Consider the following 56,961-nt stretch of genomic DNA (forward strand, 5'->3'; position numbering starts at 1 on the left):
GAACCGCAGGTACAGGATCCGCCGGTCCCGCCGCGCGAGGTCGTCTCGCCGTCTGCGCCCAGGTAGTCCAGCGACGCCGTCGTGAAGCAGTCATGCGAGGCGCCGGCCTCGACGACCTCGTCGACGTCGACGCCGAGGTGCTCGGCCAGCTCGGCCGGTGTCGGAGCCGCGCCCTTGGTCTGTGAGACCTCCTGCGACGCGGCCGACCCCGCAGCGGCCAGCTCCTGCACCCGCTGTGGCGGACGTACCGTCCAGCCGTGGTCACGGAAGCACTTCTTCACCTCACCGCGGATGGTCGGGACCGCGTAGGCGAGGAAGTTCTTGCCCCGGCTGGGGTCGAAACGCTGGGCGGCGGCGACATGCCGGACAGCCAGCGCCCGGCCGCACTGTGCAGCCGGCCCAGACTGCCGCCCTCCACCGCGAACCCGTGCTTCCGCGGCTGCCCCGGCAGGTCGGTCTCGAACGGCGCGAGCTCGTCCAGCAGCGCGACCTGGCGGGCCTCGGTGAATGACGACGCCACCCCGGGTGGATCGTGGAACACCCGTCATCCCGCGACCACGCAGTCCGCCGTGTGCTGCCGCTTCACCTTCACCATCGCACGCCGGCCCGGCTGGTAGGGGAGGTCGCGGTGTTTGGCCATCACTCCGTCGATGCCGCCTCCGGCGAACTCGAGCCACGCCTCGGCGATGGCGCGGTCCTCGGTGGCCGGTGTCAGGTGCAGCGGCGGTCGGGCGTCAGCGACCAGCGGTCAGGATTACGCCATTCGGCCATCCGATCATCATGCGTGTCGTCTGCGCCGCCAGCGTGGCGTTGAACGGGGCTGCCGCACACGGCAACGACGACCGGGTACGGCTTGATCATGGAGAAGGTCGGCTCTGCAGTCGCGGGAAACCCGACCCTTCTCCATGATCGACTCGGTGGCCGGCGGTGTGAGCCGCCATGGGGCAGCGCATCCAGGCGCTGCCCGCTGCGGCGGCCGGGCGTCCGTGCCCGGGGCCGGTGATGGCCGCCGGTGGTGACATGAGCGCCAACTGTTGGCGCTGGTGTCAACACGCCCGGGTCGTGTTCGGTGCCCTGGCCGGGTCGGCCAGGCCCGCGGGCGCGGCCGACGCCGTGACGACGGCGATGTCGCCGTGCCGATCACCCGGCCTCGCCCGTGACCGCCAGATCCTCATGATCAGTGACGCCATCATCGGCAGAGACGTCCGGGACCATCGAGAACCAGTCAGACGTCTGTGCTGGCCACGGGCCGCGATCGAGGTGAATCTGATGGGTCTGCGATGGGATTCGCACGTGTCCCCCAACAAAAAGTCCTGGCAACCCGCGGGTTACCAGGACTTCTTCGTAGCGGGGGCAGGATTTGAACCTGCGGCCTCTGGGTTATGAGCCCAGCGAGCTACCGAGCTGCTCCACCCCGCGTCGCTGAGATCAGTCTACGCGATCGGCTTCGGAGCGCCAAATCGCACGGACGGCCGTTCGGCGTCGGTGGCCGACGCCAGAATATGCGACATGACGGACTTCCAGGTGCGCCCCGCCCGCCGAGCCGACCACGCCGCCGTCGCGGCCATCACGGTGGCGGCGTATCGCGCCGACGGGTTCCTCGACGGCGACGAAGAGTACGCCGACGAGCTGTCCGACGTCGCGAGCCGGTCGGAGAAGGCCACGTTGCTGGTGGCGGCCGACCACGACGGCGCGGTGCTGGGCGCGGTGACGTTCTGCCGCCCGCCGAGTCCGTACGTCGAAGTGGCCCGGCCCGGCGAGTCGGAGTTCCGCATGCTTGCCGTCGACCCGGCAGCGCGCAGCCGTGGGGTGGGGGCCGCGCTGGTCCAGGCCTGCCTCGACCTCGCCCGCGAGCACGGCGACGACGCCCTGGTGCTGTCATCGCTGCCACACATGCACACCGCGCACCGGCTGTACGAGCGGCTCGGCTTCGTCCGGACGCCGGAGCGCGACCACCAGCCGATCCCGGGCTTCCAGCTGATCGCCTACCACCGCGCGGTTTGAGCGGCGCCCGTTCCGGCTGAGACCGGCCGGAAACGCGAACGGAGCCGCCACCCGGTGTGGGTGACGGCTCCGTGCGGGCTCGCTGTTACTGACCGGAGGTGGCCCCGCCGGCGCCCTCGCCGCCGGTGAGCGCCTCGGCCGCGGCGATCGCCTCGTCCAGCCGCTGGAGCGCTTCGCCGTAGGCGGCCCAGTCGCCGGCGGCCTGCGCGTCGCGCGCCTCCTGCCACGCGACCCGGATGGCCTCAAGCGCCGCGGTGAGGTCGGCCGGCTGGTCGGGCGGAGTGGTGGGCGTCTCCGTGGGCGGTGGCGTCTCCTCGTCCGTCGGCGGAGTCTCCTCCGTGGGCGGCGGCGTCTCCTCGACGCCGCCTGGCGGCTCTTCGGTGATCGCGCCGGACTCGCCCTCGAAGATCTGGTCGAGCGCGCCCTGCAGGGTGTCGTCGAAGCCGATGTTGTCGCCGAACTGCACCAGCACCCGGCGCAGCAGCGGGAAGGCCGCCTCGCCGGTGGCGCGGACGACGTAGACCGGCTGGACGTAGAGCAGGCCGCCGCCGACCGGCAGCGTCAGCAGGTTGCCCAGTCGGGTCTCGGCGTCGCCGGACCGCAGCAGAGTGAGCTGCTGGGCGACGTCGGTGTCGCTCTCGAAGTCGTTGGCCACCTGGCCGGGGCCGTCGATCTGGGTGTTGCCTGGCAGCCGGAGGATCTGCAACTGGCCGTAGTCCTCACTGCGGGCGTCGGCGTTCACCGCCATGAAGGCGGCCAGGTTCTGCCGGCCACGTGGCGTGTAGGTGGTGGTGAGCGAGTACACCGGAGCATCGGTGTCCGGCAGTTGGATGCTCTGGTAGTACGGCGGCTGCTTGACGTCGACGTTCGAGGACGGGTCGGCCGGCACCAGCCAGCGGTCCTGACCGCCGTAGAAGGTCGAGGCGTCGGTGACGTGGTACTGCTCGAGCATGTTGCGCTGCAGCTTGAACAGGTCCTCGGGGTAGCGCAGGTGGTCCATCAGCGGTGTCGGGATCTCCGAGCGCGGCTGCACGGAGTCGGGGAACGCGTTCATCCACGCCTGCAGCACCGGGTCGTCCTCGTCCCAGGCGTACAGCGTGACGGTGCCGTCGTACGCGTCGACCGTCGCCTTCACCGAGTTGCGGACGTAGTTGATGAAGTCGTCGGGCTGCGCGGCCAGCGCCGGCCGGGCCGTCCGCGAGTCGCTGGTCGCCTCGCTCAGCGACACCCGTTGCCCGTACGGGAAGGAGTTCAGCGTCGTGTACCCGTCGAGGATCCACACGACCCGGCCGTCCACAACCGCCGGGAACGGGTTCGCGTCGACCGTCAGCCACGGCGCGACCTTCTCGACCCGCTCGCGCGGGTTGCGCTCGTAGAGCAGCCGCGACTCCGAGTTGAGCCGGTCGGACAGCAGGAAGTTGGCCTCCTGGAACCGCGTGGCGTACAACAGCCGGTGCCAGAACGACCCCACCGGCACGCCGCCGTCGCCCTCGTAGGTGTTCCGGCGCTCTCCGCCGGTCTCCGGGTCCTCCGGGATGTCGTACTCGACCGGGTCGGTGCCCTCGGGCGCGCCGACAATGGAGTAGCTGGGCGAGTTCTCGCCGAAGTAGATGCGCGGCTCGTATTCGCCCAGGACACCCTGCGTCGGGATGTCCTCCTCGGCGAAGTCCGGCGAGCCGTCGGACTGGCGGGTGTTGCCGTAGGCGGCGACCATGCCGAAGCCGTGGGTGTAGACCGTGTGCTCGTTGATCCAGTTGCGCTGCTCGGCCGGGATGCCGTCGGAGTCGATCTCTCGGACCGCGACCACCGTGTCCCGCTCGGCGACCGTCCCCGTCGCGGTGTCCTCTACCTCGTACCGGTCGACGTCGAGCGGATCGCTGAACGAGTAGAACCCTCGCACCTGCTGCAACTGCTGGAAGGCGGGTTGGATGACGCTCGGGTCCATAAGCCGGATGCCGGGGATCGTCGCCGAGTCCTCCGCGAGCTGTCCCTCGCTCACCTGAGTGGTGGCGTCGTACTCCTCGACCTGCACCTCGTCGATTCCGTAGGCGAAGCGGGTGGCCTCGATGTTGCGCTCGATGTAGGGCCGCTCGCGGCTGGCCTCGCTCGGGCGGACCTGGAACTGCTGGACGAGGAACGGCCACAGCCCGCCGAGTAGGACGGCCGAGAGCACCAGCAGGCCCAGCCCGATGCCTGGCAGCATCCAGTTGCGCTGCCAGACGTTGACGAAGAACAGGATCGCGCAGATGGACGCGACGAAGACGAGGATGGTCTTGGCCGGCAGCACCGCGTTGACGTCGGTGTACGAGGCACCGGTGAAGCGGTCGTTGTCCTGCATGACCAGCGCGTACCGGTCCAGCCAGTAGGCCACGGCCTTGAGCAGGACGAACAGCCCGATCAGGACGGACAGGTGGGCCGTGGTGGCCGGGCTGACCTTCTGCCCCGCGGTCTGCAGCCGGATGCCGCCGTAGACATAGTGCGTGATGGCGGCGACGACGAGGCCGAGCACCACCACCGCGAACCCGAAGCTGACGACGTAGCGCCACCACGGGTAGTCGAACGCGAAGAAGCCGAGGTCGACGCCGAACTGGGCGTCGTCCTGGCCGAACTCGCCGCCGTTGCGCCACAGCAGGAACGTCTGCCACTGCCCGGCCGCACTGGCGCCGGCCATGATCGCGAGCAGGACGGCGGCCGCCGTCAGTACCCAGGTACGGACCGGGTCGATGGCGTCGCGGTAGCGATCGAGGCTCTGCTGCTCGACGCTCATCGGCCGGTACCGTGGCCGGACGCGGTAGGCGATCAGGCCGTTGACGACCACCGACGCCGCCATGAGCAGGCCGAAGACCAGGAACAGCCCGATACGCGTGATGAGCTGCGTCGTGAACACCTGGGTGAAGTCGACCGACTGGTACCAGAGCCGATCGGTCCAGAACGTCACGATGAGCACGTACGACGCGACGAGCACGCCGAGCACGATGAGCGTGGGCAGTAGCGCGCGCGACCGTCGTTGGGGCGCGCCGCGGAACGGTCCGGCGGGTCGGGGCATGTCCTGGCTCACCCCTGGAAAACTATCTCACCCGCTCCCGGGGTTCCGACCCGCGGTCGGAACATCGCTGTCGGCGGACGGTTCTGAGTGAACCGTGACCTGTTCGTCGCCCGGTCGTGACCGGTTTCGCGGGGCGTCGCCGCGCGTGCGACGATGCCGTCATGAGCACGACGGACGACCAGCCGAGCGCCCTGGTCCGCGCGATCGCCGAGATCGAACAGCACGTCCGCGGCGACGGGTGGGACCAGCCGGCCCGGCTGTACGCCTTGGCCCCGACCGCCGACCTGGTGTCCCGCGAGCCCGCGCTGGCCGCGAGCCTCGGCATCGACCCCGACGCGCCCGCCGACTCGCTCACCCCGATCGAACAGGACGTCGCCGGCCGGCCGATCGAGGACCTCCTCCTCGAGATCACCTGGCCCGACACCGTGACCGGGTGCGCATTGGCGCTCGAGCGCATCGTGCTGCCGCCGGGCGCCGAGGACCAGGTGCCCGACGACGACGGCCTCGCCGCCCAGTGGGCGCAGCAGCACCCTGACCGCTCCGACGTCCGTGTCGTCGTCGGCGTGATGCGCGACGGCACCCGGGCCTCGGTGCTGCGCATCCGCGGCCACGAAGCCGACGACGAGCTGATCCGCGGCGCGGAGCTGTCGCCCGAGCTTGGCAACGCGCTGGCCGAGACGTTCCACTGATCCGGCGCCCACTGGAAACGATCAGGTGGCGGGGCAGGTGGGCAGGTCGTCGGTGTCGCCGGCGACGAACGCCTCGATGGTGCTGACGGCGTCGTCCAGGGTCTCGATCGGGACCACGTGCATGTCGCCGTTGTTGCCGCCGACCGCTTCGTCGCAGTTGCTGGCCGGGGCGAGGAACAGCTCCGCACCGTCGTGATTGGCGGCGGCGATCTTCTGCTGGATGCCGCCGATCGCGCCGACCGCGCCGTCGGGGCTGATCTCGCCCGTCCCGGCGACGTGAGTGCCGTCGAGCAGGGCGCCCGGCGTCAGCGTGTCGTAGATGGCGACGGCGAAGATCATGCCGGCGCTCGGGCCGCCGATGCGCTCGTCGATGCCGATCTCGATGTCGACCGGCAGGTCGAACCCGAGCGTCGGGCTGAACCCGACCAGCGCCCGGCCGTCGTCCTCGGCTGCGATGGTCTGGATGTCCTCGGTGAGCTGCTCGCCGTCGCGCTCGACGACGAACGTGACGGTCTCGCCGGGCTCGTGGGCGGTGACGGCGGCGACGACGTCCTCCGGGGTGGCGATGGCGGTGCCGTCGACGGACACGACGACGTCGCCGGGCTCGAGGACGCCGTCGGCCGGGGCATCCTCGACGACGGCGTCGACGACCACCGTCTGCGGAATGTCGTAGCCGAGCTTGCGCAGCGCCGCGACCTCGGCGTTCTGCTGGGAGTTGGCGAGCATCGCGGCGTTCTGCTGCCGCGACTGCTCGGCCGTCGTGCCCTCGGGGTACACCAGCTCACGCGGGACGACGGCACGATCGGGGTCGAGCCACGCCCGCAGCGCCGTCAGCAGGTCGAGGTCGGCGTCGGCCGACGTGACCCCGACTGTCGTGAGGTCGAGCACGCCGTCCGTCGGGTAGGTCTCGGCGCCGTCGATCCGGATGACCTCCTGGCCGTTCCACTCCCCCAGCGTGTCCTCGACCGGGCCGGGCGAGTACACGACGTACGGCAGGTGGAACAAGGACGCGACCGCGACGAGCGCGACGATCAGGGCACCGGCGACGGCGAGCGTCGCGGATCGGCGGGTCATCGGTGTGGTCGGTCCTCACGGTGAACGGGCACGGACACCGTAAGAGTACGTGGTCAGCCCTGCTCTCCCGGGAGGGCGGCCGTGGCGGCGCGGGCGAGATCGTCGACCTGCTCCTCAAGCCAGGCGGCCATGGCGTCGCGGCGCTCCGGCGTCGTGGCGTCCGCGGAGTCGCCTACCAAGAGGCTCACCCGGAACTTCCGTTCGTCGGTCCCGGCGATCACCCACACCTCCGCACTGTAGCCGCCTCGCGCGTACGGGCCGTCGAGCGTGGTCGTGGCCCACTGGACGTGCACGGTCTCGCCGCCCGGCGCGGTCGTCGTGGTGCAGGGCTGCGTGATGCGGCCCTTCTCCTCCATGGGGTCGCAGTGCTGAGCCACGCTCAGCTCGGCGCCGATCTCCATGATCATCGCCGCGCCCGCCTCGACACCGTCGGGCAGGCCGGCGGTGACGTCCGGGCCCGGGTCGGCCGCGTCCATGCCGCTGGGTGTCCAGCCGGGGCCGAGGTTCTCGGCCAGCGCCCGCGCCTCGTCGGTGATCTCGTCACCCGGGTCCTCCGGCGCCGGTGGCGGGGACACGCCCGCCGTGAGCTCGGACCAGACGTCGTCGGTGACGACCGCGGCGAGCTGCTCCAGCGAGAACGGCGGCTCGGACCGGGTCGGCTCGGACTGCTTCTCGGTGGGCGTGTTCATCTCGCCGACATGCACCGACAGCCCGCTCGGGGCGACGGCGGTCGCACGCCACTGGAGCCGGTGAGGTTCACGGTCGGGCTGCGGATAGTACGGACCCGCCTCGAGCACGAGCGTGGTGCCGTCGTCGAGGGTCCGCACCTCACAGGTGCCGCCGTTGACGATGACCGGGCACACCGGCGGCTCCGCGACCGCCGCGACGGCGACCGACCCGCTGATCCAGCCGGCGCCGTCGCCGTCGTCGTACACGAAGTCGAACCAGGCCGACGTCGGGTCCAGTGCGTCGGCGGTGACGTCGGTGATCTCGCCAGGCGGCAGCAGCGCCACGACGGCGTCGAGGACGGCGTCCGGATCGATCTCGGCGACGGGATCGGCCTGCGGCGGCGCGGCGACGGTCTCGCTGCCGGCTCGGCCGTCGTCCGCGACGGGGCCGCTGTCGCCGTCGCCACCGACGAAGGGGACGGCGAGCACCGAGCCGGCACCGGCGACGAGGGCCAGCGCGGCACCGCCGACCGCCAGCCGCGCCCGGCGCAGCCGCCGCAGCTCGCGCCCACGCGTGACGCCGCCGCTGACGAGTTCCGCGACCGGCGGGTCGATCCGGGCCGCCTCGGCCCGCAATGCCAGCTCGAGCTCCTCTTCGATGGTCATCGTGCCACTCCGCTCCTGGTCGGATCGTCGGCGTCGGTCCCGAGGACGGCGCGCAGCCGGTCGAGCGCACGGAAACTGCGGGACCGCACCGCGCCGGCCGACAGGCCCAGCTCGGCGGCGGTCTCCTCGACGCTGCGGTCCTCCCAGTAGCGCAGCACCAGCACCGCCCGGTCCTTCGCGTCCAGCCGGCCCAGCGCGCCGAGCAGCGTGACCCGCAGCGCGACGTCCGTCTCGCCGCCCGGTGTGTCCGGCACCGAGTCGGTGGGCCGCTCTGCCGACCCGCGCCTCCGGCGGTGCGAGACGAACGTGCGCACCAGCGTCGTGCGGGCGTACGCGGCGGGGTCGTCGGGCCGGCTGCGCTTGGTCCACGCGCGGTAGACCTTGCCGAGGGTCTCTTGCACGAGATCCTCTGCCAGGTGCCAGTCGCCCGTCAGCAGCCAGGCCGTCCGGAACAGCCGCCCGCTGCACGACGTGGCGAAGTCGGTGAAGCCTTCCGCGTCGCCGGCCACTGCCAGCCTCCGTTCGTCGTCCTCACTCAGAAGACGCGATGAGGACCGGTGCGCGTTTCACCCGATCTCAGGGCGAGCCGACCCATTCCTCGCCGCCGTCGTCGAAGCGCTGGTGCTTCCAGATCGGGACCTCGCGCTTGAGGTCGTCGATCAGCTGACGGCAGGCGGCGAACGCCTCCTGGCGGTGGTCGGCGGCGGCAGCCACGACGACGGCGACGTCGCCGATCTCGAGGTGGCCGACGCGGTGGACGGCGGCCAGCGCGCGCAGCGGCGTGCCGGCGGTGACCTTCTCGGCGACAGTCCGCAGCACCTCAGCCACCGTCGGGTGCGCCTCGTAGTCGAGCCCGGTGACGCCGCGGCCGCCGTCGGCCTCGCGGACCGTCCCGACGAACACGACCGTGCCGCCGGCGCCGCGGTCGGACACCGCGGCCAGCACCTCGTCGACGGAGAGCGGGTCGGGCCGCACGTCGAGCAGCCGGATGACGTCCATGTCTCAGCACTCTATTTCTCGGCGGGCCCTGGCCGTGGGGCGTGCCACCGCTCAAGTCCTCTTTCGGCGACGCGCTTTGCGGACCACGACCGCCGTCCCGAGGATCGCGACGGTGGCACCGGCGGCGCCGATGGTGGCCGCCGTCGCCGCGTCGCGCTTGCCGATGCGCCGCGACGCCAGCGCGTGCCGGCCGCCGACCTCCTCCATGAGCGCCCGGAGCGCCTCGGCGTTGTCGTACTGGGGGTGCCAGCCGGCCTTGCGAAGCCGCTCGCCGGCCACGACCCACGGCCGGGTGACGTAGTGCAGCTCGCTGGCCGGCGCGGGGGTGACGCCGAGGCGGTGCAGCCGCTGCGCCGTGCCGAACGCGAACGACGCCGGCAGCTCGATGCGGCTGCGGCCGGACAGTTCCTCGACGATCGCCTGGTCGAGGTGGCCCTCGCTGCCGACGGCGACCGGCCCGGCGACGTCGTGCAGGACGACGTACTCCAGCGCCGACGCGAGGTCGTCGACGTGGCAGAACTGCCAGGCCGGCTCGCTGCCGCGCACGACCAGCAGTCGCGGCGCCTCGAAATGGCGGGTCAGGACGGTGTCGACGCCCGGGCCGACCACGGCGGCGGGGCGGACCACAGTCACCGACATCGCCGGGTGCGACCGCGGCGCCCGGGCGCTGAGGTCTTCGATCTCCAGCAGGTCGCTGATGATCGAGCCGTCGGGCTCCGCGCGCAGCGGGGCGTCCTCGTCGAGCGGGACCGGGTTGTCGGGCTGGGCGCCGTAGACCATCGCGCTGGTGAGGACGGCGACGTGCTTGACGCCGGCCGCCGCGGACGCCGTCAGGATGGTCTGCGTGCCGCGCACGTTGCGGTGCGAGCGGACGGCGGGATCGTCGGTGATGCCGATGTCGACGGCCGCGTGCACGACGGCGTCGACGCCGGCCAGCCTGGTGACGATGGCGGGATCGGTGAGATCGATCACGCGCCAGGTGACGCCGTCGACGTCGCCGCGGGCGTCGTCGAGGCCCACCACCTCGGCGACGTCGTCGCCGGCGGCCAGCCGTGCGGCCAGCAGGCGGCCGACGCCGGAGGACGCGCCGGTGACCGCGATCACCAGCCCGTCGCCACCGTTGCGCCCAGCGCGAACCCGGCCCGACTGTCTGCCCACGAAATCCCCTTCAACGACTACCGTGGAACGCATGAGGCGCTCCCGAACGCTTCCCATCCTGCCCGAGGCGCTGCCATGAATGATGTCCCCTTCGGTTTCCGTTCCGCCGACGACCCGGACGACAACCGGCCCGAGAAGTCCGGTTCCGGCTCGGGTGAGTCCGGCGGCTCCGGTCCGAACGATCCGTTCGGCGGGCTGTTCGGCAGGTTCGGCGCGGGTGGTCCGGGCGGCCCCGGCGGCAGCCCCGACCTCGGCGCCATGTTCCAGCAGCTCGGCCAGATGTTCTCCTGGTCCGGCGGGCCGGTGAACTGGAACCTCGCCAACCAGGCCGCCCGCGAGGTCGTCTCGGCCGCCGGCGACCGCTCGGTCAGCGGCACCGACCGCCGCGAGGTCGACGACGCGTTCCGGCTGGCCGACACCTGGCTCAACGACGCCACCACGTTCCCGTCCACCGGCGGCTCGCCACGCACCTGGAGCCGGGCCGAGTGGGTCGAGGGCACCCACGCCGCCTGGAAGGACCTCGTCGAGCCGCTGGCCGCCCGGGTCTCCGAGGCCATGAGCAAGTCGTTGCCGCCCGAGGTCGCGCAGGCCGCCGGACCGCTGGTCGGCATGATGCAGCAGGTCGGCGTCTCCATGTGGGGCGCGCAGGTCGGCCAGAGCATCGGCAAGCTGGCCGGCGAGGTGGTCGGCTCGGCCGACATCGGCGTCCCGCTGGCCGCCGGGCACCCCGCGCTGCTGCCGGCCAACGTCCGCGCCTTCGGCGAAGGCCTCGGGGTCGAGGCGCGCGACGTCACGCTCTACCTCGCGCTGCGCGAGGCCGCCTACGTCCGGCTGTACGGCCACGCGCCGTGGCTGCGGGCGCACATCGTCGCGCTGGTCGAGGAGTACGCCCGCAACGTGAGCGTCGACACCAGCGCCATCGAGGAGAAGATGCGCGAGATCGACCCGCAGCGGCCCGAGGCGCTGCAGGAGGCGCTCGAGGGCGGGCTGTTCGACGTGCCGACGACGCCGGAGCAGCAGGCCGCGCTCGACCGCCTCGAACTGGCGCTGGCCCTGGTCGAGGGCTGGGTCGACGACGTCGTCACACAGGCGACGGCCGAGCGGCTGCCGTCGGCGGCGGCGCTGCGCGAGACCGTCCGCCGCCGCCGCGCGTCCGGCGGACCGGCCGAGCAGACCTTCGCGACGCTGGTCGGGCTGCAGCTGCGGCCGCGCAAGCTGCGCGAGGCGGCCGCGTTCTGGGCCGCTGTCCGCGAGGCCCGCGGCGCCGACGGCCGCGACGCCGTCTGGGCGCACCCCGACCTCATGCCGTCGGCCGACGATCTCGCCGACCCGGCGGCGTTCCTCGCCCAGGACGACTTCGACATGTCCGGGCTCGACGACACCCCGGCGCCGCCGGAGGACGAGAACGGCGGCAGCCCCTCCTGATGCCGGCCGACCCGCTGCACGCCGACGCCGTCGCCGTGCTGTCGGGATGGGCCGCGCCGTCACCGGAGCAGGACCGGCTGCGGCGCGACTACCTCGACGTGTTGAGCGCCCACCCGCGGGCGATGCGACGTGACTGCGTCCCGGCGCACCTGACCGGCAGCGCGCTGATCGTCGATCCCGCCGGCGAGCGGGTGCTGCTGCTCCTGCACGGGCGGACGAACCTCTGGCTGCAGGCGGGCGGGCACTGCGAGGACGGCGACGGCTCGCTCGCGGCGACGGCGCTGCGCGAGGCCACCGAGGAGAGCGGAATCGCCGGGCTGACGCTCGGCGCCGGCGGGTGGCCGATCAAGCTGGACCGTCATCCGGCACCGTGCCGGCCGGGCGTGGCCGAGGAGCACCTGGACGTCCAGTACCTCGCGCTGGCGCCGGCCGGTGCGGTCGCCGCGGTCAGCGACGAGTCGCACGACCTCGGCTGGTTCGGCTACGACGACCTCCCGGCCCCGCTCGGTGGCGGAGTGGTGGGGCTGATCGCGGCCGCCCGGGCCGCACTCTGACGCCGCCGCCCGGGTCCCGAGGAAGGCCCGATGACATCCGAGGTCAGGACCGCGCGGGCACACGCTCGCCCGCCGTGCCACGGCCGGGCCGGAGCGCCTCGATGGTGATCCGGCCGCTGCGCACGCCGCCCCGCGAGTCCAGCCAGGCGTCGAGGAACCGCCAGACGGCGGCGGCCTCGGCGGTCTCGCCGGTGACGACGGCCGCTATCACGCTCAGGTGCGCGTCGCGCAGCCCCGCGGCCAGCGCACGGTCGCGCCGGCCGCACCGCGAGCGCACTCGGGCGATCCGCTCACCGAGCTCGACGAACAGCCGTGCGTCGTCCTCCGTCAGCCGCCGTGCCCCGCCCGGCACCCAGGGGCCGTCCGCCGGGGCCGGCGCGGACGCCACCCGCATCACCAGCTCACGCAGCGACTCGACCGCCTCGACGAGGCCCTGCCGCGCACCGTGGCGGGACTGCAGCCAGAACACCAGCAGCGCGGCGAGGAACGTGGCCGGGACGGCGAGCGCGCCGGTCAGCAACCCGTCCCAGGTGATGGTGCCCGCGGGGATGCCCCCGAACGCCTGCGTCGATGTCACCGCCAGACGTTACCCACGTTCACCGGCGAATCCACCCGAATCGGGCACCGAGTCAGGTGACGTCGTCCTCGTCGCCCTCGCCGTCCGGGTCAGCGGGTACCGCGCCGGCCGCGTGGCTGTAACCGTCGAGGAAGCCGCGCGCCCGCTCGGCCCGCGGGTACTTCCCGACCAGCGCCCAGAACTCCGGGCCGTGGTCGTTGACCAGCAGGTGCGCCAGCTCGTGCACCAGCACGTAGTCGATCACCCATGTGGGCAGCCCCTGCAGGCGGCTGGACAGGCGGATCGACCCGTCGGTCGGCGTGCACGAGCCCCAGCGGGCCCGCTGGGTCGAGCTCCAGCGCACGCTGCTGGGCATGGCGCGGCCGCCAAGATACTTGCGCGACAGCTCACCGGCCCGGGCGAGCAGTCCTTCGTCGCTGGGCCGCCGGCGCTTCTCCTGGGCCGCCAGCCGGTCGAGCATGACCTGGACCCACCGGCGTTCCTCGGCCTTGCTGAGCCGCGACGGGAGGCACACGACGATGCGGCCGTTCTCGCGGAACGCCGTGACGGTGCGTCGGCGGCGCAGCGAGCGCCGTATCTCGACGTCCGGTGCCTCCATGGTTGCACCGTAAACCCATCCGCTGGGGAATGCTTGGATGCAATGTGGATAACTGGCCGGGAATGCGGCCTACGGCGCCAATGCCCGGCTCGATCGGCTACGTGGACGCGACGCCGGCCACACTTTCTTCGTGCACATGTGGTGGATTGCATCAGCGCTGGTCAGGGCGCCCGCCGTTACATCGGTGCCAGGTTGTCAACACGCTGCACACCGGTGGTCCACAAGGACCCCCGGGGTCCTGCACAGGTCGTCCACAGGGTTATCCACAGCCTTGGGATGATCCCCCGCCGTTCCCGTTGCCGCCACCCGGCGATCGCCGTACGTTCACTGTCATGTCCGGCGGCTCGAATCCCTTGCACACCACACTTCGCACGGGCCGCCCGATCCCGCTCGGTGGGATCTCGGAAAACGATGACACCTCCGCGCGTCCGGGGAAGGCGCGCGCCCGTCAACGGAACTGAGATCCCGCCGAGCGCACATTCCCGCTCGTCATTTCTGCCTCGAAGGATCCGCTCGCTGGCGTAGTGTGTCGGCTCAACCACACGGGGGACGCGGCTGACCTGCTGCTTCCACTCCTGCAACGAGGAAAGGGAGGCCACGAATGGCTGAGACGTACACGGGCGAGTTCTACTGCGTGAAGTGCAAGGAGAAGCGCGAGGCGACCGGCGACATCGTCGTCAACGACAAGGGCACCCGGATGGCGAAGGCCACCTGCCCGGTCTGTTCCACCAATCTGAACCGGATCCTCGGCCGCGTCTGAGGCCGACTCCCGGGCGCTGACGCCCGAGCCGCGGGGCCTGTGGACAGCGGAACGCACGGCGGCGCCGGACGAGGCAGGATGCCGTTGTGCGTCCGATCCTCCATCCCGCGCTGAGCCGTACCTGGCGTGACGAGTCCACCCTGCAGGTGGGCGCGACGCCGGGGCTGGCGCTGGTCGTGGGCGGGCTGAGCCGGCCCGAGCGGGCCGTCGTCGAGGCGATGACCGGCGCGGCCGACCTCGCGGCGCTGCGGGAACTGGCGGCCGAGCTGGGTCTGGGCCGGTCCGCCGCCGACCACCTCACCGAGCTGCTGCTGGCGGCCGGCGCGGTGGTCGACGGCGACCGGCTCGGCCCGGCCGACCCGCGGCGGCAGCCGGACCGCTCCAGCGCCGGCCTGCTGGCCCGTGCACCCGACGGCGGCGACGACGCGCTGGCCCGCCGCGGCCGGATGCGCGTCGACGTCCACGGCGCAGGCCGGGTCGGCGCCCAGATCGCCCGGCTGCTGGCCGCGGCCGGCGTCGGCACGGTCGCCGTCCTCGACGGCGAGCCGGTCCGCCCCGGCGACGTCGGCCCCGGCGGTTACCCGCCCGACGCCGTCGGCACGCCCCGGCGGCGGTCGCTCGACCCGCTGCTCCGCGCCGACGCCGGGCGCGACACCACCGCGGGCCAGCGTCCGGCCGGGCCGAGCCTCGCCGTGCTCGCGCCGACCGGTGTCACCGGCCGCGAGGAGGCCGCCGACCTGATCCGTCAGGGCATCCCGCACCTGTTCGCCCAGGTCGTCGAGGTGACCGGCGTCATCGGGCCACTGGTGCTGCCGGGCCGGTCGTCGTGCCTGCGTTGCCACGATCTGCACCGCACCGCGCGCGACCCGCACTGGCCGCTGGTGCTCGATCAGGCGCTGCGCCGGCCCCCACCGGAACCGGCCTGCGACGGCGCGCTGGCCGCCGTCGTCGCAGGGCTGGCCGCCACGCAGGTGCTCGCTCACCTGGACGGTTACACCCCGGCCGCGGTTGACGGCACCATCGAGGTGACGCTGCCGTCCGGGCTGCCGCGGCGGCGGAGCTGGACCCGTCATCCGCGCTGTGGGTGCGGTTGGGCGGCCCGCGATGACGAGACGGCACAATGGGAGACGTGAGCGATCTGCCACGCAATGCCGTCAACCGCGCCTTCAAGCTCGCGTCGCTGCCTCTGGGCCTGGCCGGGCGGGCCACGCTTGGCCTGGGCAAGCGGCTGGGCGGCGCGTCGTCCGAGTCGGTCAGCGCCGACGTGCAGCTGCGCACCGCCGAGCACATCTTCCGGGTGCTCGGCGAGCTCAAGGGCGGCGCGATGAAGTTCGGGCAGACGCTGTCCGTACTCGAGGCCGGAATCCCGGAGGAGCTTGCCGCGCCGTACCGCGCCACGCTCACCAAGCTGCAGGAGTCCGCCCCGCCGATGAAGGCCGCGACGGTCCACGGCGTGCTCGCCGCCGACCTCGGACGCGACTGGCGCGACCGGTTCCGGTCCTTCGACGACAGGCCGGCCGCGTCGGCGTCCATCGGCCAGGTGCACAAGGCGGTCTGGCACGACGGCCGCACGGTCGCCGTCAAGATCCAGTACCCCGGCGCCGGCGACGCGCTGCGCTCCGACCTGCGCCAGGTCGCGCGGCTCGGCCGCTCCGTCGGCGCGCTGGTACCCGGCATGGACGCCAAGGCGCTGGTCGAGGAGTTGCACGACCGCATGGTCGAGGAGCTCGACTACCGCATGGAGGCCGACGCGCAGGACGGGTTCGCGCTCGCCTACGACGGCGATCCCGAGTTCGCCGTGCCCAAGCTGGTCGAGGGCGCCGAGCACGTGCTGGTGTCCGAGTGGCTCGACGGCCGGCCTTTGTCCAATGTCATCGCCGACGGCACCAAGGAGGAGCGCGACCAGGCCGGGCTGCTGTACGTCCGGTTCCTGTTCTCCGGGCCGACCCGCGCCGGCCTGCTGCACGCCGACCCGCATCCGGGCAACTACCGCATCACCGCCGACGGCCGGCTCGGCGTCCTCGACTACGGCGCCGTCGCGCGGCTGCCGGAGGGGCTGCCGCCGTCCATCGGGCAGCTCATGCGCCGCGCGCTGGCCGGCGAGGCCGACGAGATGCTCGACGGCCTGCGCGAGGAGGGCTTCGTCAAGGCGCACATCGACCTCGACCCCGAGGACCTCTACGACTACCTCGCGCCGTTCCTCGAACCGGCCCGGGTCGAGCGGTTCCACTTCAACCGGCCGTGGATGCGCGAGCAGTTCGCCCGCATCAACGACCCCCGCCGGCCCGGCTACTCCATCGGGCTGAAGCTGAACCTGCCACCGTCGTACCTGCTCATCCACCGGGTCTGGATCGGCGGCATCGGCGTGCTGTCGCAGCTGGACTGCGAGGCGCCCTTCTCCGCCGAGCTGGAACGGTGGCTGCCCGGCTTCAGGTCCTGACCCTCGACCCCGGAGCGCCCATGTCGAGCACCACCCTCAGCGCCGCCCCGAGCGGCACGTTCGCGCTCGGCGGCGACCTGCCGGTCGTGCGGCTCGGGCGTCTGGGGCGACTCCCCGACCCCGACGGCGCCGTCCGGGTGCTGCGCCGCGCGGTCGAGCGGCCACCCATGATCATCAACCCTTTGAGCTGCCCTGACGACTCAAAGGTTGATGATCAAGGGAGTCCGCCCGGTCACCACCAGGAGGCGTCGAGCCGGGCCTCGATGGAGCGCAGGTTGTCGCGGGCGCAACGGTCGCAGTAGTACACCGTCCGGCCCCGCTCCACGCTGCTGACCCACGTCAGCGGCACGTCGTCCGTGGTCGTTCCACAGAGTGCGCACGCCACCGCTTCGGACACGCGGATCTCCCCCGTAGTCGTCATCGTCGGATTCCCCCACCCACTGCACCGAGGTACGCGAGCCCCGGCCCGACATCGTCGAACCCGACGCCGGTCGATCGCAACGACTGGTCCCAACCACCCGTGCACGCGGGGTCGGGGCCCTCGAAGCCATGGTCGGCGGTGAGCAGGACGACGACCCCGCGCCGTCCGTCGTCGTCCTCGAGCCAGGCCACGAGGTCGACGATCCCGGACAGCGCGGGGTCGCTCAGTATCTCTATCTCCGCTGTGGGACTTGCCGCCGCCTGGGACCTCGGGGTCGGCTTGCGGCGGGACCCGGCAACTGCTTGGACGGCGCGTTCACGACCGGCGCTCACGAAGCCTCAGCCTGTCATCGGACAGACACGGCCTCAACCCGATCAGTAGGCACTGCTGCGCAGGGCGACCGCCGCGGCGGCCAGGTTCCTGGCTCGCTGCGCCGCCCGGGCGGCCCGCCGGTCCATCCGGCGGATCGCCAGCACGCGTCGTACTCGCTGTTCCTCCATCGCCCGTTCGCGCTGCTCCGTACAGTGCGCACGCGCGAGGGCTTCGTTCATGAGATGCATCTCAGTGCTCCTGAAGTCTCGGTTCACGGTGGTGGAAGTGGTCTTCGGAAGATCTGGGGTGGCCGTCTCGGCCCAGAGCTCGGTCGTCATGTCGGTCCGTCCATCGGGGTCATCGGTCGTCGGCAGCTGCCGTTGGTCTTGCAGAAGTCACATCGCCGCGGAGTGCTGGTCCCACTACGCCGCGATCTCGTTCTTCCTGGGGCGGCCACGCGGACGCTTGCGCGCCACGATGACTCCGGAGACGAAGAGCTCTCCGCCCCACACGCCCCAGGGCTCGGCCCGGTCCATCGCACCGGCGAGGCACTGCGCCCGCACCGGGCACTCCTGGCAGAGCTGCTTGGCGTGTTCGACGTCAGCCGGCGACTCGGCGAACCACAGCTCCGGGTCCTTCCGGCAGGGAATGGACTCGTCGGCCGCTACGGCCCGGTCGAGAACGCTGGTCAGCATCATGAGTTCGGTCACCTCCCTTCCTCGTGTCGGTTCGGGCAAACAAAAAGGCCGCGGATCCCGGTGTGGGGTCCGCGGCCTGGAAGGCGCCGGTCTTCTCATGGCTAGACCGGTGGACCCCAGGTGCGGACGCGCACGCCGCTCTTGACCCCATCGACGAGGTGCGCCGTCTGGGCATCGCCTGCCTGCGGACGCACTTCACCCGTCATCGGGGCGGTGACGGGCGCGACGGAACGCACCCGAGTGCTCAGGGAGACACCACCGAGGGCGCGCTCATACGCGAAGCCGACACCGCACACAGACGGGTTCAGAGTCGTGATCTTCATCAGGGCGTCCCTCCTTTCGGCGTCAATCCCGAGCCGGTCTCTCCGGATCGTGGGCACCCTGCATTGCAAGGTGCTCGGACATGCTATTCCCGGCCCGGTGTAAGGGGCAACCTATTTTTACGGTGATTTTTCGGCGACTTCTCGGCACAGCTCCAGAACCTCGGCGCCGTAGCGGTCGAGCTTCGTACGGCCGACCCCGGGGATGGCCGAAAGCTGGGTCTCGTTCACCGGCGTGGTCTCGGCGATGGCGATGAGCGTGGCGTCGGTGAACACGACGTAGGCCGGCACCTTCTGCTCCTGCGACCGCTCCAGCCGCCACGCGCGCAGCGTCTCGAACAGCGCGTCGTCCATCGACGACGGGCAGCTGCCGCACCGGCCGAGCTTGCGGTCGACGGCGTCGACCAGCGGCGCGCCGCAGACCCGGCAGCGGGCCGGCGCCCCCGACCGGCGGCCCTTGCCGCCCGGCCCGCGCTCGGCCCGGTGGTCGCTGCGGGCGCCGCCGCCGGGACGGACGCCGTCGAGGAACCGGCTGGGCCGGCGGTTGCCGCGGCCGCCGGGCTGGCGGGCCAGCGACCACGACACCGACAGGTGCTCGCGGGCGCGGGTGATGCCGACGTAGAGGAGCCGGCGCTCCTCCTCGATCTGCGCGGGCGTCTCGGCGTAGCTCAGCGGCAGGGTGCCCTCGTGGCAGCCGACGACGAAGACGGCGTCCCACTCCAGGCCCTTGGCGGAGTGCAGCGACGCGAGCGTGACGCCGTCGGCGACCGGGGCGTGCTGGGCGGTGGCGCGCGCCTCGAGCTCGTCGACGACGTCTGCCAGCCCCGCGCCCGGCTTGGCCGCGACGACCTCCTCGGCCAGCGACACCAGCGCCGCCAGCGACTCCCAGCGCTCGCGGGCGGCACCGCCACCGGCCGGCGGCGTGGGCGTCCAGCCGGCGGCGCTGAGGACGGCGGACGTGGCCGCGGCGGCGTCGGGGGCGTCGGGAGCGCCGTCGGCCGTGCGGACCGCGGCGCGCAGCAGCATGGCCGCCTGGCGCACCTCGCCGCGGTCGAAGAACCGCTCGGCGCCGCGGACGATGTAGGCGACGCCGGCGTCGGCCAGCGCCTGCTCGTAGGCCTCGGACTGCGCGTTGACCCGGAACAGCACGGCGATCTCGCGCTGCGGCGTGCCGTTGGCGACCAGCTTGGCGATCTGGTCGGCCACCCACGCGGCCTCGGCGAGCTCGTCGGCGTGCTCGACGAAGACCGGCTTCGGGCCGGGCGGGCGCTGCGCCTCGAGGACGACGCCCTGGTGGGAGTCGCGAGCCGCGCGCAGCACGCCGTTGGCGACGCCGACGACCTCGGGCGTGGAGCGGTAGTCGCGGAACAGCCGCACGACGATGGCGCCGGGGAAGCGCTGCGGGAACCGGACGAGGTAGTCGGGCTGGGCGCCGGCGAAGGAGTAGATGGTCTGCGCGGGGTCGCCGACCACGCAGACATCGGTGCGCTCGCCCATCCAGAGGTCGAGCAGCTTCTGCTGGACCGGCGAGACGTCCTGGTACTCGTCGACCACGAAGTGGTGGTACTGCGACCGGACCGCCTCGGCGACACCCGGGTGCCCGGACAGCAGCCCCACCGCGGCGAGCAGGATGTCCTCCATGTCGAGGACGTTGCGGTCGGTCTTGAGGTCCTCGTACGCGGCGTAGACGCGGGCGACGGAGTCGGGGTCGACGCCGCCGACCTCGCGATGCGCCGCCTCGGCCGCCGTGACGTACGCCTCGGGCAGGACGTTGCTGACCTTGGCCCACTCGATCTCGGACGCGAGGTCGCGCAGCACCGTGCGGTCGGTGGGGACCCGGCAGCGCGACGCGGCCGAGCCGACGATGGGCAGCTTGCTCTGGCTGATCTCGGGCAGGTCGGACCCGGTGATCTGCGGCCAGAAGTACCGGGCCTGGCGCAGCGCCGCGGAGTGGAACGTGCGGGCCTGGACCCCCTCGGCGCCGAGCGCGCGCAGCCGGCCGCGCATCTCGCCCGCCGCCCTGGTGGTGAACGTGACGGCGAGCGTGCGGCGCGGGTCGAAGGCGCCGGTGTGCACGCCGTGCGCGATGCGGTGGGTGATGGCGCGGGTCTTGCCGGTGCCGGCGCCGGCGATGACGCAGACCGGCCCGCTGAGCGCGGTGGCGACCGCTCGCTGCTCCGGATCGAGGCCGGCCAGGACGTCGGGTGCGCGCATCGCCCCATCCTCGCAGCCGGCACCGACAGGATGCGAGGCGCCACGGAACAATCCGGGCGGACGTTCGTGTTGGGATAGCTGTCACGGCAAACAACGTCGAGAAGCGGGAGAGTCGATGTCGCGGTTCACCATGTACAGCACTACCTGGTGCGGCTACTGCCGTCGGCTCAAGTCCGCACTGAACCGCGAGGGCATCACGTTCGACGAGATCGATATCGAGGCCGACCCGAAGTCCGCCCACCTCGTCATGAGCCTCAACGGCGGCAACGCCGTGGTGCCGACGCTGGTGTTCGCCGACGGCAGCTCGCTGACCAACCCGAGCCCGTCGCAGGTCAAGGAGAAGCTGACCGCTACCGCCGGCTGACGTCGATTGGCAGCGGCCCGCCGTACCAGCCCTCGATCAGCTTCCGGGCGATCGAGATTCCGCTCGGCGGGAGCACGTCGCCGCGCCCCATCGCCGCCGCCAGCTCGTCACGGCTGAACCAGCGCGCCTCGGCGATCTCGTCGCCGTCAGGCACCGGATCGTCGCCGGCCGCCGTCGCGTAGAAGCCGAGCATCAGGCTGGACGGGAACGGCCACGGCTGCGCGCCCGCATAACGGCACGACGTCACCCGCACGCCGACCTCCTCGTACAGCTCGCGGACCACGGCGTGCTCCGGCGTCTCCCCCGGCTCGACGAAGCCGGCCAGCGTCGAGAACCGGCGCCCCGGCCAGGCCGCCGACCTGCCCAGCAGGCAGCGCTCCCGCTCGTCGACCACCAGGACGATGACGGCGGGGTCGGTGCGCGGGAAGTGCTGCGACCCGTCCACCTCGCACACCCGCATGTGCCCGCCCGACTCCGGCCGGGTGCGGCCGCCACAGCGCGGGCAGAACCGGTGGTTGGCGTGCCAGTTGGCCAGCGCGATCGCGTGCACGGCCAGGCCGGCGTCGCGGTCGCCCAGCACTGCGCCCACCTCGCGCAGCGTCGCGCCGCCGTCCGGCTTCCCCTCGAGGCGGACGGCGACGAAGGCGACGCCGTCGTCGAGGCCGAGCAGGAAACGGTCGCCGTCCGGAGCGTCGGTCGGCGCGACGAACCGTAGCGCGTCGCCGTCGACCGGCACCATGCCGTCGCCGACCAGGAGCACCCGCGTGGCGCCGTCGGCCCACAGGGAGTCCACCCAGGCGGCGTCGGCGCGGCGGTCGGCGGCGCGGTCGACGGTGGAGCGCGACAGAGCGAGGGGTCCGGGCAAGACGTAGGCCTCGTGCACGACCCACGACCCTACGCCGGATACCGTTTGCACTCGTGAGCACCCACATTGCCGCCGCGTCCGGCGAGATCGCCGAGACCGTCCTGCTGCCGGGCGACCCACTGCGCGCCGAGTGGATCGCCAAGACGTACCTCGACGACGTCACCTGCTACTCGCAGGTGCGCAACATGCTCGGCTTCACCGGCACGTACCGGGGCGAGCGCATCTCGGTGCAGGGCACCGGCATGGGCCAGCCGTCCATCTCCATCTACGTGCACGAGCTGCTCGCCGAGTACGGCGCGAAGACGCTGGTCCGGGTCGGGTCGTGCGGCGGGCTGCTGGCCGACGTCGCCATCCGCGACCTCGTCGTCGGGATCTCCGCGGCCACCGACTCGTCCATGAACGCACTGCGCTTCGAGGGCTTCCACTACGCCCCGACGGCGGACTTCTCGCTGGTCCGGGCCTACGTCGAGAAGGCCGAGGCGGCCGGAGCCCGGTACCACGTCGGGCAGATCTTCAGCACCGACGTCTTCTACCACGACCGCCCCGAGCTGCGGGATCGCCTGACGCAGTACGGCGTCCTGGCCGTCGAGATGGAGGCGGCCGCCCTCTACACGCTGGCGGCGAAGTTCGACGCGCGGGCCATGGCGGTCTGCACCGTGAGCGACAACCTCGTCACCGGCGAGGAGACGTCGGCCGACGAGCGCGAGCGGACGTTCGCGGAGATGGTCGAGCTGGCGCTGGACGCCGTCTCGGCGTGAGCCGGCGCCGACGGGCGTGGCTCGCCTGGTCGACGGTGGCCGCCGCGCTGGTGGCGGTGGTCGTCGTGTGGCCACAGGCGCTCGGGCTGTCCGGTGTCTACGGCCCGGCCCAGGTGGTGGCGCTGCGCGGCGTGGCGACGGTGGCCGGCGCCGGGGCGGCGGTGCTGGTCGCGGTGCTGGCCCTGGCGATCCGCCGGGCGCGCTGGCCGCTGGCCGCCGTGGCCGGGGTGATCGCGTCGGCGACGGTGCTCTCCGCCGGCGTGCTGCTGTCGCGCGGGCTGTCGTCCGACCCCGTCCCGGTGGCGGACGCGCCCGGCGAGGTGCGGGTGCTGGTGTTCAACACGCTCTACGACGGCGCCGGGCCGGAGGTGGTCGCGGACCTGGTGACGACGTCCGGCGCCGACGTCGTCGTGCTGCCGGAGACCTCCGCCGCGACGACGGAGCGGGCCGCCGCGCTGGCCGGCGGCGACTTCCAGGTCTTCCACCACCAGGTCGACGTCGGCATCACCTCCGCGACGGGGCTGCTGGTGGCGTCGTCGCTGGGGACGTACGGCGAGCCGCAGCCGGACCCGTCCGGCGGGCTCGGTTCGTTCACCGTCCGGTCGGCGGCGGGGTCGGACGGCCCGCCGATCACCGCGGTGCACGCGTGGCCGCCCACTGCCGACGCGATGGCCCGCTGGCGCTCCGATACCGCCTGGGCGGTGGGGCGGTGCCAGGGCGTCGAGGGCGCGATCGTCGCCGGCGACTTCAACGCGACGCTGGACCATCCGGCGCTGCGGTCGCCGGCGTCGTGCGCTGACGCCGCCGCGGAACGCGACGCGGCCGCCGTCGGCACCTGGCCGGCCGGCTGGCCGTCGTGGGCCGGCGCGCCGATCGATCACGTTCTGGCCGACGCCCGCGCCTGGGACGTCGTGGCCTTCAGCGTGCTCGACCCGGCCGGCGGCAGCGACCACCGGCCGGTGCTGGCGGTGCTGCGTCCGGCCGGATAGTGGATTTTCGGTCGCTTCTTCGAACACACGTGCGATAGAGTCCGGTCATGATTCGCCCCGGAGATCATCCCAGCGCGGCCTGGGCCGGCCTCGGTCCCGGCACGGTGCTCAACGCCGTGCTCGAGACGTTCGAGCCGCCCGCGCTGTCCCGCCGCGACCTCCCCCGCGTCACGGCCGCCTGCCAACGCCAGGGTGCCCACCTCGACGCCATGCAGGCCCGCTTCATCGCCGAGCTGGCCGGCCGCACCGACCCGCCCGGCGGCCCGGCGACCGCGGGCACCATCGCCGAGACGCTGCACCTCGAGCTCGACGCCGCCACCGAGCTGGTCTCGCTGGCGGTCGACCTCGTGACGGGCCTGCCGGCCACGCTCACCGCCCTCGACGAGGGCCGCATCACGCTGCCCAAGGCGCGGCTCATCGCCCAGCGCACCCGCCGGCTCGGCCCGGCCACCCGCGCCGCAGTCGAGGCGGTCGCGCTGGCCCGGGCGCCGGAGCTCACCGAGACCCAGTTGCGCCGCTGGCTCGACGACGCCATGACGCCCGGCAACGGCGAGAACGGCGCCGACCGCGCCTCGTCCTGACCAATCGGCCGGCGCAGAAATAGGGCGGTTCGGCCCGATCCGTGGGCCAGGGTTCGACTCGGTGAACTCGGTCGGCTCGACTGGTCGTTCGCCGGGGTCGTACCGTCGCCGTCCCCCTGCTGCCCATTCTCTTGGCCGCGAAACCGCGCCTCAAGCGGACTATTGGCGCTTCGCGCGGCGATGACCGCTTGACCCGCGGCTCCGCGGCCTAAGAACGGGCACCTATCAGGGGACGGGGCGCGTCTGGGCACAGCTCAAGGTCGCTTGGCGTGGTCCGGTGCGCCGTTGGCGCCTGTGGACTGCGATGATCATCAAGGATCGCGTACATCACCAGGATCACCCGAGCCTCAACACGATTACAGGCGTGGTGAGGCTCCAGAAAACCTCATGATGGCCCCCGAAACGCCGGCAAATCTCACCATGTGGACACCGCGGCCCCGCGACCTGGATACCCCGCCACCGTCCTATCGAAGACCGCCAACGCCCACCCGGACCGGGCCGTCGCCACACCCCCCGTCCCCCTGATAGCTGCCCGTTCTTCGACCGCGTGCGCGGCCAAGAGAATGGGCAGCAGGGGGACGGCCAACGGCACACCCCCGGCCAACGCGGCAAACCCCGGCGAACCGACAGCAGGTGGACCCCACTCACCTCGATCATTTCGGGGAGGGCGGGCGTCAGGAGGCCGCGCGCAGCGCCTCGGTCGTGACGGCGGTCAGCGCCAGCGCGGCGACGTCGGCCCGGTCGAACCAGCGGGCGCCGACGGTCGAGCCGCCGACGTCGGCCAGCACCACCTCGGCGGGCTCGTCGACCACGACGTCGTAGTAGGGCCGCACGCCGTGCCAATCGATGGCGAAGCCCTCGGGGCCGACCTGCTCGGGATCGCGGTGGCTGGCGACGCCGAGCAGCCTGCGGATGCGGCCGGCCTGGCCGGTCTCCTCGTGCAGCTCGCGCAGCAGCGCCTGGGCCGGCTGCTCGCCGAAGTCGGTGCCGCCGCCGGGCAGATGCCAGCAGCCGGCGTCGGGGTAGCCGTCGGCGACCTGGGTGAGCAGGATCCGCCCCCGCGGGTCGCGGACCAGGCCGTACGCGGCGAACCGCTGCACCGTGTGCCGGCCGTCGGGCGCCTGCTGGATGTGGAAGCCGGGCAGCTCCGGCATCTGCTCGGGCGGCAGGTCGACCGTCGACAGCGGCAGCTTGAGGACCTGCGCGACGAACGGGCGCAGCTGCAGGGTAGCGGCCTCGTCGAGGCTGACCCAGCGGACGTCGTCGACCATCGGCGACAGCGGCTCCGCCTCGCCGCTGATCACCTCGGCCTCGAACAGGATGCGGTCGGTGTGCAGGGTGACCTCGCGGTGCGGCCGCGCCCGCGTGTCGGCGAGCACGTCGATGGGTGTGACGGCGCGCAGCAGCAGGCCGGACTCCGCGGCCGCCTCGCGGACGACGGCGTCGCGCGGGTGCTCGCCGTGCAGCACGCTGCCGCCCGGCAGCGTCCACACGCCTGGCGTTCCGGACCGCACCGACTCCCGGATCAGCAGCACGCGCTTCGACACGTCGAGGCAGACGGCGTACGCGGCGATGCGGCGCAGCGGTTTCAGCGCGGGGGTCACGAGACAGGAGTCTCACCCGGCGAGCCATGCCGATCAAGGGCTGTCTCCGAGACCGAGACAATGAGTCATTTCTACTGCCAAACGCCCCACGAACAGGTATGATGCGCACTTCGGCGTGGACTGGGCGGCCTGGCTCCCGCGGCGCCGGCCACGTGCTCCGTCACAGAACCGCACCGATCGTCACAGATCGCGACGTGACCTGGAGGACCACCCCAGCATTCACCACAGTGGTGGACATAGGTCCCATGGCCGCGTCTCTCTCGCGCCGCGGCCGGGACGTGCCTCCCGCAGGAGCTCCACGGGGACGGAGCGGCGGGAGCGCGATGGTTGCCGGACCGGCGCCGAGCAGGGCAGCGCGGTCCGGCGACCATCGTGGGCTCAGTCCGCCGCCGGCACGGCCGTCACCAGCGTCGTCAGCTCAGCCTCGTCCATCAGGTCCGCCGGCCGGACGGTGACGTCCTGGCGCACGTGGTGGAACGCGGCGCCGACGTGGTCGAGCGGCAGGCCGTAGAGCCGGGCGAAAGCCAGCCGGTACGCCGCGAGCTGCACGGTGCGGGCGGCGGCCTCCTCGTCCGTCGCCGGCGGCCGGCCGGTCTTCCAGTCGACGACATCGATGCCGCCGTGGTCGGTGGTGAAGACGGCGTCGACCCGGCCGCGCAGCAGCACGCCACCGACCAGCAGCTCGAATGGCGCCTCGACCTCGACCGGGGTACGCCCGGCCCACTCGCTGCGCAGGAACGCTTCCTGCAGCGAGGCCAGCTCGCGGTCAGGCGCGGCGCCGTCGTCGGCGAACCCGGGCAGCTCGTCGACGTCGACCAGCCGCGGCGCGCCCCAGCGCGACTCCAGCCAGGCATGGAAGAGCGTGCCCCGGCGGGCCAGCGGCGCGGGTGGCCGCGGTACCGGCCGGCGCAGCGCCCGGGCCAGGTTCTCGGGGCTCTCGCGCAGCGCCACCAGTTGCGACACGGACAAGTGCTCGGGCAGCGCGACGTCGATGGGCCGCAGGGAGGAGTTGCGCTCCCGCTCGGCCAGCAGCCGCTCGACCTCGGCGTCCCACTCGGTGACCGGCTGCTCGGGGTCGAACAGCACGCCGTCGACGACGCCCTGCGCGGCCCGGACCAGCGCCGCGCCGTCCTCGAGCAGCGCGCGCCGCTGCCCCAGCGGGTCGTACGGCCAGCGCAGCTCGCGAACGTCCTGGGCCAGCGGGTTGGTGTCGTCGTCCTCGGGCGGCTGCACCCACAGGCCGATCTCGCCGGCACCCTCCTCGCAGGCGACCTTGATCTCGTGCAGGAACATCGACAGCTCGCGCGGCCGGGTGGCGTCGTCCCAGCAGTAACCGGAGCAGACCAGCAGCCACCGCGCCCGGGTGACGGCGACGTAGACCAGCCGGCGCTCCTCGAGCCGGGCCGCCGCGGCGGCGTCGCCGTAGAACGCGTCGACCGCGTCGCGCACGCCCACCTGGTCGGCAGCGCCGGCGAGGTCGAGCGACGGCAGCGACCCGGCGTCGCCGCGCAGCGCGTACGGCAGCTCGCCCGGGTCGCCCAGCCAGGCCCGCTGCTTCTCGCCGCCGGACGGGAATACTTTGTCGACCAGCCCGGTGACGAAGACGGCGTCCCACTCCAGGCCCTTGGCGCCGTGCACCGTGAGCACCTGGACGCGGTCGCCGGAGACCTCGACCTCGCCGGGCGCCAGGCCGCGCTCGGCGGTCTCGGCGGCGTCGAGGTAGGCCAGGAACGCCGAGAGCGTCGGCGCGTCGCCGTGCGACTCGAACTCCGCCGCGACGTCGAGGAAACGGTCGAGGTTGGCCCGGCCACCGGGGCCGCGGCGGGCGGCCAGTTCGATGTCGAGGCCGAGGGTGCGCTGGACGTCGTGCACCAGCTCGGTGAGCGACTGGCCGGTGCGAGTGCGCAGCTCGCGCAGTTCGGCCGAGAGCGCACGTAGCCGGCGGTCGCCCTCGGCGGAGAACCAGTCACCCCCCTGCGGCAGCGCGTCGAGCGCGTCGACGATGCTCAGCTCGTCGACCTCGTCCAGCGCGATGCCCTCGGCGGCGGCCTCGCGCATGGTCGGCCGTCGCGTGGCGCCGGAGTCGTCGTCGGGCCGGCCCAGCCGCCGCGCCCAGCGGGCCAGCGCGTCGAGGTCGCGCGGCCCGATGCGCCAGCGCGAGCCGGTGAGCAGCCGCATCAGCGCGTCGCCGCGAGACGGGTCGTTGACCACTCGCAGCGTCGCCACGACGTCGCCGACCTCGGCCGTGGCCAGCAAGCCGCCTACGCCGACGACCTCGACCGGCAGGTCGACGGCACGCAGCGCGGACTCCAGCCGCGGTATCTGGCTGCGGTTGCGGACCAGCACCGCGACCGTGCGGACGTCGTCGGAGGCGTCCCAGAACGCCCGGGCCCGGCGCGCGACGTCGGCAGCCTCGTCGTCGGCGGTGAGGTGCAGCGATGCGACGACGGTGGACCGCGGCAGCCCGGGGAATGCGGTCAGCTCCGGGACGTCGAGGCCCTGCGCCCGCAGCGGCTGCGACAGCCGGTTCGCGACCTGCAGGATCTCGGCGCCGTTGCGGAAGCTCGTGGTCAGCGAGTCGAGCCGGGCCAGGGCGGCCTCGCCGTCGCCGTCGGCGCCGGACGGCCGGAACTCACGGCGGAACGACGTCAGCGTGCCGGCGCTCGCGCCGCGCCAGCCGTAGATGGACTGGCAGGGGTCGCCGACCGCGGTGACCGGGTGGCCGCGGCCGAACAGCGACCGCAGCAGCACCAGCTGGGCGTGGCTGGTGTCCTGGTACTCGTCGAGCAGCACCACGCGGTACGTGGCCCGCTCGGCCTCGCCGACCTCGGGGAACCGGGCGGCCAGCGTGGCGGCCACCTCGGCCTGGTCGGCGAAGTCGAGCACTTCGTCGGCCTGCTTGCGGGCGCGGAACTCCTCGACGACCGGTAGCAGCGCCAGCCGGGCATCCTGCACCGCCAGGCCCTTCGCGACGTCGGCGTAGAGCAGGTCCTTGGTGCGCTGGCCCTTCGCCTTGGGCAGTGACTCGACGCGCGCCCGCAGCTCGGCCGAGTACTCCTGGACCCGCGACGGCGTCACCAGGTGCCCGGCCAGCTCGTTGTGGAGGTCGAGCACCTTCTGCACGACGGTGGACGGCGCGTAGCCGACGGCGTCCATGTCGCCGTCGTAGGACGAGACCACCCTCTGGGAGTACTGCCAGGCCACCGCCTCGGTGATGAGCCGGGCGCCGGGCTCGCGGCCCAGCCGCAGCGCGTGCTCGGCGACGATGCGCCCGGCGTAGGCGTCGTAGGTGAGGACGGTCGGCTCGCCGTCGAGGAGGTCGGACGGCACCAGCCCGCGGGCGGCCAGCTGGGCCAGCCGGCGGCGGATGCGGGCGGCCAGCTCGCGCGCGGCCTTGCGGGTGAACGTCAGGCCGAGCACGTCCTCGGGCCGGACCAGGCCGGACGCGACCAGCCACACCACCCGCGCCGCCATGGTCTCGGTCTTGCCGGATCCGGCCCCGGCGACGACGACGCCCGGCGCGAGCGGCGCGGCGATGGCCGCCTCCTGCTCCGGGGTCGGGTCGGGCTGGCCGAGGCGGCGGGCCAGCTCCGTCGGCGAGATGGACACCGTCGTCACGGCGTCACCTGCTCGCCCTCGGGCCAGACCGGGCAGGACGGCCGGGCCGGGCAGTACCCGCACCAGCCGCCCTTGTCGGCGCGGAACGTCGGTTGCCGCATCCCCTGGGCGGTGCGTTCCATCAGCTCGTGCGCCCAGGTCGGCTCGCCGTCGTCGGGGAGCGCTCCTTGCAGCTGCTCCTTCGCCTGGCCCTTGGCGTCCTTGCCGAGCTGGACCAGGCTCGCTCCCCCGCTGCGCCGTTCGCCGTCGGTGTGGGCGTCGAACCCGCCGTGCACGACCGCCAGCTGGTAGGCGGCGAGCTGGGCGTGCTCGGCCACCTCGGCCGTCGTCGGCGCCGAGACGCCGGTCTTGTAGTCGACGACCACCAGCCGGCCGTCGCCGTCGGCGTCGAGGCGGTCGACCCGGCCGACCAGCCGGGCCTCGCCGATGCGGACGTCGAAGTCGAGCTCGGCGCCGACCATGGAGCGCGGGTTGTCGCGCAGCCACCGGCCCAGCCGCTGGACCATGTCGCGGACCCGGCCGTACTCGCGCGCGGCCACCCAGCCCTCGCCTGCGTCGATGCCCGGCCAGGAGTTGTCCAGCTCGGTGAGGAGCTTGTCGTCGGACCAGCCCTCGACGGCGGCCCGCTCGGCGAGGTCGTGCAGCAGCGAGCCGATGCCGGCCCGGCGCAGGTCGGAATCGGTGGCGCCGCACGCCTTGAGCAGCCAGCGCAGCTCGCACCGGTTGAACTCCTCGACCTTCGACGGCGACACCCGCACCGGCTGGTCGGGGTGGCCGAGCGGCTCGGTGACCGAGACCGGGCGCAGCCCGTACCACTCGTCGGGGTCGGCCTGCGGCACGCCGGCGGCGGCGAGCCGGGCCAGCTGGTGCGCGGCGCCGCGCCGACGCTCGTCGGGCTGGGCGGGGTCGCAGACGACACCGCGCAGCTCCGCGACGACGGCGGGGAGGTCGAGCCCGCGCCCCGCCGGCTGGACGGGCCGTTCGACGGCGCCGTCGGCCGGCAGCGGGTCGATGTCATCGAGGAACCGCGACGGCTGCGACTCCTCGTTGGACACCGCGGTGACGTAGAGGCGCTGCCGGGCCCGGGTGACGGCGACGTAGAACAGCCGGCGCTCCTCGGCCAGCCGGGCGCTGGCCCGGGTGACGGCGGAGTCGTCGCGGTGCGCGACGAGGTCGACCAGCGACTCGGTGCCCAGCAGGCTGCCGCGCTCGCGGACGTCGGGCCAGACGCCCTCCTGCACACCCGCGACCACGACGACGTCCCACTCCAGGCCCTTGGCGGCGTGCGCGGTGAGGATGCTCACGGAGGCCGTGGCCGGGCCACCCGGCCGGTAGGTGTCGGCGGGCAGCTGCTGGTCGCGCAGGTGCTCGGCGAACCCCTCGGGCCGGGCGCCGGGCATGCGGTCGACGAACTTCGCGACGGCGTCGAACAGGGCGACGACGGCGTCGAGGTCGGCGTCGGCGGCCGGTGCGGCCCGGCCGCGGGACAGCGCGGCGCGGGTCCAGCGGGCCTCCAGCCCGGACCGCGTCCACACCGCCCACAGCACGTCCTCGGCGGTGGCGCCGTCGGTGGCGGCCGCCTCGCGCGCGGCGGTGAGCAGGCCGGCGACGCGGGTCGCGGGTGCGACGGCGTGGTCGTCGAGGAAGCGCAGCTCGTCGGGGCTGGTGAGGGCCTCGACCAGCAGCTCGCCGGAGGCCCGGCCGCCGCCGGCGGTGAGCTCGTGCGCGCGCAGCTCCTGCCGCAGCCGCCGCACGGCCAGCGCGTCGGCGCCGCCCAGCGGCCCCGTGATGAGGTCGAGCGCGGTCTCGACGTCGAGCTCGCGCAGCCCGGTGGCCAGCTCGAGCACCGTCAGCAGCGCCCGCACCGGCGGCTGGTCGACCAGCGGGACGTCCTCGACGCGCACGCTCACCGGCACGCCGGCGCCGGCCAGCGCCCGGCGCAGCACAGGGATGGCGGACGCGCTGCGCACCAGCACCGCCATGGAGTCCCACGGCACGTCGTCGAGCAGGTGCGCCGCCCGCAGCCGCCCGGCGACGAACGCGGCCTCCTGGCTGGCGCTGGCCAGTAGGTGGACGGAGGCGCGGTCGGCACCATGCTCGGCATGTGGCGTGGCCGGGCGGAGCTCGCGGTGCCGGCTCAGCCCGCCGAGCCTCGCCGCGACCCGTCGCGACGCCGTCAGCAGCCGCGGCCCGCACCGCCGCGACACCGTCAGCGCCATGACCTCGCCGGGCGAGCCGTCGGCGGCGGCGAAGCGGTCGGCGAAGCGGCGGATCGCCTCGGGCTCGGCGCCGCGGAAGCCGTAGATGGACTGGTCGGGGTCGCCGACCACGAGCAGCTCTCGGCCGCCGCCGGCCAGCAGTCGCAGCAGTTCCTCCTGGGCGGGGTCGCTGTCCTGGTACTCGTCGACGACGACGAACGCGCGCGCCTGCCGCTCGCGGGCCAGCAGCGCGGGGTCGTCGCGGAGCAGCCCGGCGGCGGCCCGCACCAGCTCGGCCTGGTCATAGGTGGGCGGGTAGCGGAACGCCGTGACGCCGGCGTACTGCCGCGCGAACCGGGCGGCGGCCAGCCAGTCGTCACGGCCGTGCCGATCGGCCAGCTCGACGAGTTCGTCTGCGCCGATGCCGCGCTCGACCGCCCGCATGAGGAAGTCGCGCAGCTCGGCGGCGAACCCGCGGGTCAGCAGCGCCGGGCGCAGGTGGTCGGGCCAGTAGTCGGCTCCCAGCTGCTCGACGTCGCCACGCAGCAGTTCGCGGACGAGGACGTCTTGCTCGGCCCCGCCCAGCAGCCGCGGCGACGGCTCGCCCAGCGCGATGGCCTCGCGGCGCAGGAGGCCGAACGCGTAGGAGTGGAACGTGCGCGCCAGCGGCTCGCGGATGGTCCGGCCAAGCCGGCGGGCGATGCGCTCGCGCAGCTCACCGGCGGCCCGGCGGCTGAACGTCAGCACCAGCACGCGGTCGGGGTCGAGGTCGTCGTGCTGCACCCGGTGCGCGACCGCCTCGACCAGTGTGGTGGTCTTCCCGGTGCCCGGTCCGGCCAGCAGCAGCAGCGGCCCGCCGCGGTGCTCGACAGCCGCCCGCTGGGCGTCGTCGAGGCGGACCGGCGGGGCCGCGGGCCGGACGGTGCGCACCAGACGCACGGCTGCGGGACGCCTCACCGACTGCCGCTCCTTCCTCTGCTCCCCGACGACTGGTCCCATCCCACCACGCGGGTCCGACAGGCTCGCGATCCCGCGCCGGTACGTCGTGATCAGGTGCATTCGCGGCGTCTCAGCGACCGCCAGCGAACATGATCACGGGCACGGGCGCGCCCGTCAGTCCGGATACCAGGCCGCACGTCGCAGGTCGACCCGCTCACCGTCGCGCGTCAACGGTGTGCCCTCCGCGGCGAACTCCGTCAGCGCCCGCACCTCGTGGCCGCGCGGCGGCCGGCCTGCCGCCGTCACCACGCGCCACCACGGCACCGTCCCGCCGACCGTCGACATGACCGTGCCGACCTGCCGCGGCCCGCCACGGCCCAGCACCAAGCCCACCGCATCAGCGATGGCGCCGTACGACATGGCCCGGCCCGGCGGGATCCGCTCGACCACCCTCAGCACCGCCTCGACGTACTCGTCGTCCATCCGCCCATGGTGCCTGACCGCCGGCCGCGCCCCGGCGTGCGACGATGCTGCTTCGATGACCGAGCACATGGACGCAGCCAGCACGTCGGCCGACGAGATCGTGGTCGACGAGCCGCCGCTGCCTCCACGCACCCGACGGCCGGCCGACGTGCTGTCGCTGCTCATCGTGAGCGGCGTGCTGACCGGCCTGGTCGCGATGTCGATCATCGCCGAGCGGACGATGACCTCGATCACGGCGGACCTCGAAGACCTCAACACCCGGGTGCCGGGCAGCATCGTCGGCATCGTCGACTTCACCGCGAACCTGGCCGGCGTCGTCATGCCGATCGTGCTGGTCGCGGTGCTGATGATCCGCGGCCGCATACGGACCACCGTCGAGCTGCTGCTCGCCGGCGTCGCCGCGTCCGTCGCCGCGGCGCTGGTGTCGGAGTGGCTGACCGGTCCGGCGCCGCAGCGGCTGCAGGACAGCCTGGTCCCGGACGTCGCCGGGGCCGAGGGCACGCCGGTGCCCGCCTACCAGGCGCTGCTGGTCGCCGTCGTCACCGTCGTGTCGCAGCTGGACGTGAAGCGGCTACGGCACGTCACACTGTTCGCCATCGCCGGCACGTACGCCGTCCAGCTGCTGCAGGGCGACGCGACCGTCGGCGGCCTGCTCATCGCCACCAGCATCGGCGTCGCGGCCGGACTGCTGGTGCGCATCGCCGGCGGGCAGCCGTCGCTGGCGCCGAGCGGGCAGAAGATCGCCACGACGCTGGAGGCGGCCGGCTACCAGCTGAAGGCGCTGCGCGCCGACCCGTCCGGCGAGTACCGCCGGCTCACCGCCGAGACGCCCGACGCCCGGTACAGCGTGCTGGTCCTGGACCGCAACCACGAGGGCGCCGGTACGATCGCCCGGGCCGTCGACCGGCTGCGCACCCGTGAGGAGGTGCTGCCTCGGCAGACGGTCACGCTGCGCGACGCCATCGACCGCATCGCACTGCAGTCGTTCGCGGTCGCCCGGGCCGGCGCCCGCACGCCGGAGCTGCGGACCGTCCTGCGTATCGACGGCGACTCCGCCGCGCTGGTCTACGGCTACGTCCACGGCACCGCTCTGGGCGACCTGAGCGGCGACCAGGTCACCGACGCCATGCTGACCGACCTCTGGCGGCAGCTCGGCGACCTGCGCCGCAACCACGTCGCGCACCGGCGGCTGTCCGGCCGCACCATCATGGTCGACGACGACGGCCGCATCTGGCTGCTCAGCCCTTCCGGCGGCGAGCTGGCCGCCAGCGACGTCGCGATGCGCACCGACCTCGCCCAGGCGCTCACCGCCAGCAGCATCGTCGCCGGTCCGGACCGCGTCGTCGACACCGCGCTGGACGTGCTGGGCCCCGACGTCGTCCGCGCGGCCATCCCGCTGCTGCAGCCGATCGCGCTGACGCCGGGCACCCGGCAGCAGGTCAAGGGCCATCGCGAGGTGCTGATCCAGCTGCGCGACCGGCTGGTCGACCGCCTCGGCGCGCCGGCCGAGCCGCTCCGACTGCAGCGGATCCGGCCGTTGTCGCTGCTCACCGGCGTCGGCACGGTGGTCGCGGTCTACCTGGTCGGCACCCAGCTGTCCGACGTGTCGTTCACCGAGTTGTGGGACCGCACCGACTGGCGGTGGCTGATCCTCGCGGTCGGCCTCATGTTGGCCAACTACGTCACGATGGCGGTCGGCCTGCTGGGCTTCGTGCCGGAACGGGTGCCGTTCTGGCGGGTCGTGGGCGCGCAGGTGGCGATCGGTTTCCTGCGGCTGATGGCGCCGACGACCGTGGGCAACGTCGCGATGAACATCCGCCTGCTGACGAAGTCCGGCGTCGCGGCGCCGCTGGCGGCGGCGAGCGTCGCGGCCAACCAGGTGGCGCAGGTCGCCGTCACGTTCCCGCTGCTGGCCGTGCTGGCGGTGATCTCCGGGTACACGGCGCTGCCGGGGCTGCCGTCGTCGAGCACACTGATCGTGGTGCTCGGGCTGCTGCTGGCCGCCGCGGTGGTCGGGATCATTCCGCCGGTGCGGTCGCGGCTGCGGGAGCTGTGGAGCGACTTCGCCGAGCGCGGCCTGCCCCGGCTGCTCGACGTGCTGACGGACCCGCGCAAGCTGACCATGGCGGTCGGCGGCATCCTGGGCCAGACGGCCAGCCTGATCCTCTGCTTCTACGCCTGCCTGCTGGCGGTCGGCGAGACGGTGAACCTCGCCGGCCTCGCCGTCGTCCAGCTGGTCGGCAACACGCTGGGCACCGCCGTCCCGACCCCCGGCGGCCTGGGCGCGGTCGAGGCGGCGCTGACCGCCGGCGTCAGCACGCTCGGGGTCCCGGCCTCGGCGGCGGTGACCGCGGTGCTGGTCTTCCGCATCGTGTCGTTCTGGCTGCCGATCCTGCCCGGCTGGGTGCTGTGGACGCAGATGCGGCGGCGCGACCTGCTCTGACTCGCGGGTCGTCGCCATGAGCGACCCGCCCGCATGCGACGATCGGTCTGCGATGACGGAGACGACCGAGGCGACACGCGCGCGGCGGGTTCCGGCCGGGAAGATCGTGGTCGAGGAGCCACCGCTGCCCCGCCGTACCCGTCGCCCGATCGACGGCCTGCGCCTGGTCTTCGTCCTGGTCCTCATGACGGCGCTGGCGGCGCTCGCCGTCGTGGCCGAGCGGACGCTGACCGGCCTGACTGCCGACCTCGCCGACGTCAACCGCGTCGTGCCGAGCGGCCCGGTCGACTTCATCGCGCTGGCGTCGGAGCTGGCGAGCCTGTTGCTGCCGCCCGTGCTGGTGTTCCTGCTGATGGTCCGCGGCCGCATGCGCACGACGGTCGAGCTGCTGGCCGCCGGGGCGCTGGCCTCCGTCGCGGCGGCGCTGCTGTCCAACTGGCTGGCCGGGCCGGCGCCGGAGCGGCTGCACGACACCTTCGTCCCCGTGGTCGACGGGTTCGACGGGTCGGCCGTGCCCGCCATGCCGACGCTGCTGGTCGCGATGATGACCGTCGTGTCGCGGCTGCAGCTGCCGCGCACGCGGCAGGTCGCCGCGTTCGCCATCGCCGGCAGTTTCGCCGTCTGGCTGTTCCAGGGCGAGGTCACCGTCGGCGGCCTGCTGGTGTCGCTGGGCGTCGGACGGGCGATGGGTCTGCTGGTGCGGCTGGTCAGCGGGCAGCCGTCGCTGGCGCCCAACGGGCACAAGGTCGCCGCCGTCCTGCGCGACAACGGCTACGACGTCACGTCGCTGCGGGCCGACCCGGTCGACAAGTACCGCCGCTACATCGCCGAGAGCACGCAAGGCTCGCTCGGCGTCCTCGTGCTCGACCGCGACAACGACGGCGCCGGCATCGTCGTCCGCGCCGCCGACCAGATCCGCACGCGCGAAGAGGTGCTGCCGCGCCAGATGGTGACGATGCGCAACGCCGTCAACCAGATCACGCTGCAGGCCCTCGCCGTCTCGCGGGCCGGCGCGCGCACGCCGAAGCTGCGCAACGTCCTGCGGATCGGGTCCGACGCCGCCGCCATCGTCTACGATCACGTGCCCGGCACGATCCTCGCCAAGATGCCGGCCGACCAGGTCACCGACGCGATGCTCGAGGACCTGTGGCGGCAGCTGGGCCGGCTGCGCCGCAACGAGGTGGCGCACCGGCGCATCTCCGGGCGGACCATACTCATCTCCGAGGCCGGCAAGGTCTGGCTGCTCGACCCGTCCGGCGGCGAGGTGGCCGCGCCGGAGCTGGCGATCCGCGCCGACCTCGCGCAGGCCCTGGTCGGCTGCGCGCTGGTGGTCGGCGTCGACCGCACCATCGAGAGCGCGATCCGGGTGCTCGGCCGCGACGTCGTCAGCGCCGCGATCCCGCTGCTGCAGCCGGTGGCGCTGGCCCGCTCGACCCGGCTGGACCTCAAGGGCCGCCGCGACGTGCTCACCAAGCTGCGCGACGGGTTGGTCAGTAGCATCGGCCAGGAGCCCGACGAGCCGGTGCGGCTGCAGCGGCTGCGCCCGCTGTCGCTGCTCACCGGCGTGGGCGTGGTGTTCGCCGTCTATCTCGTCGGCACCCAGCTGTCGGACGTGTCGCTGACGCAACTGTGGGCGCAGACCGACTGGCGGTGGCTGTTCATCGCAATCGTGCTGATGTTCACCAGCTACATCGGGGCGACGCTCGCGCTGCTCGGCTTCGTGCCGGAGAACGTGCCGTTCTGGCGGGTCGTCGGGGCGCAGGTGTCGCTGGGCTTCCTGCGGCTGTTCGCGCCCGCCACGGTCGGCGTCGTCGCGATCAACATCCGGGTCCTGACGAAGGCCGGCGTCGCGGCCCCCCTGGCGGCGGCGAGCGTCGCCGCCAACCAGGTCGCCAACGTCTCCATCACGTTCCCGGTCATCGGCATCCTGGGCGTCGTGTCCGGGTCGTCGGCCGCGCCGGACATCGACCCGTCGCTGAACACGCTGATCATCGTGCTGATCGTGCTGGCGGCCGCGGCCGTGCTGGCGCTGATCCCACCGGTGCGGCTGCGGATGCGGGCACTATGGAGCGACTTCGCCGAGCGTGGTCTGCCCCGGCTGCTCGACGTGCTCAGCAACCCGCGCAAGCTGCTGGTGGCGCTGGCCGGGATCGTGCTGCAGTCGGCCAGCCTGATCTTCTGCTTCTACACCTGCCTGCTGGCGGTCGGCGGGTCGGCGAACCTCGCCGCCATGGCCGTCGTCCAGCTGGTCGGCAACACGCTCGGCATGGCCGTCCCGACCCCCGGCGGCCTGGGCGCCGTCGAGGCCGCCCTGACCGCCGGCGTCAGCACCCTGGGCGTCGGCGCGACGACGGCGGTGACGGCGGTCCTGGTGTTCCGGCTGGTGTCGTTCTGGCTGCCGATCCTGCCGGGTTGGGTGCTGTGGACCCAGATGCAGCGCCGCGACCTGCTCTGACCGCTCAGCGCTGGGTACCTCCAGCCGGGGACGGAACCCGAGGATCAGTACGAGGGCTGGGAGGGGTCGATCTGATTGACCCAGGCGGCCACCCCGCCGCCGACATGGACGGCGTCGGCCAGGCCGGCGCCCTTGACGACCGCGAGCGCCTCAGCCGAGCGCATGCCCGACTTGCAGTGCAGCACGACCTGCTTGTCCTGCGGCAGCTTCTCCAGCGCCTCGCCGGTGAGGAACTCGCCCTTCGGGATGAGCACCGCGCCGGGGATGCGGTTGATCTCGTACTCGTTCGGCTCGCGCACGTCGACGAGGAAGAAGTCGCGCTGGCCGCGCTCGCGCTCGTCGAGCCAGCTCTTCAGCTTGACCACCGAGATCGTCGCGTCGGCGGCGGCCTCCGCGGCCTCGTCGCTGAGCGTGCCGCAGAACGCCTCGTAGTCGATCAGCTCGGTGATCGGCTCGGCGGTGGGGTCCTTGCGGATCTTCAGCGTCGTGTAGTTCATCTCGAGCGCGTCGTAGATCATCAGCCGGCCGAGTAGCGGGTCGCCGATGCCGGTGATCAGCTTGATCGCCTCGGTGACCATGATCGAGCCGATGGACGCGCACAGCACGCCCAGCACGCCGCCCTCGGCGCACGACGGCACCATGCCGGGCGGCGGCGGCTCGGGATAGAGGTCGCGGTAGTTCGGCCCGTGCTCGGCCCAGAACACGCTGACCTGGCCCTCGAACCGGTAGATCGAGCCCCAGACGTACGGCTTGCCGAGCAGGACGGCCGCGTCGTTCACCAGGTAACGGGTGGCGAAGTTGTCGGTGCCGTCGAGGATGAGGTCGTAGCCGGCGAAGATCTCGAGCACGTTGTCGTTGTCGAGCCGCGTCTCGTGCAGCACGACGTTGACGTACGGGTTGACCTCCTTGACGGAGTCGCGCGCGGACTGCGCCTTCGACCGGCCGACGTCGGACTGCCCGTGGATGATCTGCCGCTGCAGGTTGGACTCGTCGACCTCGTCGAACTCGACGATGCCCAGCGTGCCCACGCCCGCGGCGGCGAGGTACAGCAGGGCCGGCGAGCCGAGTCCGCCCGCACCGACGACCAGCACCTTCGCGTTCTTCAGCCGCTTCTGGCCGGCCATGCCGACGTCGGGGATGATGAGGTGCCGGGAGTAGCGGCGGACCTCATCGACAGTGAGCTCGGGGGCGGGCTCCACCAGAGGAGGCAGGGACACGATCGGCTCCGTCAGTTCGAGGCGTGGTTTCTTTCCTCTGCCAACGGTGCCACGGGGTGCGGCATTCCCCGATCGAGTGTTCGCCTGATGGACGCCGACGTCCGTATTCTGGACGCGTCGCGCACGAACTCGCGGATGACCTCGGCGACGGCGCGCGGGTGCTCCATCATCGCGACGTGCCCGGTGTTCGGCATGTAGACCAGCCGGGCGTAGCGCAGCGCCCGCCGCCATCGGGTCCGGCCCCACGCGCCCACCAGCGCGTCGCGCGCGCCCATGATCACCAGGGTGGGCCGCAGGATGTGGCTGGCGGCGTACCAGGCCGACCGCCGTCCCGGCCGGGTGTACTGAGCGACGATCGATCGCAGTGCGGCGAGCAGGACGGCGTCGGCATGCGGCTGGCGCGTCCAGCGGTCGCGCTGCTCGGCGGCGAACGTGAGCTCCGCCACCGGGATCACGGCCGCGTTCGCGAACAGCATCTCCGTCAGCCGTTCGGCCTGCTTCTCCGCCGGGATCGCGGCCACCGTGCGCAGGATCCGCTCGCCCAGCCACGGCAGCGCCATGACGGCGGTCGCCTGCGCCGCCCACGGCAGCCGGTACTGCGGCATCGCCGGGGAGACGAGGCTCAGCGTCAGCACGAGGTCGGGCCGCCGTGAGGCGACGTACACGCAGATCAAGCCGCCGAGGGAGTTCGCGACCAGGTGCACCGGCCGGTCGAACGTCTCGAGGAACGCGACGACGTCGGCGACGTACTCGGCGACGGTGTGGTGGTCTCCTGGCGGCGACTCGCCGAACCCGGGGAGGTCGATGGCCCACTGCTCGGCGTCGTCGCGCAGCTCGCGCATGAGCGACGTCCAGTTCGTCGACGACCCGCCCAGGCCGTGCACGTACACCAGCGGCGTGCGGTCGTCGCGGGCGTCGGCGTCGTCAGCCGCGGCCGACGTGGTGTGGCGGACGAAGGCGCGCCGCCCGGTCGAGAGCGTCCGCAACTCCCCCGGCCAGGCCTCGATCCGTTCCACACTGAGATGTTGGCACACCGCAGACTGTGGGAACGCTGAGCGGGTACCGTCGATGAGGGGTTTGACAGCCGACCGCAGGGTCTGACGTCAGTCCCGAATGATGCAGCACGGGTACGGGAGGTGCACAGTGGCAGAGCGTTGGAGCGACGACGATCCCGAGGTCGCCGAGGGCGATCTGAGCGAGCAGCACCGTGACCTGGTGGACGAAGCGGACGACTCCGACGACACCGCGGCCGACGTCCCCGACGGCGTCGACCCCGCCGATGCGCAGGAACAGCGCCAGCTGGTCGGGTTCGACGAGGACGACTACCGCTGAGGATTCGCTGCTGGGAACGATACGATCCCGGCATATATCCAATCCGAGGAGTGCCGTGACGACCGTGCCCGCCATCCCGGCCCGCGGTATCCGCATGCCCCGGGACCAGCGCCGGACCCAGCTGCTCGGTGCCGCCCGCGAGGTGTTCGTGGCGCAGGGCTACCACGCAGCCGCCATGGACGACATCGCCGACCGCGCCGGCGTCAGCAAGCCGGTCCTCTATCAGCACTTCCCCGGCAAGCTCGAGCTGTACATCGCCCTGCTCGACGCCAGCAAGAACGAGCTGCTGGCGATCCTGCACCGCGCCATGGCCTCCACCGACGACAACAAGCAGCGCGTCATCGCCACCGTCGGGGCCTACTTCGAGTTCGTCGACAACGACTCCGGCGGCTACCGGCTGCTGTTCGAGTCCGACCTGCCGAACGAGCCGGCCGTTCGCGAGCGGCTGGACCGCCTGACCGAGCTGTGCGCGCAGGAGATCAGCCAGATCATCGCCGACGACACCGGCCTGCCACCGGAGGAGTCGAACCTGCTCGCCGTCGGCCTGGTCGGTATTGCCCAGGTCACCGCCCGGTACTGGCTGTCCTCCGGCGGCAGCATCCCGCGCGAGGCGGCCGCGGAACTCGTCGCGACGCTCGGCTGGCGGGGTATTCGTGGCTTCCCCAAGCGCGACGCCTGATTACGCTCGCGGCGCACACCGCACGACGGCGGAATCGGCTCGACTAGCCTGAGGTTGACCACACTGACAGCAGGTCCTTGTGTTCGAGGGGAGAAAAGAGGGTGGCCGTGGAGGTCAAGATCGGCGTGCACAACGCCACACGCGAGTTGGTGCTCGAGAGCGGCCAGTCTCCCAAAGAGATCGAGAACGCCGTCCGTGAGGCGATGACCGACCAGGAGGGCCTGCTCGACCTTGTCGACGAGCGGGGCCGGCGCGTACTGGTGCGGACGGTGCACCTGACGTACGTCGAGATCGGCGAGCCGGTCGAGCGCCGGGTCGGGTTCGGCACGGTCTGAATCAGACGGACAGGCCGAGCTTGGTCATCCGGTCGGTGTGCTTCCTGGTGATGCGCGCGAACAGCTGACCGAGCTCGGCGAGGTCCATGCCCGGGCGGTCGACGCCGCCCACCAGCAACGACGCCAGCGCGTCCCGATCGACGGCGACCCGCTGGGCCTGCGCGAGCGCCTCGCCGACCAGACGGCGGGCCCACAGTGCGAGCCGTCCCGCCAGCCGCGGGTCGGCGTCGACGGCCTCGCGCACCCGGCCGACGGCGAAGTCGGCGTGCCCGGCGTCGGCCAGCACGTCGATGACCAGCTGCCGCGTCGCAGGGTCGACGGTCTCGGCCACCTCACGGTAGAAGTCGGCCGCGATGCCGTCGCCCACGTACGCCTTGACCAGCCCTTCCAGCCAGTCCGCCGGCGCTGTGTTGGCGTGGAACTGCTCCAGCGGCACCCGGAACGGCGCCATTGCCTCGTCGACCGGCGCGCCCAGCTCGTCGAGGCGGTCGCGGATGCGTTCGAAGTGGTGGAACTCGGTGACCGCCATGCCGGCCAGCGCGGCCTTGTCGGCCAGCGTCGGCGCCAGCCCGGCATCGGCGGCCATGCGCTCGAACCCCGTCAGCTCGCCCAGCCCCAGAAGGCCCAGCAGGTCGACGACGCCGGCGCGGTAGACGGGGTCGTCGAAGGCGTCGTTCGCGCTCACGGTCGCAACGATAACGGCGTGGCGCGGATGACGGTGGACAGCACTCCATTCCACTTGCCGTTACACTGGGCGATGGTATAGATGGCGTCCGGGCGAAACGGGCGCCCCCTGGGGACGAACCGGACGTCCGTACGCGTACCACGCGGCCTCTGGGCCCGCCGGCGCCAATCGCCGGCGCGCGGCCCGGTGGCGCGTCACGTACACGCCGTCTCGCGGCCTCGGGGTTCCAGCGACGAATGAGGCGAGACGCCCTGACAACCTTCACCGATCTGGGTGTGTTCCCACCCATCGCCGAGGCGCTCGAGCGCGTCGGCATCACCGAGGCCTTCCCCATCCAGGAGATGGCCATCCCCGTGGCCCTGACCGGCAGCGACCTCATCGGTCAGGCCCGGACGGGCACCGGCAAGACGTTCGCGTTCGGCATCCCGTTGCTGCAGCGCATTGTCGCCCCCGGCGACCGCGACTACGGCCTGGCGAACGAGCCGGGCAAGCCACAGGCGCTCGTCGTCACGCCTACCCGCGAGCTGGCCGTGCAGGTCAACGGCGACATCACCACCGCGTCGACGGTGCGCAAGGTCCGCATCACCACGCTGTACGGCGGCCGCGCCTACGAGCCGCAGGTCAACGCGCTCACCAAGGGCGTCGACGTCGTCGTCGGCACGCCGGGCCGGCTGCTCGACCTCGCCGCGCAGGGTCACCTCGACCTCAGCCACGTCAAGGTGCTCGTGCTCGACGAGGCCGACGAGATGCTCGACCTGGGTTTCCTGCCCGACGTCGAGAAGCTCATCGCGCTGACCCCAGAGCTGCGGCAGACCATGCTGTTCTCGGCCACGATGCCGGCGGCTGTCATCGGGCTGGCCCGCCGCTACATGCGGCACCCCGTCAACATCCGGGCCGAGTCGCCCGACGAGACCCAGACGGTGCCCACCACGGCGCAGTTCGTCTACCGGGCGCATCAGCTGGACAAGGACGAGATGGTCGCGCGGCTGCTGCAGGCCGAGAGCCGCGGCCTCGCCATGATCTTCAGCCAGACGAAGCGGGCCGCCCAGCGGCTGGCCGACGAGCTGAAGGACCGCGGCTTCGCCGTGGCCGCCGTCCACGGTGATCTCGGCCAGGGCGCCCGCGAGCAGGCCCTGCGGGCGTTCCGCAGCGGCAAGGTCGACGTGCTGGTGGCCACCGACGTCGCCGCCCGCGGCATCGACGTCGAGGGCGTCACCCACGTCGTCAACCTCACGTGCCCCGAGGACGAGAAGACCTACCTGCACCGCATCGGCCGCACCGGCCGGGCCGGCGCGTCGGGTGTCGCCGTCACCTTCGTCGACTGGGACGACCTCACCCGTTGGAAACTGATCAACGACGCTCTCGACCTCCCCTACCCGGAGCCGGTCGAGACGTACTCCAGCAGCGAGCACTTCTTCCACGACCTCGGCATCCCGCCGGGCACCAAGGGCACGCTGCCGCGGTCCGAGCGCACTCGCGCCGGCCTGGAGGCCGAGCAGCTCGAGGACCTCGGCGAGACCGGCAAGGCCCGCGGCCGCCAGCCGCGCCGGCGCAACGGCGGCCGGCGTCGCACCCGTGGCGGCGAGCCGGCGGCGGCCGGCCACGGCCACTCCGAACCCCGCTTCGACGATGAGGCGCGGCCGCGCCGGCAGCGCAGCCGGCGCCGCACCCGTGGCGGCAAGGCCGTCGACGACGGCGGCAGCGCCGGCCATGCACCCGAGGCCGACCCCACCGCCACGTCCTGACGAGCGGCGGCGAGCGGCAGCGCGGAAACGGCGAAGGGACCCGGTGACCCCACGGGGGAGGGGGTCGCCGGATCCCTTCGGTCCGGTACCGCCTTCCGATGACCGCCAGCGCAGGGGTGGTGTGACCTCGGGGTGGAGGGTGCCGACGGTCACCGGAAGGCAGCGCGGCCGGCGTCGCAGGCGCCCCCTACGGATCCGGCCGAGCACGGGAGTCCGACGTGGTACCAGCCCGCCGTCATCCCGAACCTGTCGCGCCCGTCTGACCGGGCGACAAGCTGTGCCCAACGCTACGAAGAGCCGCACGCCGCGGCATCCGTAGTGATTACGTAAATTCTTCCGCGCCGATCACCGCGATCATGCTCATCTGCCTCTACCGTTGGCGTGCATGCACGCCACTCACGCGCTGAGTCAGTGGCCGCTGGTCGGCCGGTATGACGAGTACGCGGCCGCGCTGCAGGTCCTGACCGGCGACGACCCCGCTACGGCGTTCGGCGTGCTGCTGGTCGGCGAGTCCGGCGTGGGCAAGTCGACGCTGGCGAGCCGGTTGGAGGAGGCGGCCGCCGGCAGCGCGTATGTGGTGACCGTCACATCGCCGAGTCGGGCGCAGCCGGTCATGCTCGGCGCGCTCGCCCCGCTGCTCACCGACGTCGCCGCGCACGCCGACGCCAGCCCGATCTCGGTGTTCCAGGCCGCCGCGGACCGGCTCAGCCGCGATGCCGGCGGCCGGCCGGTGATCCTGCGGGTCGAGGACGGCCACCTGCTCGACGGTGCCAGCGCGGGCCTGCTGCGGATGCTGGCGATGGCGAAGCGCGCTCGGCTCCTGGTCACCAGCCGGCCGAACCCCGGCATCCCGGAGGACCTGGTGGCGCTGTGGAAGGACGGCTGGCTGCGCTGGATCGACGTCGCGCCGCTGGACCGCGCCGAGACCACGCTGCTGCTGCGCGAGGCGCTCGGCGGCGTCGTCGGCCGCGACACCGACCGCCGCATGTGGGAAGCGAGCCTCGGCAACCCGCTCTACCTGCGCGAACTGGTCCGCTCCGCGCTGAGCCGGGACGAGCTCGTGGACCACCACGGCGTGTGGACATGGACCGGGCCGGTGGTGCCGGGCCGCCTGATCGAGCTGGTCACCGCGGAGCTGCGCCGCCGCCCCGACGGCGAGCGCGAGGTGCTCGAGATCGTCTCGCTGGCCGAGTCGCTGCCGCTGCCGCTGCTGTTCGAGCTGGCCGACACCGACGCGGTCGACTCGCTGGTCGAGGCCGGCATGCTGGTCGTCGACAACGCCGCAGCGCCACCGACGGCCCGGCTGTCGCACCCGGTCTACGGTGAGGCGATCCGGAGCCTGGTGCCGCCCGGCCGGCGCCGCGTGCTGCGCGAACGCGTGGTCCGGCACCTGCCCGCCCCGCACGACGCGTCGCTGCCGGACCTGCTGCGGTGGGTGTCGTGGGCGCTCGAGGCCGGGTCGGTGCCCGAGCCGGAACTGCTCGTCGAGGCCGCCGCGCTGGCCAACCGGCTCCAGCAGGCCGCCGACGCACGCCGGTTCGCCGATCTCGCGCTGCTGGCCGACCCCGACGACGGCGTGGTGGCGGGCGCGCTGGCCGAGCGGGCCCGAGCGCACCGAGTACTCGGCGCCGTCGACCGCGCCCAGGCCGACCTCGACCAGCTGCACGCGCTGCCCGCCGAGGTGCTCACGCCGGCGCTGGAGGCGCACGCGGCCATCACCGGCGCCGACGTGCTGTTCCACGGACAGGCCGACCCCGAGGCGGCGGTCCGGTTGCTGGACGAGGCGCTGCCGCGGGTCGCCGGCTCCCCGCAGTCGTCCGCCGTCGTGCGCGGCCACCGGCTGACGGTGCTGATGAACGTCGGGCGCACCGGCGAGGCGCTGGACGAGGCGGTCGACTTCCTCAGCGACACGACGCTGCCGCTGCTGGCCCGGATCCAGCTGGCCGCGCCGGTGCAGTTGTCGTTGGCCCGGGCCGGCCGGGTGGCCGAGGCGCTCCGGCTGGGCGAGCGGTACATGGACGCCGCCCGCGAGTCGCTGTCCGAGGCGACCGCGTTCCTCATGCCGCTGCGCGCCGCCATGGTGGTGATCCGGCTGTTCGCCGGCGACGTCGACGGCGCGGAGCGGATGCACGCCGACGAGTCCGACCTCGACATCGAGCACGTCCACCATCACCGCAACGTGCCGGGGCTGGTCGAGGCCCAGCTCGCGATGGCCCGCGGCCGCTGGTCCGAGGCGTCCGGGCACCTGGGCGGCGCCATCGCCGCACTGCACGAGTCCGACCCGCGCGGCCTGCTGCCGGCCGTGCTGGCGCTGGCCGCGGAGTCCGCCGTCTGGCTCGGCGACGTCGAGGAAGCAGCCCGATTCCGTGAGGAGGCGCTGCGCCAGCCGGTGCACGAATCGTCGACGATCTTCGGCCGGCGCCGCCGCACGCTGCTGTGGGTCGGTCTGGCCCGCCGCGAGGGCGACGCCGTCGACCAGGCCCTGGACGCCGCCGACGCCGCGGCCGCCGCGAACCTGCCGCCTGCCGAGCTGGACTCGCTGCACGTCGCGCTGCTCGGACTGGCCGACAGTCTGCCGACGGCGCGCGAGCTGACACTGTCCGACGTCGCGGACCGGATGGCCGCCGCCGCCAAGCAGTGCGACGGCCTCACCCGGGCCGAAGCGATGGCCGGTTACGCCCGTGCCCTGGCCGCCGGCGACACCGAGCTGGCGTCGGCGTTCGAGGCGACGCTGGCCGGTTACGGCATCTGGACCAACCCGCCGCGGCAACAGACCATCGCGCTGACCCGCCGTGAACAGGAGATCGCCCCGCTGGCCGCCGCCGGCATCTCCTCGCGCGACATCGCCCGCCGGCTGAGCATCTCCACCCGCACCGTCGAGAGCCACCTGGCCCGCATCTACGCCAAGCTCGGCATCACCAGCCGCGCGGAGCTGCCAGCCGCACTGAGCGGCCGCTGATCGAGCGTTGGCCAGCCCACGCGTGCGTTGATCACGTTGAGCGGGCCCGCGCGTTTGCTTGGCAGCGCGACGGGAGGACACGCCTAGCCCGACGGCCACGGCTCGGTCCAGCCCTTACGCGCGGGCGTCAGGTACGGAGCACGACCACGGGGGTGCCGACCTCGGTGTGCTCCCAGAGCGCGACGGCGTCCTCGAGGTCCTGGCGGATGCAGCCGTCGGAGAGCGGCGTGCCGAGCTGGGAGAGCGTCTGCACCTCGGTGCCGGTGGCGGTGTCGACCGGGAGGTCGTGGAAGCCGATGTTGGAGTTCTGGCCGCGGAAGAACCGCACCATGTACTCCATGGTCTCGGTGCCGTGCCAGCTGACGGCGTCGCGGGACTTGGAGAACACCTCGAAGGTGCCGGTGGGCAGCTGGTCGTAGCGGCTGCCGGAGACCAGGTAGGTACGCACGACGGTGTCGTCGGCGTCGACCAGCCAGACCTGCTGCTGGGTGATGTCGAACACCACCCGGTGGCCGGAGCCACTGCCGGCCGGGAGCGGGGCGCTGGCGACCGGCTTGGCGTTCGGGTCGGCCGGCGGCTCGACGATCACCTTGACCATGGCCGGACGGGCGGCCTTGGGGCCGAGGCCGCGGTCGGTGGTGCCACGGGAGGCGTCGTCGCCGTCGCGTTCGGACAGCGGCGGCAGCGCGCCCGCGCTGGCTGGGACGTCCGGCCCGGTGGCGGTACCGGCCAGCGCGAACAGGCCGGTGGTGACCGCAAGGGAGCAGCTGAGCACGGTGACCCGCACGCCGTGGATGCGGGAGCGGCGGCGAACGCGGGAACGACGACGAGACGAGTGCCGCGTGGCCGATCGGGCCGAGACGCCGTAGCGCCCTGCCATCCGCGCTCCTTCCGGGTCGGGGGTAACCGTCACTCAGCGTACGCCACCGCGTCGTCCGGGTGGCGGCACCGGCATGATCATGCGCTCGGGCGCGCCCGGATAAACGTGACCGACCGGACGAAACCAGGTCAGGACGGTGTCACGGCCGCCGTCAGGACGTCTCCAGACCGGCCCAGGAGGCCCGGGTGGACGTGGACGCCCGCCCTTCAGAGCAGTGCTGCAGGTAGTCGCACCAGCCGCACAGCGACGACGGGCGCGGCGGGAACCGGGTGTCGCCGGTGTCGCCGGCCCGGAACGCGGCGTCGGCCTCGGCGCACTCCGCGGCGATGCCGTCGGCGCGGTCGAGGTGGCGGGTGAGCGTGCGGTCGTCGTGCTCCCACACCGCGACGGTGCCGGACGGCAGGTGGTGCAGCTCGACCCGGTGGCACGGGGTGCGCAGTGTACGGGCGGCCGCCGCGGCGTAGACGGCCAGCGCCAGCGAGCTGCGCGCGTCGTCGGTGCTGAGCACGTGCCGGCCGGTCTTGTAATCGACGATGACCAGCTCGTCGCCGCGCTGGTCGACGCGGTCGATGCGGCCGGTCAGCGACGTGCCGCCATGGATGAGCCCGACCGTGCGCTCCACGCCGCGGGGTTCGTCGTCGGGGTCGAGCCTGGCGACGTAGCCCGTCACCATGTCGCGGGCCCGGACCCGCCAGAGGTCGGCCTGCTCAGCGTCGCGGAAGCCCTCGGCCGTCCAGTACTCGTCGACCATGGCGCCGGCCCGGTGCGGCGTGCGGGCGTCGCGAGGCAGCCGCCACCAGCCGGCCAGCGCGTTGTGCACGACGGCACCCAGCGTGTTGTGCGCCCACGGAGGGCCCTTGGGCGGCGGCGGGCGGTCGAGGTAGGTGAACCGGTAGCGGCGGGGACAGTCGAGCCAGGTGTTCAGCCGCGTGGGCGTGGCGCTGTACAGGCGCCGCGGCATGCCGTCGAGGATGGGCTGGCTCATGCGTTCATTCTCCCGCCCGGCACCGACAGCGTTCCCTTTCCCTGGTGGGACTCGCCGCCTAGGACCTCGCGGTCGGCATCGAGGCCGGCCATCATCCCGCGCCCGCGACGAAGGCCCGGACGGAGTCGGCCACCAGCTGCACGGCGATGGCCGACAGCAGCAGGCCGGCGATCCGCGTCACCAGCAGGATGCCGGACTCCCTCAGCACCCGCAGCAGCAGCACGCTGAACCGCATCGACGCCCAGATGCACAACAGGACCACCACGATTCCGAGCGCCAGCGCGAGGACGTCCCACCCGCCGTCAGAGTCCTGCACGAACACCATCGTCGCGACGATGGCACCCGGCCCGGCGAGCAGCGGCGTCCCGAGCGGCACCATCGCGACGTTCCCGGCGGCCGCGGTCTCCGGCTGGTCCGCCTTCCCGGTCAGCAGCTCGAGCGCGACCAGCAGCAACAGCAGCCCGCCGGCGCCCTGCAGGGCGGGCAGGCTGATGTGCATGTAGTCGAGGATGGTGCGGCCGAACAGCGCGAAGACGGTGATGACGCCCCCGGCGACGGCGACCGCCTGCCAGGCGGCCCGGGTCCGCTCGGCCGGCCGCCGGTTGCCGGTCAGCGCGAGGAACACCGGCACGGTGCCCGGCGGGTCCATGATCACGAACAGCGTGACGACGACCTCGCCGAACAGCTGCCAGTTCACCTAGGGACTCCAAGTGCGCTCGTCGTGGTCGCGGCGGGGTCCGCTCCCGCCGGCCAGCGATCGTAGCCGTTCCCACTCCTCCGGTGCGGTGGTGTTGACGCCGAGCTCGTGGTCGAGCTTGCCGGTGCCGTGGTAGTCGCTCGAGCCGGTGACGACCAGGTCGAGCTCCCGCGCGACGCGGCGCAGGGTCCGCCGGCTGGCGTCGTCGTGGTCCTGGTGGTCGACCTCGATGCCGTCGAGTCCGGCGTCGCGCAGCGCCTCGACGGCCGACGGCGTCAGCGCACGGCGGGCGCCCTCGCGGCCCCACGGGTGCGCGAGTACGCACACCCCGCCGGCCGCGTGCACCAGGTGGATGGCCTCCTCGATGTCCGGCGCGTACTTCGCCGCCCAGCCCGGCCGGCCCTGGCCGAGCCACCAGGCGAACGCCTCCTCGCGGTCGCGCACGTACCCCTTGGCGATCATCGCGTCGGCGACGTGCGGCCGGCCGACGGTGGAGGCGTCGGGCGAGTGGGCCAGGATGTCGGCGACGTCCATCGGCAGCCCGGCGGCCGTCAGCGCGGCGGCGATGCGGGCCAGCCGGGTGCGGCGGTCGTGCCGGACCCGGCCCAGCTCGGCGGCCAGCGGCTCGTACGCCGGGTCGACCAGGTACGCCAGCAGGTGCACGCCGTGGCCGCGCAGGTTCGTCGAGATCTCCGCACCCGGCACGACCTCGACGCCCGTCTCGTCACCGGCCGCGAGCGCGGCCGCCCAGCCGTCGAAGGTGTCGTGGTCGGTCAGCGCGACGACGTCGAGTCCGACCTCCTTGGCCCGCCGGACGACGTTCTCCGGGCGGTCGGTGCCGTCGGAGACGCTGCTGTGGGTGTGCAGATCGATGCGCAACCGGGGCACCCTCGATGGGATCGCTGGACGTCCGATGACCTCACTGATCGTAGCCCCGCGTCAGCCACGGCGGAGGCGTTCCGTACGGCAACAGGTCCGCCTCGTGGCCGAGATCACGTAGATCGACCACCTCGACGTCCTCCAGCAGCAGCACGCCGGCCGACTGCGGGTACAGGATCGCCCACAGCCAGCTGCCGCCCCAGTGGCCCGCGTAGACGGCGCGGTCGGCCGGCCCTTCGACGAACCACAGCGGCACCGTGCGGCCCTGCACCAGCACCTTGGCCCGTGGCTCGCCCTCGACCGCCTTGCCCGGGTCGGCGGCCTCCAGCCCGGCCAGCCCGGCGCCGAGCCCGACGCCCTGCTCCTCGGCGACGAGCAGGAAGTCGCCGGGGCCGCCCATCGGGTTCGGTCCGCTGATCCCGACACCGCTGGCCCGCACGCCGCCGGCGTCGTCGCCGGCGTGGATGACCGCGCCGACGACCCAGCCGCGCGGCAGCGGCCACGGCAGCCACAGCGGCACGTGCGACTCGCGGGCCAGCTGGTGCACCAGCGGCGCGCTCGGCGTCGTCACCGGCGCCAGCGGGTACACCTCGCCGTGCAGGGAGCAGATCCACCGGCTGGACCACGCACCGGGCGGACGGGCCGGAGCGCCGCACCGCGGGCAGGTTCGTTCGCCTCTCACACGAAGACGCTGACGTGTCCGCCCCAGCGCGTCAAGCACCTCGCCGCAACGCACTCCGAGGGCCGGCCGGAAATGATCAGGTTGAGCAGCCTTGCTCCCGCTCTGCGAGGCATGCATGCCCGGGGAAGCGTGAGTACGCCTGGGGATGGGGCCCGTTCAGGGGGCGTTCCAGCGGTCGATGGCGGGCGTCTCCCGCTCCCAGCCGAGGATGGACACCGTCGCCGTGTCGAGCCGCAAGCGGCCGCCGTCGGCGGCGGGGAGGCCGACCCAGCGCGCCCCGACCACGCGCAGGATGTGCCCGTGCGCGAACACCAGCGCCCGCTCGCCGTCGAACGCCCGCAGCCGGGCGATGACGCGGTCGACCCGCGTCTCGACATCCTTCGGGCTCTCACCGCCGGGCGACCCATCGGTCCACAGCGACCAGTCCGGGTCGGTCTCGCGGATCTCCGGCGTGGTGATGCCCTCGTAGTCGCCGTAGTCCCATTCACGCAGGTCGTCGTCGATCTCGGGGTCCGGGAAGCCGGCCAGGACCGCCGTCGTGCGGGCCCGCTGCAGCGGACTGGACAGCACCAGGCCGAACGACCCGCCGTCCAGCTTCGCCGCCAGAGACCGGGCCGCCCGCTCCCCCTCGGGCGTCAGCGGGAGGTCGGTGCTGCTGGTGTGCTTGCCGTCGCGGCTCCACTCGGTCTGACCGTGACGGACCAGCCAGATCTCGGGACGGTGAGCCTGCCGATCCGGCTGCCGGAACGTCGCCATGCTGGTAACGCTAGCGGTGGAGTCGGCTCGGCGAGGAGGAACCCGTGACGGTGAGCGACTGGGCGTTCTACCACGGCGGCCAACGGCAGGACGGCCGGGACTACGACGCCGCCGTCGCCGACGCGCTGGACGAACGGCAGGGCACCAAGATCGGCCACTACGACGGGCTGGTCTACCTGGTGCTGCGGCGGGTCCGGTACGACGGCGGTGTGCGCGACGCCGGCCGCCTGACGGTGCTGGCCGGGCCGGACGTCGCCGTCACCGTCAGCGAGGGCGACCCCGACCCCGTCCCGTTGATCGCGGCGCAGCTGGAGGGACTTCAAACGCCGCACCTGGCTCTAGGACGTGCCGGTCTGCAGCGACAGCCGGGCCAGCAGGTTACGCGCTTCGTCGGCGTGCTGGTGCTGGCAGTAGACCTCGTACCGGCCGGCGACGGTGACGCTCTGCGACGTGAAGTCGCGGCGGCCACCGGTGAACCAGTAGCCCACGAGACCGAAGATCATCATGAAGATGGCGCCCCACAGCACGCTGAGCAGGATGATCGCCAGCCAGCCCTCGTCGGTGAACAGACCGAGCAGGAGGCCGACGAACAGGCCCAGCCAAGCGCCGGTGGCCAGGCCGCCGAGAGCCGCCTTGCCCCAGGTCAGCCGGCCGGTGACCCGCTCGACCTGACGGAGCTCACTGCCGACGATGGCCAGGTTCTCGACGGGGAACTTCTGGTCGGCCAGATAGTCCACCGCCTTCTGCGCCGCGGGGTAGTCGTCGTACGTGCCGACGACGATGCCGGTAGGAAGACCGGGAACGGGACTCGCCATGACACACCTCCTAGAGGCCGACAGTACTCGCGCGGACGATCACCGGACGGTTCATTCGCCGACGACATCGGCGGAACGTCACTGCTGAGCGGGCGAATCGGGACGAGACAGGGCTACGCCGTCGAGGCGATGAGCCAATCGGGCAGCTCCGCGGCCGCGGTGACGCCGAGCGCCAGCACCAGCGCGCGGTGCGCCTTGGGCTCGAACGGGTCGACGAGCAGTGTCATGCCCGCCTCGGCCGGGGTGCGGTCGGCCTTGAGCTGGTTGCACGACACACAGGCCGCGACGGTGTTCAGCCAGCTGCGCTGGGCACCGCCGCGGGACGTGGGCACGATGTGGTCGATGGAGTTGGCCCGGCCGGCGCAGTAGGCGCAGCGCCGTCCGTCGCGTTCGAGGACCCCGCTGCGCGACCACGGCACCTTGCGGCGGTACGGCACCCGGACGAACCTGAGCAGCCGGACCACCAGCGGAGTGGGCAGCTCGCGGGTGGCCGACCGGATGAGCTTCTCGGTGTCGGCGTGCTCGACGACGGCTTTCTCGGTGAGGATGAGGATGACGGCGCGGCGCACCGAGACCACGGCCAGCGGTTCATAGGAGGCGTTCAGAACGAGTGTGTTCATAGCGCACGCCTCCTTCCCGAGCCCGTGTCAGGGCTCGCCGCTCTGACTCTAGTGTGGCCTATTCGCTCGGTAGGGAACGGAACGGCAAAATCTGGACCAATCGCTGGCGGTGCCCGCGCGTGCGGACCCGCCTCTACAGTGCATCGACGTCGCCGCGTTCACAATGGCTTTTCCTTCTGGTCCAGGTCGAGTCGCGGCAGCGACTCGCCCGACACCGAGCGCCACACGTCGGTGACGCGGTCCTGGATGAGCTCGACGACGTCGCGCAGCGGCTGGCCGGCGAACTCGTCGGGCAGGATCGGCTTGCCGACCCGCAGTTTGATGGTCGGACGGCGGACGATGGAGGTGAGCGCGCCGCCGAGGCTGCGCGCGATGGACCCCGACCCGATGCGCCGGGCGTCGTGGTGGGCCACCGGGATGACCGGCGCCTTCGAGTCCGCCGCCAGCCGGCCCACGCCGAACCGGAATCGCCGCGGCGAGCCGTCCGCGGTGGCCGAGACGTCACCCTCGGGGTAGATGCCGACGACCTCGCCGCGGGCCAGCGCGTCGTGCGCCGCCTTGAGCGCCGCGGCACCCGCCTGCCGGCCGCCGACCTCGATCATGCCGGCCTGCCGGGCGAGTGGGCCGATGAACGGGTTGGCGAACACCAGGGACGACGCCATGAAGCGCACGTGGCCATGGGTGACGCCGCAGCCCTCGCGCTGGCACGGGACGCTGGGCCGCAGCCCCGCGCGGTACAGCGTGGCCAGCACCGGGGGCACGTCGCAGATGGTGGTGTGGTTGACGGCGACGATGGCGGGGCCGTGCAACGGCAACGCCGAGAGGCCGTCGGGCTCGACGCTGCCGAACAGTCTGGTCAGGCCCACGGCGACCGTCCCCACCAGCTCCACGGGGGAAGATTAACCCATGCGTAGGACGGACAGGTGACGGCGCGGCGTCACGGCGTGGGCGTCGGCGTGGCGCCCGGGACCGGGATCTTGGTGAGGTCGACGACGGCGTCCTCGGCGGGCGGGGTGACGGCGACCTCCGTCCCGTAGTCGGAGAAGGTGATGACGCCGGCACCGGCCGACGCGCCCTTCTCCTCCAGCCGCAGCGGCAGCGGCTCGCCGGTGGCGGCGACCCAGAGCGTGCCGCCCGTCTGCGGGAACAGCAGGCCGACCGCCGGCACGCCGTCGACCTCGCGGACCGCGGTGAGGCCCTCAGGGTCGTCGGCGCCGAGCACCGCGGCCGCGAACGTGGACCCGTCGGCGAAGATGGCGAAGCTGGACGCCGCCTCCGGCGAGATGAGCAGCCACTTGCCGGCCAGCGTGGTGTCGACGTCGGCGCCGACATATGTGGCCAGGCTCTCGGGGTCGCCGGTGACGAAGACCGCACCGGGCGTGGCGACCAGCTGGACGGTGGTGTCGGAGCCGACGGTACCGACGGACCCGACGCCGTCCTTGAACGCGATGTCGATGGTGTTGCCGCCGACCGTCGTGCCGGTGACGCGGTAGGAGCCGGTGGCGCGCATGGCGGCCAACGACCGCTGCAGCACTTCCGCCGGCGCCAGCTCGTCGACGCCGTTGGGCGCCTCGGTGAGCCCCTCTTCGACGCTGATCTGCGCCAGCGGCGAGACCGCCGGGTGTTCCGGCCCGGATGCACACGCCGTCAAGGCGATGGTCACGAGCGCTGCGGAACCGGCTGCAGCCAGTCGGCGAACGACCAGTTGCATGTGCGGCTGACCTCTTCGTTCCGGGGTCGGCTCGGTGACGAGCACGAGGCGGCTCCGGCTGGAGCGCCTGATGGAGCATACCCACGGTCATGCCGCGTCGTCACCGAAACGTGACCTGGCCGGGGCCCCGGGGACACCAGTATCCGGACGTTACCGCTGATCAACGCGTGTGTGGCCAAAGGGTGTAATCTCATTCACGAGACAACTGAATACCCACGACAGGGGAGCGCTGCAGCGCTGAGAGTGCGGGACAGGCCCGCAGACCCTCGAACCTGATCCGGGTAATGCCGGCGCAGGAAGTCGACACCTCGACCGCAGCAGCGCGTCCCACGGGCAGGTCCCGTGGCGGCGCGCTGTATCGCGTCTTCGAGGGCCCCTCGTCGTACCCCCCGTACGAGAGGAGCTTCTCCGATGAGCGAGCCGGGAACCGTTGAGCTACGACGGCACCGCTGGCGCACCGTCGACATCGTCGTCGCGTCTGTCATCGGCGTCGTGTTCGGCGTCGTCTTCGCCATCTGGAACAACGTGGTGTACTCGGCGATCAGCGGGCCGATCGGCTCGTCGCCGCTGGCGCCACTGGTCGCCGGCATCTGGCTGATTCCGGCCGTGGTCGGCGGGCTGGTCATTCGCAAGGCCGGCGCCGCGCTGTACACCGAGGTCGTCGCCGCGACGGTCTCGATGTTCTTCGGCTCGGTGTGGGGGCTGTCGGTCTTCATGTCCGGCGTCTGGCAGGGCCTGGGCGCGGAGCTGGTGTTCGCGCTGCTGCTCTACCGCCGGTGGGGGCTGCTGGCGGCGGTGCTGGCCGGCGGCGGGGCCGGGCTGGCGATGGGTCTGTACGAGATCAACGTCTATGTGTCGACATACGCGGCGGACTGGAAGCTGGTGTACGTGCTGTCGGCAGTGGCGACCGGGTTGGTGGTCGCGGGCGGGCTCGGCTGGCTGCTGGTCCGGGCGCTCGCCCGGACGGGTGCGCTGGCGCCGTTCTCGGCCGGCCGCACGCAGCGCGAGATCTGATGACGGTGCCAGACCGCGGCGCCGCGGTCCGGGTGCGCGGGTTCGGCTGGCGCTACGCCGGCCGGAAGGCGTGGGCGTGCCGCGGCGTCGACCTCGACATCGCCGCCGGTGAACGGGTGCTCCTGGTCGGGCCGTCGGGCGCGGGCAAGTCGACGGTGCTGCGCGCCGTCGCCGGGCTGCTCGACCCCGAGACGGCGGCGGAGCAGGAAGGCTCGGTCGAGGTCGGCGGCGTGCCCGCGGCGGCCGCGCGGGACCGCGTCGGCATGCTGCTGCAGGACCCGGAGGCATCACTGGTGATGTCGCGCTCCAGCGACGACGTCGCGTTCGGCCTCGAGAACGCCGGCGTGCCGGCCGAGGAGATCTGGCCGCGGGTGGACGAGGCGCTCGCGCGGGTCGGGTTCCGGCACGGCCGCCACCGGCCGACCGCGGCGCTGTCCGGCGGCGAGCAGCAGCGGCTGGCGCTGGCCGGCGCGCTGGTCCGCCGTCCGTCGGTGCTGGTGCTGGACGAGCCGACGGCCAACCTCGACCCGGCCGGGACGGCGACCGTGCTGTCGGCCGTCGAGTCGGCGCTGACCGGTGCCGGGACGACGCTGCTGCTGGTCGAGCACCGGGTCGACGCCGCGGCCGGGCTGATCGACCGCGTCGTCGTGCTGGAGCCGGGCGGCGGGGTCGTCGACGACGGGCCGCCCGCCGAGGTGTTCGGCCGGCGCGGCGCCGCGCTGGCCGCGGCCGGGGTGTGGGTGCCGACACCGTGGGGCCCGGCCGCTCCCCCGTTCCGGCCCGGCCCCGGCGGCGACGTCGTGCTCACCGCGCGCGACCTGAGCCTGACGTATCCGCGCACCCGCCGGCCGGCGCTGTCGTCGGCGTCGCTGTCCGTGCGCCGCGGCACCGCCGTCGCCGTGACCGGGCCGAACGGCAGCGGCAAGTCGACCCTGGCGATGCTCGCGGCCGGGCTGCTGCCGCCGGACACCGGTTCGGTGCGGCTGTCTGGCGGCCCGGACCGGCCGCTGCACCGGTGGCGGCCACGGGACCTGTGCCGCCGGGTCGGGA

The 56,961-nt window shown here is 73.0% G+C and carries 52 protein-coding genes, 1 tRNA gene, 2 pseudogenes and 1 riboswitch (2 of these 56 only partly in view); of the genes and pseudogenes, 20 read left to right on the forward strand and 35 right to left on the reverse strand.

Annotation, left to right across the window (positions count from 1 at the left end; translation table 11 throughout):
* The 3 genes and pseudogenes from E1262_RS32090 to E1262_RS13795 form a co-directional block, all read right to left on the reverse strand.
* Positions 1–90, reverse strand: a pseudogene (locus tag E1262_RS32090) (sigma factor-like helix-turn-helix DNA-binding protein); its annotated part reaches 39 nt to the left of the window's first position; the annotation flags it as partial.
* A gap of 26 nt (positions 91–116) precedes the next feature.
* Positions 117–548 (reverse strand): annotated as a pseudogene (locus E1262_RS31710) (sigma factor); the annotation flags it as partial.
* 797 nt (positions 549–1,345) lie between these two features.
* A tRNA-Met gene (locus E1262_RS13795) sits at positions 1,346–1,419 on the reverse strand.
* Between the two features lie 90 nt (positions 1,420–1,509).
* On the opposite strand from E1262_RS13795, the gene E1262_RS13800 reads away from it, so the two are divergent.
* Entirely contained in the window at positions 1,510–2,004 is a 495-nt protein-coding gene (locus E1262_RS13800; RefSeq protein ID WP_132103709.1) for a GNAT family N-acetyltransferase, read from the forward strand.
* 85 nt (positions 2,005–2,089) lie between these two features.
* Here the strand turns inward: E1262_RS13800 and E1262_RS13805 are convergent, their stop codons facing one another.
* A complete protein-coding gene (locus tag E1262_RS13805) occupies positions 2,090–5,050 on the reverse strand; it encodes a UPF0182 family membrane protein (protein WP_132103710.1) in 2,961 nt (986 codons plus the stop codon).
* A gap of 161 nt (positions 5,051–5,211) precedes the next feature.
* Between E1262_RS13805 and E1262_RS13810 the strand changes: the two genes are divergently transcribed.
* The gene (locus E1262_RS13810; protein WP_132103711.1) at positions 5,212–5,739 is read left to right on the forward strand and encodes a PPA1309 family protein; all 528 of its coding nucleotides are present in this window, start codon (positions 5,212–5,214) and stop codon (positions 5,737–5,739) included.
* A 21-nt stretch (positions 5,740–5,760) separates the two neighbouring features.
* Here the strand turns inward: E1262_RS13810 and E1262_RS13815 are convergent, their stop codons facing one another.
* The 5 genes from E1262_RS13815 to E1262_RS13830 form a co-directional block, all read right to left on the reverse strand.
* Entirely contained in the window at positions 5,761–6,813 is a 1,053-nt protein-coding gene (locus E1262_RS13815) for a YlbL family protein (RefSeq protein ID WP_132103712.1), read from the reverse strand.
* A gap of 53 nt (positions 6,814–6,866) precedes the next feature.
* Positions 6,867–8,147, reverse strand: a complete 1,281-nt coding sequence (locus E1262_RS30335) for a hypothetical protein (RefSeq protein ID WP_162605895.1) — start codon at positions 8,145–8,147, stop codon at positions 6,867–6,869.
* On the reverse strand, positions 8,144–8,656 hold the full coding sequence (locus E1262_RS13820) for a SigE family RNA polymerase sigma factor (RefSeq protein ID WP_132103713.1): 513 nt from the start codon (positions 8,654–8,656) through the stop codon (positions 8,144–8,146). Before E1262_RS13820 ends, E1262_RS30335 begins: the two co-directional genes overlap by 4 nt.
* Before the next feature lie 67 nt (positions 8,657–8,723).
* Complete coding sequence (locus E1262_RS13825; RefSeq protein WP_132103714.1) at positions 8,724–9,146, reverse strand: molybdenum cofactor biosynthesis protein MoaE; 423 nt, start codon at positions 9,144–9,146, stop codon at positions 8,724–8,726.
* Between the two features lie 51 nt (positions 9,147–9,197).
* The gene (locus E1262_RS13830) at positions 9,198–10,304 is read right to left on the reverse strand and encodes an NAD-dependent epimerase/dehydratase family protein (protein ID WP_203453851.1); all 1,107 of its coding nucleotides are present in this window, start codon (positions 10,302–10,304) and stop codon (positions 9,198–9,200) included.
* 75 nt (positions 10,305–10,379) lie between these two features.
* Between E1262_RS13830 and E1262_RS13835 the strand changes: the two genes are divergently transcribed.
* Both E1262_RS13835 and E1262_RS13840 read left to right on the forward strand, forming a co-directional pair.
* A complete protein-coding gene (locus tag E1262_RS13835; protein WP_132103716.1) occupies positions 10,380–11,729 on the forward strand; it encodes a zinc-dependent metalloprotease in 1,350 nt (449 codons plus the stop codon).
* Positions 11,729–12,283: an NUDIX hydrolase gene (locus E1262_RS13840; RefSeq protein ID WP_132103717.1), complete on the forward strand. Its 555-nt coding sequence runs from the start codon at positions 11,729–11,731 to the stop codon at positions 12,281–12,283. Before E1262_RS13835 ends, E1262_RS13840 begins: the two co-directional genes overlap by 1 nt.
* Before the next feature lie 43 nt (positions 12,284–12,326).
* Here the strand turns inward: E1262_RS13840 and E1262_RS13845 are convergent, their stop codons facing one another.
* Positions 12,327–12,860, reverse strand: coding sequence for a hypothetical protein (locus E1262_RS13845; protein ID WP_132103718.1), 534 nt, complete (start codon positions 12,858–12,860; stop codon positions 12,327–12,329).
* A gap of 52 nt (positions 12,861–12,912) precedes the next feature.
* Positions 12,913–13,458 carry a M48 metallopeptidase family protein gene (locus E1262_RS13850; protein ID WP_203453852.1) on the reverse strand — a complete coding sequence of 182 codons (546 nt, stop codon included), beginning with the start codon at positions 13,456–13,458 and terminating at the stop codon, positions 12,913–12,915.
* Between the two features lie 601 nt (positions 13,459–14,059).
* Between E1262_RS13850 and E1262_RS30900 the strand changes: the two genes are divergently transcribed.
* The 3 genes from E1262_RS30900 to E1262_RS13860 all read left to right on the forward strand — a co-directional run bounded on the left by E1262_RS30900 (position 14,060) and on the right by E1262_RS13860 (position 16,658).
* Positions 14,060–14,218 (forward strand): DUF5679 domain-containing protein, encoded by a 159-nt coding sequence (locus E1262_RS30900; RefSeq protein WP_092623275.1) that lies wholly within the window; start codon positions 14,060–14,062, stop codon positions 14,216–14,218.
* Positions 14,219–14,304: 86 nt separating this feature from the next.
* Complete coding sequence (locus E1262_RS13855) at positions 14,305–15,351, forward strand: hypothetical protein (RefSeq protein WP_132103719.1); 1,047 nt, start codon at positions 14,305–14,307, stop codon at positions 15,349–15,351.
* Entirely contained in the window at positions 15,348–16,658 is a 1,311-nt protein-coding gene (locus E1262_RS13860; RefSeq protein ID WP_132103720.1) for an ABC1 kinase family protein, read from the forward strand. The genes E1262_RS13855 and E1262_RS13860 overlap by 4 nt, the downstream gene beginning before the upstream one ends.
* A gap of 232 nt (positions 16,659–16,890) precedes the next feature.
* On the opposite strand, the gene E1262_RS13865 is transcribed toward E1262_RS13860, so the two are convergent.
* The 6 genes from E1262_RS13865 to E1262_RS13885 form a co-directional block, all read right to left on the reverse strand.
* Positions 16,891–17,055, reverse strand: a complete 165-nt coding sequence (locus E1262_RS13865) for a hypothetical protein (protein WP_203453853.1) — start codon at positions 17,053–17,055, stop codon at positions 16,891–16,893.
* 20 nt (positions 17,056–17,075) lie between these two features.
* Entirely contained in the window at positions 17,076–17,270 is a 195-nt protein-coding gene (locus tag E1262_RS13870) for a hypothetical protein (protein ID WP_132103722.1), read from the reverse strand.
* Positions 17,271–17,453: 183 nt separating this feature from the next.
* A complete protein-coding gene (locus tag E1262_RS30340) occupies positions 17,454–17,630 on the reverse strand; it encodes a hypothetical protein (RefSeq protein WP_162605896.1) in 177 nt (58 codons plus the stop codon).
* Positions 17,631–17,813: 183 nt separating this feature from the next.
* Positions 17,814–18,188, reverse strand: a complete 375-nt coding sequence (locus E1262_RS13875; protein ID WP_420810525.1) for a WhiB family transcriptional regulator — start codon at positions 18,186–18,188, stop codon at positions 17,814–17,816.
* 2 nt (positions 18,189–18,190) lie between these two features.
* Positions 18,191–18,412, reverse strand: a complete 222-nt coding sequence (locus E1262_RS13880) for a hypothetical protein (protein ID WP_132103723.1) — start codon at positions 18,410–18,412, stop codon at positions 18,191–18,193.
* Between the two features lie 117 nt (positions 18,413–18,529).
* Positions 18,530–20,623 carry an ATP-dependent DNA helicase UvrD2 gene (locus E1262_RS13885; RefSeq protein ID WP_132103724.1) on the reverse strand — a complete coding sequence of 698 codons (2,094 nt, stop codon included), beginning with the start codon at positions 20,621–20,623 and terminating at the stop codon, positions 18,530–18,532.
* Between the two features lie 115 nt (positions 20,624–20,738).
* Here E1262_RS13885 and E1262_RS13890 point away from each other — a divergent pair, with 115 nt between their 5' ends.
* Positions 20,739–20,987: a mycoredoxin gene (locus E1262_RS13890; RefSeq protein WP_132103725.1), complete on the forward strand. Its 249-nt coding sequence runs from the start codon at positions 20,739–20,741 to the stop codon at positions 20,985–20,987.
* Here E1262_RS13890 and nudC read toward each other — a convergent pair.
* On the reverse strand, positions 20,974–21,870 hold the full coding sequence (gene nudC / locus E1262_RS13895; RefSeq protein ID WP_203453854.1) for an NAD(+) diphosphatase: 897 nt from the start codon (positions 21,868–21,870) through the stop codon (positions 20,974–20,976). The genes E1262_RS13890 and nudC overlap by 14 nt on opposite strands.
* Before the next feature lie 35 nt (positions 21,871–21,905).
* Here nudC and deoD point away from each other — a divergent pair, with 35 nt between their 5' ends.
* Genes deoD through E1262_RS13910 form a run of 3 tightly spaced genes read left to right on the forward strand, consistent with a single transcriptional unit; the run spans position 21,906 to position 24,180 of the window.
* Positions 21,906–22,610 (forward strand): purine-nucleoside phosphorylase, encoded by a 705-nt coding sequence (gene deoD, locus E1262_RS13900; RefSeq protein ID WP_132103726.1) that lies wholly within the window; start codon positions 21,906–21,908, stop codon positions 22,608–22,610.
* Entirely contained in the window at positions 22,607–23,599 is a 993-nt protein-coding gene (locus tag E1262_RS13905) for an endonuclease/exonuclease/phosphatase family protein (protein WP_162605897.1), read from the forward strand. Before deoD ends, E1262_RS13905 begins: the two co-directional genes overlap by 4 nt.
* Before the next feature lie 47 nt (positions 23,600–23,646).
* Positions 23,647–24,180, forward strand: coding sequence for a DUF222 domain-containing protein (locus tag E1262_RS13910; RefSeq protein ID WP_132103728.1), 534 nt, complete (start codon positions 23,647–23,649; stop codon positions 24,178–24,180).
* Between the two features lie 674 nt (positions 24,181–24,854).
* Here the strand turns inward: E1262_RS13910 and E1262_RS13915 are convergent.
* The 4 genes from E1262_RS13915 to E1262_RS13930 all read right to left on the reverse strand — a co-directional run bounded on the left by E1262_RS13915 (position 24,855) and on the right by E1262_RS13930 (position 33,022).
* Complete coding sequence (locus E1262_RS13915) at positions 24,855–25,784, reverse strand: NUDIX hydrolase (protein WP_132103729.1); 930 nt, start codon at positions 25,782–25,784, stop codon at positions 24,855–24,857.
* 378 nt (positions 25,785–26,162) lie between these two features.
* Positions 26,163–29,402: an ATP-dependent helicase gene (locus tag E1262_RS13920; protein WP_162605898.1), complete on the reverse strand. Its 3,240-nt coding sequence runs from the start codon at positions 29,400–29,402 to the stop codon at positions 26,163–26,165.
* A complete protein-coding gene (locus E1262_RS13925) occupies positions 29,399–32,557 on the reverse strand; it encodes an ATP-dependent helicase (protein ID WP_203453855.1) in 3,159 nt (1,052 codons plus the stop codon). Before E1262_RS13925 ends, E1262_RS13920 begins: the two co-directional genes overlap by 4 nt.
* A 156-nt stretch (positions 32,558–32,713) precedes the next feature.
* Positions 32,714–33,022, reverse strand: a complete 309-nt coding sequence (locus E1262_RS13930; RefSeq protein WP_132103732.1) for an MGMT family protein — start codon at positions 33,020–33,022, stop codon at positions 32,714–32,716.
* A gap of 55 nt (positions 33,023–33,077) precedes the next feature.
* On the opposite strand from E1262_RS13930, the gene E1262_RS13935 reads away from it, so the two are divergent.
* Positions 33,078–35,465 (forward strand): flippase-like domain-containing protein, encoded by a 2,388-nt coding sequence (locus E1262_RS13935; protein ID WP_132103733.1) that lies wholly within the window; start codon positions 33,078–33,080, stop codon positions 35,463–35,465.
* Positions 35,466–35,517: 52 nt separating this feature from the next.
* The gene (locus E1262_RS13940) at positions 35,518–37,920 is read left to right on the forward strand and encodes a lysylphosphatidylglycerol synthase transmembrane domain-containing protein (RefSeq protein ID WP_132103734.1); all 2,403 of its coding nucleotides are present in this window, start codon (positions 35,518–35,520) and stop codon (positions 37,918–37,920) included.
* A gap of 44 nt (positions 37,921–37,964) precedes the next feature.
* Here the strand turns inward: E1262_RS13940 and moeZ are convergent, their stop codons facing one another.
* The gene (moeZ, locus tag E1262_RS13945) at positions 37,965–39,137 is read right to left on the reverse strand and encodes an adenylyltransferase/sulfurtransferase MoeZ (RefSeq protein ID WP_132103735.1); all 1,173 of its coding nucleotides are present in this window, start codon (positions 39,135–39,137) and stop codon (positions 37,965–37,967) included.
* An 11-nt stretch (positions 39,138–39,148) separates the two neighbouring features.
* On the reverse strand, positions 39,149–40,153 hold the full coding sequence (locus E1262_RS13950; protein ID WP_162605899.1) for an alpha/beta fold hydrolase: 1,005 nt from the start codon (positions 40,151–40,153) through the stop codon (positions 39,149–39,151).
* A 127-nt stretch (positions 40,154–40,280) separates the two neighbouring features.
* Here E1262_RS13950 and E1262_RS13955 point away from each other — a divergent pair, with 127 nt between their 5' ends.
* The 3 genes from E1262_RS13955 to E1262_RS13965 all read left to right on the forward strand — a co-directional run bounded on the left by E1262_RS13955 (position 40,281) and on the right by E1262_RS13965 (position 41,483).
* Positions 40,281–40,469: a hypothetical protein gene (locus E1262_RS13955; RefSeq protein ID WP_132103737.1), complete on the forward strand. Its 189-nt coding sequence runs from the start codon at positions 40,281–40,283 to the stop codon at positions 40,467–40,469.
* Positions 40,470–40,563: 94 nt separating this feature from the next.
* The gene (locus tag E1262_RS13960) at positions 40,564–41,148 is read left to right on the forward strand and encodes a TetR/AcrR family transcriptional regulator (protein WP_420810527.1); all 585 of its coding nucleotides are present in this window, start codon (positions 40,564–40,566) and stop codon (positions 41,146–41,148) included.
* A 107-nt stretch (positions 41,149–41,255) separates the two neighbouring features.
* Positions 41,256–41,483 (forward strand): DUF3107 domain-containing protein, encoded by a 228-nt coding sequence (locus tag E1262_RS13965; protein WP_132103739.1) that lies wholly within the window; start codon positions 41,256–41,258, stop codon positions 41,481–41,483.
* A gap of 1 nt (position 41,484) precedes the next feature.
* On the opposite strand, the gene E1262_RS13970 is transcribed toward E1262_RS13965, so the two are convergent.
* A complete protein-coding gene (locus E1262_RS13970) occupies positions 41,485–42,180 on the reverse strand; it encodes a ferritin-like fold-containing protein (protein WP_132103771.1) in 696 nt (231 codons plus the stop codon).
* Positions 42,181–42,443: 263 nt separating this feature from the next.
* Between E1262_RS13970 and E1262_RS13975 the strand changes: the two genes are divergently transcribed.
* The gene (locus tag E1262_RS13975) at positions 42,444–43,913 is read left to right on the forward strand and encodes a DEAD/DEAH box helicase (protein WP_238992929.1); all 1,470 of its coding nucleotides are present in this window, start codon (positions 42,444–42,446) and stop codon (positions 43,911–43,913) included.
* A 385-nt stretch (positions 43,914–44,298) separates the two neighbouring features.
* The gene (locus tag E1262_RS13980; RefSeq protein ID WP_132103741.1) at positions 44,299–46,872 is read left to right on the forward strand and encodes a LuxR C-terminal-related transcriptional regulator; all 2,574 of its coding nucleotides are present in this window, start codon (positions 44,299–44,301) and stop codon (positions 46,870–46,872) included.
* 127 nt (positions 46,873–46,999) lie between these two features.
* Here E1262_RS13980 and E1262_RS13985 read toward each other — a convergent pair whose 3' ends face one another.
* The 10 genes from E1262_RS13985 to E1262_RS14030 form a co-directional block, all read right to left on the reverse strand.
* Positions 47,000–47,752, reverse strand: a complete 753-nt coding sequence (locus tag E1262_RS13985; RefSeq protein ID WP_132103742.1) for a L,D-transpeptidase — start codon at positions 47,750–47,752, stop codon at positions 47,000–47,002.
* A gap of 151 nt (positions 47,753–47,903) precedes the next feature.
* Positions 47,904–48,737 carry a RecB family exonuclease gene (locus E1262_RS13990; protein ID WP_132103743.1) on the reverse strand — a complete coding sequence of 278 codons (834 nt, stop codon included), beginning with the start codon at positions 48,735–48,737 and terminating at the stop codon, positions 47,904–47,906.
* 91 nt (positions 48,738–48,828) lie between these two features.
* Positions 48,829–49,434 carry a MarC family protein gene (locus E1262_RS13995; protein WP_132103744.1) on the reverse strand — a complete coding sequence of 202 codons (606 nt, stop codon included), beginning with the start codon at positions 49,432–49,434 and terminating at the stop codon, positions 48,829–48,831.
* On the reverse strand, positions 49,435–50,313 hold the full coding sequence (locus E1262_RS14000) for a PHP domain-containing protein (RefSeq protein WP_132103745.1): 879 nt from the start codon (positions 50,311–50,313) through the stop codon (positions 49,435–49,437).
* A gap of 40 nt (positions 50,314–50,353) precedes the next feature.
* Positions 50,354–50,995, reverse strand: a complete 642-nt coding sequence (locus E1262_RS14005) for a DUF6758 family protein (RefSeq protein WP_132103746.1) — start codon at positions 50,993–50,995, stop codon at positions 50,354–50,356.
* 156 nt (positions 50,996–51,151) lie between these two features.
* Positions 51,152–51,751 carry a histidine phosphatase family protein gene (locus E1262_RS14010; RefSeq protein WP_132103747.1) on the reverse strand — a complete coding sequence of 200 codons (600 nt, stop codon included), beginning with the start codon at positions 51,749–51,751 and terminating at the stop codon, positions 51,152–51,154.
* Positions 51,752–52,089: 338 nt separating this feature from the next.
* Entirely contained in the window at positions 52,090–52,566 is a 477-nt protein-coding gene (locus tag E1262_RS14015; protein WP_132103748.1) for a YflT domain-containing protein, read from the reverse strand.
* A gap of 113 nt (positions 52,567–52,679) precedes the next feature.
* Positions 52,680–53,186 carry an HNH endonuclease gene (locus E1262_RS14020; protein ID WP_132103749.1) on the reverse strand — a complete coding sequence of 169 codons (507 nt, stop codon included), beginning with the start codon at positions 53,184–53,186 and terminating at the stop codon, positions 52,680–52,682.
* A 158-nt stretch (positions 53,187–53,344) separates the two neighbouring features.
* Positions 53,345–54,076, reverse strand: a complete 732-nt coding sequence (locus tag E1262_RS14025) for a lysophospholipid acyltransferase family protein (protein ID WP_132103750.1) — start codon at positions 54,074–54,076, stop codon at positions 53,345–53,347.
* Between the two features lie 47 nt (positions 54,077–54,123).
* A complete protein-coding gene (locus E1262_RS14030) occupies positions 54,124–54,849 on the reverse strand; it encodes a hypothetical protein (RefSeq protein ID WP_132103751.1) in 726 nt (241 codons plus the stop codon).
* Between the two features lie 258 nt (positions 54,850–55,107).
* Positions 55,108–55,213: riboswitch (TPP riboswitch) on the forward strand.
* Positions 55,214–55,308: 95 nt separating this feature from the next.
* Here E1262_RS14030 and E1262_RS14035 point away from each other — a divergent pair.
* Together E1262_RS14035 and E1262_RS14040 are read left to right on the forward strand one after the other, a co-directional pair.
* Positions 55,309–55,911: an ECF transporter S component gene (locus E1262_RS14035; protein WP_132103752.1), complete on the forward strand. Its 603-nt coding sequence runs from the start codon at positions 55,309–55,311 to the stop codon at positions 55,909–55,911.
* On the forward strand, positions 55,911–56,961 hold the 5' portion of the coding sequence (locus E1262_RS14040; RefSeq protein WP_132103753.1) for an ABC transporter ATP-binding protein. The gene runs 428 nt beyond the window's last position; only the first 1,051 of its 1,479 coding nucleotides appear in the window; it begins with the start codon at positions 55,911–55,913; its stop codon lies off the right edge, out of view. Before E1262_RS14035 ends, E1262_RS14040 begins: the two co-directional genes overlap by 1 nt.

It is taken from the genome of Jiangella aurantiaca, from assembly GCF_004349105.1.
GTDB lineage: Bacteria > Actinomycetota > Actinomycetes > Jiangellales > Jiangellaceae > Jiangella > Jiangella aurantiaca.

What these genes read in the sequence shown, in the direction of transcription:
- E1262_RS13890 (WP_132103725.1), top strand. Translation starts at nt 20,739, where the DNA reads ATGTCGCGGTTCACCATGTACAGCACTACCTGGTGCGGCTACTGCCGT.
- E1262_RS13850 (WP_203453852.1), bottom strand. Translation starts at nt 13,458, where the DNA reads ATGGAGGCACCGGACGTCGAGATACGGCGCTCGCTGCGCCGCCGACGC.
- E1262_RS13875 (WP_420810525.1), bottom strand. Translation starts at nt 18,188, where the DNA reads ATGAGAAGACCGGCGCCTTCCAGGCCGCGGACCCCACACCGGGATCCG.
- E1262_RS13840 (WP_132103717.1), top strand. Translation starts at nt 11,729, where the DNA reads ATGCCGGCCGACCCGCTGCACGCCGACGCCGTCGCCGTGCTGTCGGGA.
- E1262_RS13910 (WP_132103728.1), top strand. Translation starts at nt 23,647, where the DNA reads ATGATTCGCCCCGGAGATCATCCCAGCGCGGCCTGGGCCGGCCTCGGT.
- E1262_RS13800 (WP_132103709.1), top strand. Translation starts at nt 1,510, where the DNA reads ATGACGGACTTCCAGGTGCGCCCCGCCCGCCGAGCCGACCACGCCGCC.
- E1262_RS13985 (WP_132103742.1), bottom strand. Translation starts at nt 47,752, where the DNA reads ATGGCAGGGCGCTACGGCGTCTCGGCCCGATCGGCCACGCGGCACTCG.
- E1262_RS13880 (WP_132103723.1), bottom strand. Translation starts at nt 18,412, where the DNA reads ATGAAGATCACGACTCTGAACCCGTCTGTGTGCGGTGTCGGCTTCGCG.
- E1262_RS14010 (WP_132103747.1), bottom strand. Translation starts at nt 51,751, where the DNA reads ATGGCGACGTTCCGGCAGCCGGATCGGCAGGCTCACCGTCCCGAGATC.
- E1262_RS13810 (WP_132103711.1), top strand. Translation starts at nt 5,212, where the DNA reads ATGAGCACGACGGACGACCAGCCGAGCGCCCTGGTCCGCGCGATCGCC.
- E1262_RS30340 (WP_162605896.1), bottom strand. Translation starts at nt 17,630, where the DNA reads ATGAACGAAGCCCTCGCGCGTGCGCACTGTACGGAGCAGCGCGAACGG.
- E1262_RS13990 (WP_132103743.1), bottom strand. Translation starts at nt 48,737, where the DNA reads ATGAGCCAGCCCATCCTCGACGGCATGCCGCGGCGCCTGTACAGCGCC.
- E1262_RS13930 (WP_132103732.1), bottom strand. Translation starts at nt 33,022, where the DNA reads ATGGACGACGAGTACGTCGAGGCGGTGCTGAGGGTGGTCGAGCGGATC.
- E1262_RS13835 (WP_132103716.1), top strand. Translation starts at nt 10,380, where the DNA reads ATGAATGATGTCCCCTTCGGTTTCCGTTCCGCCGACGACCCGGACGAC.
- E1262_RS30900 (WP_092623275.1), top strand. Translation starts at nt 14,060, where the DNA reads ATGGCTGAGACGTACACGGGCGAGTTCTACTGCGTGAAGTGCAAGGAG.
- E1262_RS13815 (WP_132103712.1), bottom strand. Translation starts at nt 6,813, where the DNA reads ATGACCCGCCGATCCGCGACGCTCGCCGTCGCCGGTGCCCTGATCGTC.
- E1262_RS13960 (WP_420810527.1), top strand. Translation starts at nt 40,564, where the DNA reads ATGCCCCGGGACCAGCGCCGGACCCAGCTGCTCGGTGCCGCCCGCGAG.
- E1262_RS13980 (WP_132103741.1), top strand. Translation starts at nt 44,299, where the DNA reads ATGCACGCCACTCACGCGCTGAGTCAGTGGCCGCTGGTCGGCCGGTAT.
- E1262_RS30335 (WP_162605895.1), bottom strand. Translation starts at nt 8,147, where the DNA reads ATGACCATCGAAGAGGAGCTCGAGCTGGCATTGCGGGCCGAGGCGGCC.
- E1262_RS14020 (WP_132103749.1), bottom strand. Translation starts at nt 53,186, where the DNA reads ATGAACACACTCGTTCTGAACGCCTCCTATGAACCGCTGGCCGTGGTC.
- E1262_RS14035 (WP_132103752.1), top strand. Translation starts at nt 55,309, where the DNA reads ATGAGCGAGCCGGGAACCGTTGAGCTACGACGGCACCGCTGGCGCACC.
- E1262_RS13805 (WP_132103710.1), bottom strand. Translation starts at nt 5,050, where the DNA reads ATGCCCCGACCCGCCGGACCGTTCCGCGGCGCGCCCCAACGACGGTCG.
- E1262_RS13885 (WP_132103724.1), bottom strand. Translation starts at nt 20,623, where the DNA reads ATGCGCGCACCCGACGTCCTGGCCGGCCTCGATCCGGAGCAGCGAGCG.
- E1262_RS13940 (WP_132103734.1), top strand. Translation starts at nt 35,518, where the DNA reads ATGACGGAGACGACCGAGGCGACACGCGCGCGGCGGGTTCCGGCCGGG.
- E1262_RS13935 (WP_132103733.1), top strand. Translation starts at nt 33,078, where the DNA reads ATGACCGAGCACATGGACGCAGCCAGCACGTCGGCCGACGAGATCGTG.
- E1262_RS13825 (WP_132103714.1), bottom strand. Translation starts at nt 9,146, where the DNA reads ATGGACGTCATCCGGCTGCTCGACGTGCGGCCCGACCCGCTCTCCGTC.
- E1262_RS14015 (WP_132103748.1), bottom strand. Translation starts at nt 52,566, where the DNA reads ATGGCGAGTCCCGTTCCCGGTCTTCCTACCGGCATCGTCGTCGGCACG.